The sequence below is a fragment of the Bifidobacterium sp. LH_389 genome (genome assembly GCF_056357235.1).
This window is the reverse complement of the sequence record NZ_JBKEVR010000011.1, coordinates 1-57,671: the sequence shown is the minus strand read 5'-3', so window position 1 is coordinate 57,671 and position 57,671 is coordinate 1. Positions and strand designations below refer to the sequence as shown.

At 66.7% G+C, this 57,671-nt stretch carries 38 protein-coding genes and 1 tRNA gene (1 of these 39 running past the window's edge); 30 read left to right on the top strand and 9 right to left on the bottom strand.

Annotation, left to right across the window (positions count from 1 at the left end; translation table 11 throughout):
• The 7 genes from AC1AZA_RS09400 to AC1AZA_RS09370 all read left to right on the top strand — a co-directional run.
• Positions 1-781: the final stretch of a hypothetical protein gene (locus AC1AZA_RS09400; protein ID WP_476514401.1), read on the top strand. 1,994 nt of this gene lie to the left of the window's left edge; the window shows 781 of its 2,775 coding nt (coding positions 1,995-2,775); its start codon lies beyond the left edge, outside the window; the stop codon is at positions 779-781.
• A gap of 369 nt (positions 782-1,150) precedes the next feature.
• Entirely contained in the window at positions 1,151-1,672 is a 522-nt protein-coding gene (gene rplJ, locus AC1AZA_RS09395) for a 50S ribosomal protein L10 (RefSeq protein ID WP_476514400.1), read from the top strand.
• Between the two features lie 99 nt (positions 1,673-1,771).
• Positions 1,772-2,155: a 50S ribosomal protein L7/L12 gene (gene rplL, locus AC1AZA_RS09390; protein ID WP_044089143.1), complete on the top strand. Its 384-nt coding sequence runs from the start codon at positions 1,772-1,774 to the stop codon at positions 2,153-2,155.
• Between the two features lie 307 nt (positions 2,156-2,462).
• Positions 2,463-3,845, top strand: a complete 1,383-nt coding sequence (locus AC1AZA_RS09385) for an MATE family efflux transporter (RefSeq protein WP_476514399.1) — start codon at positions 2,463-2,465, stop codon at positions 3,843-3,845.
• A gap of 109 nt (positions 3,846-3,954) precedes the next feature.
• Entirely contained in the window at positions 3,955-5,235 is a 1,281-nt protein-coding gene (locus AC1AZA_RS09380) for a variant leucine-rich repeat-containing protein (RefSeq protein WP_476514398.1), read from the top strand.
• A 21-nt stretch (positions 5,236-5,256) separates the two neighbouring features.
• Positions 5,257-8,868 carry a helicase gene (locus AC1AZA_RS09375; RefSeq protein WP_476514397.1) on the top strand — a complete coding sequence of 1,204 codons (3,612 nt, stop codon included), beginning with the start codon at positions 5,257-5,259 and terminating at the stop codon, positions 8,866-8,868.
• Positions 8,865-9,113, top strand: coding sequence for a hypothetical protein (locus AC1AZA_RS09370; RefSeq protein ID WP_476514396.1), 249 nt, complete (start codon positions 8,865-8,867; stop codon positions 9,111-9,113). Before AC1AZA_RS09375 ends, AC1AZA_RS09370 begins: the two co-directional genes overlap by 4 nt.
• 221 nt (positions 9,114-9,334) lie before the next feature.
• Here the strand turns inward: AC1AZA_RS09370 and dapB are convergent, their stop codons facing one another.
• Positions 9,335-10,087 carry a 4-hydroxy-tetrahydrodipicolinate reductase gene (dapB, locus tag AC1AZA_RS09365; protein ID WP_476514395.1) on the bottom strand — a complete coding sequence of 251 codons (753 nt, stop codon included), beginning with the start codon at positions 10,085-10,087 and terminating at the stop codon, positions 9,335-9,337.
• 144 nt (positions 10,088-10,231) lie between these two features.
• Between dapB and AC1AZA_RS09360 the strand changes: the two genes are divergently transcribed.
• From AC1AZA_RS09360 to AC1AZA_RS09320, 9 genes are all read left to right on the top strand, one after another.
• Entirely contained in the window at positions 10,232-10,900 is a 669-nt protein-coding gene (locus tag AC1AZA_RS09360; RefSeq protein WP_476514394.1) for a 5-formyltetrahydrofolate cyclo-ligase, read from the top strand.
• A gap of 56 nt (positions 10,901-10,956) precedes the next feature.
• On the top strand, positions 10,957-11,157 hold the full coding sequence (locus tag AC1AZA_RS09355; RefSeq protein WP_476514393.1) for an FmdB family zinc ribbon protein: 201 nt from the start codon (positions 10,957-10,959) through the stop codon (positions 11,155-11,157).
• Positions 11,158-11,463: 306 nt separating this feature from the next.
• Positions 11,464-12,078, top strand: a complete 615-nt coding sequence (locus AC1AZA_RS09350; RefSeq protein WP_476514392.1) for an SAF domain-containing protein — start codon at positions 11,464-11,466, stop codon at positions 12,076-12,078.
• A gap of 5 nt (positions 12,079-12,083) precedes the next feature.
• Positions 12,084-12,989, top strand: a complete 906-nt coding sequence (gene dapA, locus AC1AZA_RS09345) for a 4-hydroxy-tetrahydrodipicolinate synthase (protein ID WP_476514391.1) — start codon at positions 12,084-12,086, stop codon at positions 12,987-12,989.
• Positions 12,990-13,043: 54 nt separating this feature from the next.
• Positions 13,044-14,831: a ribonuclease J gene (locus AC1AZA_RS09340; RefSeq protein WP_476514390.1), complete on the top strand. Its 1,788-nt coding sequence runs from the start codon at positions 13,044-13,046 to the stop codon at positions 14,829-14,831.
• Between the two features lie 150 nt (positions 14,832-14,981).
• Positions 14,982-17,591, top strand: a complete 2,610-nt coding sequence (gene pepN, locus AC1AZA_RS09335) for an aminopeptidase N (protein ID WP_476514389.1) — start codon at positions 14,982-14,984, stop codon at positions 17,589-17,591.
• Positions 17,592-17,853: 262 nt separating this feature from the next.
• Positions 17,854-19,239 (top strand): phosphoglucosamine mutase, encoded by a 1,386-nt coding sequence (gene glmM / locus AC1AZA_RS09330; protein ID WP_476514388.1) that lies wholly within the window; start codon positions 17,854-17,856, stop codon positions 19,237-19,239.
• A gap of 49 nt (positions 19,240-19,288) precedes the next feature.
• A complete protein-coding gene (locus AC1AZA_RS09325; protein ID WP_476514387.1) occupies positions 19,289-19,942 on the top strand; it encodes a peptide deformylase in 654 nt (217 codons plus the stop codon).
• A 66-nt stretch (positions 19,943-20,008) separates the two neighbouring features.
• Positions 20,009-20,977: a Ppx/GppA phosphatase family protein gene (locus AC1AZA_RS09320; protein WP_476514386.1), complete on the top strand. Its 969-nt coding sequence runs from the start codon at positions 20,009-20,011 to the stop codon at positions 20,975-20,977.
• 162 nt (positions 20,978-21,139) lie between these two features.
• Here AC1AZA_RS09320 and AC1AZA_RS09315 read toward each other — a convergent pair whose 3' ends face one another.
• Together AC1AZA_RS09315 and AC1AZA_RS09310 are read right to left on the bottom strand one after the other, a co-directional pair.
• Positions 21,140-21,928, bottom strand: coding sequence for a hypothetical protein (locus AC1AZA_RS09315; RefSeq protein ID WP_476514385.1), 789 nt, complete (start codon positions 21,926-21,928; stop codon positions 21,140-21,142).
• Between the two features lie 513 nt (positions 21,929-22,441).
• A complete protein-coding gene (locus AC1AZA_RS09310; protein ID WP_476514403.1) occupies positions 22,442-23,188 on the bottom strand; it encodes a DUF4391 domain-containing protein in 747 nt (248 codons plus the stop codon).
• Positions 23,189-23,572: 384 nt separating this feature from the next.
• Here AC1AZA_RS09310 and AC1AZA_RS09305 point away from each other — a divergent pair, with 384 nt between their 5' ends.
• From AC1AZA_RS09305 to AC1AZA_RS09275, 7 genes are all read left to right on the top strand, one after another.
• Entirely contained in the window at positions 23,573-25,447 is a 1,875-nt protein-coding gene (locus AC1AZA_RS09305; RefSeq protein ID WP_476514384.1) for an oleate hydratase, read from the top strand.
• Between the two features lie 520 nt (positions 25,448-25,967).
• Positions 25,968-29,327: a fibronectin type III domain-containing protein gene (locus AC1AZA_RS09300; protein WP_476514383.1), complete on the top strand. Its 3,360-nt coding sequence runs from the start codon at positions 25,968-25,970 to the stop codon at positions 29,325-29,327.
• A 146-nt stretch (positions 29,328-29,473) separates the two neighbouring features.
• Positions 29,474-30,742, top strand: a complete 1,269-nt coding sequence (locus tag AC1AZA_RS09295) for a heme/hemin ABC transporter substrate-binding protein (protein WP_476514382.1) — start codon at positions 29,474-29,476, stop codon at positions 30,740-30,742.
• Positions 30,739-31,893, top strand: coding sequence for a FecCD family ABC transporter permease (locus tag AC1AZA_RS09290; RefSeq protein WP_476514381.1), 1,155 nt, complete (start codon positions 30,739-30,741; stop codon positions 31,891-31,893). The genes AC1AZA_RS09295 and AC1AZA_RS09290 overlap by 4 nt, the downstream gene beginning before the upstream one ends.
• Positions 31,890-32,837 (top strand): heme ABC transporter ATP-binding protein, encoded by a 948-nt coding sequence (locus tag AC1AZA_RS09285; protein WP_476514380.1) that lies wholly within the window; start codon positions 31,890-31,892, stop codon positions 32,835-32,837. The genes AC1AZA_RS09290 and AC1AZA_RS09285 overlap by 4 nt, the downstream gene beginning before the upstream one ends.
• Before the next feature lie 36 nt (positions 32,838-32,873).
• Positions 32,874-34,235 (top strand): hypothetical protein, encoded by a 1,362-nt coding sequence (locus tag AC1AZA_RS09280; RefSeq protein WP_476514379.1) that lies wholly within the window; start codon positions 32,874-32,876, stop codon positions 34,233-34,235.
• Positions 34,232-37,291, top strand: a complete 3,060-nt coding sequence (locus AC1AZA_RS09275; RefSeq protein WP_476514378.1) for a fibronectin type III domain-containing protein — start codon at positions 34,232-34,234, stop codon at positions 37,289-37,291. Before AC1AZA_RS09280 ends, AC1AZA_RS09275 begins: the two co-directional genes overlap by 4 nt.
• 151 nt (positions 37,292-37,442) lie before the next feature.
• On the opposite strand, the gene pgm is transcribed toward AC1AZA_RS09275, so the two are convergent.
• Both pgm and AC1AZA_RS09265 read right to left on the bottom strand, forming a co-directional pair.
• On the bottom strand, positions 37,443-39,116 hold the full coding sequence (gene pgm / locus AC1AZA_RS09270) for a phosphoglucomutase (alpha-D-glucose-1,6-bisphosphate-dependent) (protein WP_476514377.1): 1,674 nt from the start codon (positions 39,114-39,116) through the stop codon (positions 37,443-37,445).
• Positions 39,117-39,282: 166 nt separating this feature from the next.
• On the bottom strand, positions 39,283-40,680 hold the full coding sequence (locus AC1AZA_RS09265; protein WP_476514376.1) for a sugar porter family MFS transporter: 1,398 nt from the start codon (positions 40,678-40,680) through the stop codon (positions 39,283-39,285).
• A gap of 454 nt (positions 40,681-41,134) precedes the next feature.
• On the opposite strand from AC1AZA_RS09265, the gene AC1AZA_RS09260 reads away from it, so the two are divergent.
• Genes AC1AZA_RS09260 through ptsP form a run of 4 tightly spaced genes read left to right on the top strand, consistent with a single transcriptional unit; the run spans position 41,135 to position 46,120 of the window.
• The gene (locus tag AC1AZA_RS09260) at positions 41,135-43,225 is read left to right on the top strand and encodes a glucose PTS transporter subunit IIA (RefSeq protein ID WP_476514375.1); all 2,091 of its coding nucleotides are present in this window, start codon (positions 41,135-41,137) and stop codon (positions 43,223-43,225) included.
• A gap of 26 nt (positions 43,226-43,251) precedes the next feature.
• Entirely contained in the window at positions 43,252-44,100 is an 849-nt protein-coding gene (locus AC1AZA_RS09255; protein WP_476514374.1) for a PRD domain-containing protein, read from the top strand.
• A gap of 56 nt (positions 44,101-44,156) precedes the next feature.
• Positions 44,157-44,423: an HPr family phosphocarrier protein gene (locus AC1AZA_RS09250; RefSeq protein ID WP_476514373.1), complete on the top strand. Its 267-nt coding sequence runs from the start codon at positions 44,157-44,159 to the stop codon at positions 44,421-44,423.
• A gap of 5 nt (positions 44,424-44,428) precedes the next feature.
• Entirely contained in the window at positions 44,429-46,120 is a 1,692-nt protein-coding gene (ptsP, locus tag AC1AZA_RS09245; protein WP_476514372.1) for a phosphoenolpyruvate--protein phosphotransferase, read from the top strand.
• A 371-nt stretch (positions 46,121-46,491) separates the two neighbouring features.
• Here ptsP and AC1AZA_RS09240 read toward each other — a convergent pair whose 3' ends face one another.
• Entirely contained in the window at positions 46,492-50,979 is a 4,488-nt protein-coding gene (locus AC1AZA_RS09240; RefSeq protein WP_476514371.1) for a S8 family serine peptidase, read from the bottom strand.
• Between the two features lie 422 nt (positions 50,980-51,401).
• Positions 51,402-52,523: a diacylglycerol/lipid kinase family protein gene (locus AC1AZA_RS09235; protein ID WP_476514370.1), complete on the bottom strand. Its 1,122-nt coding sequence runs from the start codon at positions 52,521-52,523 to the stop codon at positions 51,402-51,404.
• A gap of 342 nt (positions 52,524-52,865) precedes the next feature.
• On the opposite strand from AC1AZA_RS09235, the gene serS reads away from it, so the two are divergent.
• Complete coding sequence (serS, locus tag AC1AZA_RS09230; RefSeq protein WP_476514369.1) at positions 52,866-54,152, top strand: serine--tRNA ligase; 1,287 nt, start codon at positions 52,866-52,868, stop codon at positions 54,150-54,152.
• A gap of 221 nt (positions 54,153-54,373) precedes the next feature.
• A tRNA-Ser gene (locus AC1AZA_RS09225) sits at positions 54,374-54,461 on the top strand.
• 56 nt (positions 54,462-54,517) lie between these two features.
• On the opposite strand, the gene AC1AZA_RS09220 is transcribed toward AC1AZA_RS09225, so the two are convergent.
• Positions 54,518-54,805, bottom strand: coding sequence for a ribbon-helix-helix domain-containing protein (locus AC1AZA_RS09220; RefSeq protein WP_476514368.1), 288 nt, complete (start codon positions 54,803-54,805; stop codon positions 54,518-54,520).
• Positions 54,806-54,810: 5 nt separating this feature from the next.
• Entirely contained in the window at positions 54,811-55,107 is a 297-nt protein-coding gene (locus tag AC1AZA_RS09215; RefSeq protein WP_476514367.1) for a hypothetical protein, read from the bottom strand.
• Between the two features lie 1,048 nt (positions 55,108-56,155).
• Here AC1AZA_RS09215 and AC1AZA_RS09210 point away from each other — a divergent pair.
• On the top strand, positions 56,156-57,541 hold the full coding sequence (locus AC1AZA_RS09210) for a CapA family protein (RefSeq protein WP_476514366.1): 1,386 nt from the start codon (positions 56,156-56,158) through the stop codon (positions 57,539-57,541).
• Positions 57,542-57,671 lie beyond the last annotated feature (130 nt).

Below are 57,671 nucleotides of genomic sequence, written 5' to 3'. Positions count from 1 at the left end.
CGTGCTGCTGGGCGCGCGCGAGATGGCCGGCGGCAAGTTCACCACCGACATCTGCGCCTACGACGTCAAGCTGCGCGCGGACGGCGTGTACCTGCTGCGCCGGTTCGGCGACGAGAAGCGCCGCGGTCACTTGGAGGACCTGCGCAAGCGGGCGAAGGCGGCCATATCCCGCCCGTTCGAGCCTGGCGCCGACGTGTGGAACACGGTGAGCCTCGAAGTGGCGGGGGATACTGTCACGTTTGCGGTCAACGGCGTAGACATCGCCTCCTGGCGAGACGAGCACCCTCAGTCGGCCGGGCGCGTCAATCTGGGCACGAGTTTCAACCACGTACGCTTCAGCAACCTCAGGGTGGAGCGCATCCCCGGATTCGCGCCGTACTACGCCGAGCTCATCGACGACCTGCACACCGTCTCCTGGGATGACACCGCCACGCCACGGCTCGCCTACGCGGGCCCGTGGACCCACGAGGCGGGCAAGGGCATGTACGACTACAACCGCACCACCACCACGTCCGAAGGGGCCGGGGCCTCGGTGAGCCTTGCGTTCGACGGCGTGGGGCTGGACGTGTTCGGCAGGTCGTCCGGCCGCGCCGAGCTCGCCGTGACGGTGGATGGACAGCCGTGGAACGACGGGCGCGCGCTGCCCGTGTGGCCCACCGACGGGGCGCTGCGCTGCGAGTTCCAGCTGCACGGTCTGACGCCGGGGCGCCACGAGGTAGCATTGACGACTGCGACGGACGAGCCGCTCCTCATCGACGCGATCGGTGTGCTCCACGAATGATGGAAATAGCAAATTTGCGATGATGCGCATCTGAGGGGCCTGATTCGGGCTGCAGGATGAGCATCATCGCAAATTTGTGAGGAAGGCCGGATGCGACACGCCCGGATTGCACGGCTGCGGTCCGAGCGTGTAGTATGCCATATTTGTAAACCACAGACCGTTGGTTGAAGGCCGCAAGGACTTCCGAAATTTGGTTCGCCAAAGCCATCGCAGGTTGAGAGATATAGGCCCGCAAGGGTGCGCAAGTTCGCTTGCGGTTGATATGTTGCTCTGCCTGCGTGCAGGGCTTTTTTATTGCCCTGAGGCTGCCGCCGGTTCCGGCAGGGCGATCCGGATTCCAGACCAATGGCCGATCTAGGAAGGAACGCCATGAAGAGGCCCGAAAAGGAAGCGGTGGTCGCGCAGCTTACGGAACAGTTCCGTAACGCTGACGCCGTCTACCTGACCGAGTACCGCGGGCTTACCGTTCCGCAGGTTTCCGAACTGCGCGAAAAGCTAGGCCGCGATACTTCCTACACTGTGGCTAAGAACACGCTGGCGCGCATCGCCGCCAAGGAAGCGGGCATTGAGGGTCTTGACGACCTGCTCAAGGGCCCGACCGCCATCACCTTCGTGAAGGGCGACTTCATCGAGGCTGCGAAGACGCTGCGTGACTTTGCCAAGACCAACAAGGCTCTCGTGATCTCGGGCGGTTATGCCGATGGCACCGTCTACGACGCCGAGGGTGCCCAGAAGCTGGCGGATCTCATGTCCCGCCCGCAGCTGCTGTCCAAGTTCGCCGGCGACCTCAAGGCCACCACGGCGAAGGCCGCGTACCTGTTCGTCGCCCTGCCCACCAAGGCTGTGCGTACGATCGACGCCCTGCGCGAGAAGCAGGAAAAGGCAGCTTGATCCCCATGCGGCTCGCCGCATGACATTCGGAAAACAACAGAACAACATTAGGCGGCCGGACCGCACGTCACACGGCCGTCAGCATGAAAGGAAGCCATCATGGCTAAGTACACCAACGAAGAGCTGCTGGAAGCTTTCGGTGAAATGACCCTCGTCGAGCTCTCCGAGTTCGTCAAGGCCTTCGAGGAGAAGTTCGACGTCGAGGCCGCCGCTCCGGTCGCCGCTGTCGCCGCCGCTCCGGCTGCCGGTGCCGCTGCCGAAGAGGAAGAGAAGACCGAGTTCGATGTCGTCCTGACCGCCGTCGGCGACAAGAAGATCCAGGTCATCAAGGCCGTCAAGGCCATCACCAACGCTGGCCTGGCCGACGCCAAGGCCATGGTTGACGGCGCTCCGAAGGCCATCCTCGAGAAGGCCAAGAAGGAAGACGCCGAGAAGGCCAAGGCTCAGCTGGAAGAGGCTGGCGCCACCGTCGAGCTCAAGTAATGCACGCGGGAGGGAATCCCGCTCATTGCCAGTGCTTTTCGGGAAGGCCCCGCACGGATTCGTTCCGCGCGGGGCCTTCCTGCATATGGGCGTGCGGTGGCTGTTTCGGTCGCGGGAAGCCCGGTTTGCGTCCGGACTAGCCGCCGGTTTTCGGGAATGGTAGCTGGCTCGGACACAGGAGAGCCGGTTTGGGTCCCGAATCGCAGCCAATTCTGATTGTGGCGGCACGTACAACGTATGACACGGCATACGGTCCCTGAGTCCAGCCCGGTGGTAGGGTATGCGCGTGAAGTTGATGATGAAGCCCATGACCGCAGACGAAAAGTACCGGCAGATGACCGGCAGCCCGGTCCGCCCGCTCATCCTGCGGCTGTGCCTGCCGGCGGTGATCTCCAATCTGGTCACCATGGCCTACAACCTCACCGACACGTACTTCATCGGTCGCCTCGGCACCGCGCAGTCCGGGGCCATCGGCATCGCCTTCTCCGTCATGACCGTCTTTCAGGCCATCGGTTTCTTCTTCGGCAACGGCTCGGGCAATTCCATGAGCCGCGAGCTCGGCAAGCGGAACAACGACCGCACGGCACGCCTGCTGGCGGTGGGATTCACGGGCGCGGTGCTCATCGGCGCGGCGGTGGGACTGTGCTTCCTGGCGGTGCTGCACCCGCTCGTCTACATGCTCGGCTCCACGGACACCATCGCGCCGTTTGCCGTGCAGTACCTGACGCCCATCCTGCTGGCCGCGCCCTGCGTGTGCGGCTCGTTCGCGCTCAACGGTCTGCTGCGCTATCAGGGGCAGTCGGCGTTCGGCATGCTGGGGCTCGTGTCCGGCGCGCTGCTCAACTTCATGCTGGCACCGCTGTTCATCTTCGTGCTCGATCTGGGCATCTTCGGGGCGGGACTGGCCACGGCCATCTGCCAGACGCTGAGCTTCTCCATCCTCACGCTCATGAGCGCGAAGTTCGGGGTGATCGGGCTGGATCTGCGCCGCTGCCGTCCGGACGTGCTGCTGGTGCGCGAGATCTTCGGCGGCGGTCTGCCCTCGCTCATCCGTCAGAGCGCGAACTCCATCTCGGTCACCTGCGTGAACCTTGCGGCCAATCCGTTCGGCGACGCGGCCATCGCGGCCATGGCCATCGTGATGCGCATCACCATGTTCGCCAATTCCGTGATCATCGGCCTCGGGCAGGGGATGCAGCCCGTGTGCGGCTACAACTACGGGGCCGGCAAGTACGATCGCGTCAAGGAGGGCTACTGGTTCGTGGTGTGGCTGTCCACCACGGTGCTGGCCGTGCTGGCGGTGGGCATGGCCACGTTCGCCCCGCAGCTCATCGAGCTGTTCCGCTCCGACCCGGCGGTGATCGCGGTGGGCGTGGTGGCGCTGCGCATTCAATGCATGACCGTGGCGTGCAACGGATTCAACATGGCGTCCAACATGATGCAGCAGACCATGGGCAAGACGTTCATCGCCTCGGTTCTGGCGCTGTGCCGGCAGGGCCTGTTCTTGGCGCCCACGGTGGTGATCCTCTCGCACACGGTGGGCCTGTTCGGTCTGCAGATGGCCCAGTCGGTGTGCGACGTGCTCTCGCTGCTCGTCACCATCCCGTTCCAGATCGTCGTGCTGCGCGGGCTGAGCGTGAACCGGGAGGGAAAGAGAGCGGAGAGGCGGGCCGCTGCCGGCCGCGGGTGACGATTGTGGGTCAATACCTGCCGACATGCACCACAAATTCAGGCTTTCATGACACAATGGCTCATAGTGCGTGTTTCGCTATACCCGATTTCAAGGAGGTTGACCGGAAGTGAACGAACAGCGACCGGCCCAACAGTGGATCGTGAAGGTCAATGGCGTAGAGGAAGTGCGGCTGAACCCGGGGGAGAGTCTGGAGATCGGGCGCAAGCCCCTGCGTCCGCTGGCCGATGACGGCATGCGACGGCTGGACGTGCCCGATCAGACGAAATCGATGTCCAAGCGGCATGCGGCGTTCAGTGTTTCCGATCAGGGCGCGGGCTCGCTGCGCGATCTCAACAGCACCAACGGCACCTACGTAGTGCGCGACGACGGCGAACTCATGCGCGTGCCGGCCCAGACCGATTTCCTGCTGCCCCGCGCCACGATGCGCTTCCAGTTCGGTGACGTGCCGGTCGATTTCATTCGCATGGAGGTGCCCGTCGAGACCCCGTCCGCGGGCGGTGACGTGCCGAACCTGTTCTCCTATGCGGCGGCCGGTGCGCAGGATCAGGAGCCGGATGCGGCGGACATGTCCGTGGACGATATTCTCGACCTGCGTGCGGGCGAGCCCACCGGTGCATTCGACGCGAGCAGCGTGCGCAGCCGCATCGGCGCGTTGCATGACCGTGCAGTGGCCAGCGGCACCGGGGCGATCATCGCCTCCGATGTTCCTCAGGCGAACGTTTCTCAGGCGAGTGAAGGGCGTGATCTGTTCGCCGACGCGATCGACGAGGTGAAGGCGGACGCGCAGCAGGCGGCGGACGCGGAGCCTTTGCCATTCGGACAGGGTATTGCAGCGCAGTCCGGTATTGCTGCGCAGACTGGAGTCGCCGCGCAGTATGGCGATGCCGCCCGGCAGACCGTGCAGGCCGCCACGCCGGTGATCCGGACCGCCGCGACCGCGCAATCCGTGCAGCAGGCCTCGCAGCCGGCGGCGACCGCTCAGCCGCAGGTGACCGTGGCACAGCCTGTTTCGGCACAGCCCGTGCAGTCCATGCCGACCGTCCAGCCGACCGCCGTCCAGCCGATCGCGTCCCAGACCGCAGCCTTCGAGCCGGGTTCCGTGTTCGAACTCGTCTCCCGGCATGCCGCGCAGGCCGCGACGGCACCGGTCATTGAGGCCGGCGGTCACACGTCCGAGCAAGCGAAGGTCACCCGCGACCTCGCCGCCCAGTACGACATGGCCCGCTACCCGCAGCTGCTGCCCTTTCTGGCCATGAACCCCGCGCTCTACGACGATCTGTACGCCTGGCTGGCCGCGCTGGGAGACAAGGACGTGGACGCCGCGCTTGAGCACAACGAAGGCTATCTGGACTACCTCAAGGCCACCGGCCGGTATACGGGCAAGTGACGGAAGGGAGGAAGCCGATCAATGAGTGAGCGCAACACATCCGCGCTGGACCGCATCCGCGCCTGGCGTCAGGCGTACCAGACCGCGTCCGGCACCACGCCTCTGGAAGACATCTCCCAGCTGGCCGCACAGCTCGACCTGACCCACGCGCATCCGTCGGGCATCGCCCAGCTGTTCGCGTCCGGGCAGGCCCATCTCGACTCGCTGTTCCGGGACAACGGCATGCTGCGCGCCGCCAACCGCCGGTTGGAACGCGTGTTGGACGACCGTGCCGTCAAGGAGCGGGTGAGCGGCTGCTCGGAACTCTCGCTCGTGGTGGGCGTGGCCACGTGGAAGGGCGCCGCCATGCCGGTGCTGCTCTACCCGGTGGAAGTGGTCCCCTCGGCCACGTCGCCGTCCAAGACCGCCATCCGGTTCACCGGCAAGGTGGAACTGAACTCGGTGTTCGTCTCCGCCATGCGCTCCCACGGCATCACGCTCAATGCGGCGGAACTCTTCGACGTCTCCCACTATGAGGGCGGCACGCCGGAAACCTCTGCGCTGTTCAACGCGATCACCGCCAAGACGTTCCAGGTCATCGACGACTTCGCCATCGAACGGACCATCGTGCTCGGCTGCTTCGTCGAACCGTCGGCGCTGCTCATCGGCGAAAGCCTGACCATCATCGACCAGCTGGCCGAAGGGCCTACCGGCAACACACTGCTCGACGCGATCGCCGGCAACGAGGAAGCGCAGCAGACGCTCAGGGCCACCATCCCCGAATACAGTCCGTTCGACGGCGATCCGCACAACGAGTACGAGATCGGAGACGTGGACAACACCGTCCGTTACGCCGCCCAGCAGGCCGCCTCCGGCCACTCGCTGTTCCTCGACGAACCCGCCAACCGGGACACGGCCGTGCAGTCCGCCGCGATCGCCTCGCGCTGCATCATGGAAGGCCGCAACGTGCTGTATGTGCCGTGCGTGATGGAATCGAAGCGCCGGTTCATGCAGGAGATCCGCACCAACGAAATGAACCCGCTGGTGCTCGACGTGACCGACGCGGCCTCCAACAAGGCCATTGACCGCCAGCTCATCGGCGCTGTGGGGTTCCAGCCCGGCACCGCCACCAGCCACTTCGAGCAGCTCGCCGACGAACTCGTGGGCGTGCGCTCCCGCCTGACCCGCTACCTCGGAGACCTGCATGGGGCCAACGAAAGCTGGGGCTTCTCCGCCTACGAGACCATCCAGAATCTGGCGCGCATTGCCACGCTGTCCACGCACCCCGCCACGCGCGTGCGTCTGACATCCACCACCGCCCACGCCATCAAGGATTCGATCGACGAGTGGGGCGGCAAGCTGGAACGCGCCGCACAGCTTGGCGAGTTCACCATCACCCCGTCGGACACCGCATGGTTCGGCGCTTCCCTGTTCAGTGAGGACGAGGCCGTGGACGCCTACCAGCGTGTGGTGCGCTTGCTGGAGAAGATCCTGCCCGCCACCCGCGAGCACGTGGCAGCCACCGCGCAGACCTGCGGATTCCCCGTGCCCACGACCGCGCAGGAATGGGGTCGGCAGGTGATGGTGCTCAAGAACCTGCGCCGCGTGCTGGACGTGTTCCAGCCCGCCATCTTCGAGCGGGACATTCCCGCCATGATTGAAGCCACCAAGTCCAAGGAGGACCGCAAGTCCTCCGGCACGTCCATGGGCTTCTGGGAGCGGCGCCGGCACATCAAGGAGGCCCGGAGCCTGCTGCGCGTGGGGGCGCAGATCGAGGACCTGCACGAGGCGCTCATCGTGGTGCTCAAGCAGGCCCAGCAGTGGCGCACCTTCGTGCCGGCCGGCGGATGGCCCGTGCTGCCGCCCAAGCTCGACCGGATCATCGAATCGCAGGACGCCCTCAACCGCGACCTGACCGCGCTGGACACCGTGCTCGCCACCACCCCGGCCGGCGGCAACCTGAGCATCACGCCGCTCAACGAGGTGGAGGCCCGGCTCAAGACCCTGTTCGACGACCACACCGCGCTCGACACGCTGCCCGAACGCGCCTGCCTGGAACGCGACTTCAACGCCGCGGGCCTGCAGGACCTCGTCACGGACCTCAAGAACCGTCAGGTGGGTGAGGCGGCCGTGGCCAACGAGCTGCGCCTGTCGTGGTGGACCACCGTGTTCGACGACATCGTCCACTCCTCGGCCATCATCTCCAACCAGGACGGTTCGGCGCTGTCCAACGCGGCCGACCGGTTCAGTCAGGTGGACACCGAACACGTGCGCTCGATCGGCGCGATGGTGGGGCAGGAGTCCATCCGTCGTCTCTCCGAGATGCTGTTCGCCCACACGCAGGAAGCCAACCAGCTGCACACCATGCTGGCATCCTCCGCGCGCGTGCCGCTCGGACGGCTCATGCACACGTATCCGACGATCATGAAGCTCGCCAAGCCCATCCTCGTGGCCACGCCGGCCACGCTGGCCGCCATGACCGAACCGGAGGAGCTGGCGGACGTGGCGATCATCGATGCGGCCGCGCACATTGCGCCCATCGAACTGCTGTCCGTGCTTCGGCGCGCACGGCACGTGGTGGTGCTGGCGCACGGGGCCACCGTGACCAGCGACGGCGTGAAGCTGCTCGCATCCCTGCTGCCGCACGTCGAGATCTCCGGTCGCCCCGGCCGCCGTGCCCCGCGCGTATCCGCGTTCCTCGAGGCCCATGGCTACGGGGACGTGAACTACGACATTGCCACCGAATCCGCGCGCGGTAGCGTGGCGTACACCGGCGTGGACGGTGTGGGCGTGCCCGTGCTCACCTCCGGGCTCGTGGAATCCAACCAGCAGGAGATCGACGCCGTGGTGGACATGCTCCACCGCCGTGCGGACGGCTTCACCATCGTGCCCGCCTCCTACACGCTGACCGTCGTGACCCTGTCCAGCACCCACCGCACACGTCTCGGCGCGGAACTGAAGAACCGGGCCGCCAAGGACGCCGCGTTCGGCAAGTTCCTGCGCCACGTTCGCATCATCGGGCTGGACGAGGTGGCCGGCGCACAGTCCACGGATGTGATCCTCTCGCTCGGCTTCGCCAAGACCTCGCACGGCCGGCTGCTCCAGCAGTTCGGCGACCTCGAGGGCGAAGGCGGTGCCGGCATGCTGCTCGACGCGATGGCGCTCGCCAACCGCAATCTGGACATCGTTTCCGCGTTCACCTCCGCGGATTTGGAAGAGGATCGGCTCCACCAGCCCGGTCCGAAGCTGCTGCGCGACATGCTCATCTGGGCCGAGCAGCTGGCCCCCGAGCCGGTGCGCCCGGTCGCGCACGAGCCGGTCGAGGGTAACGTGCTGCTCGCCGATCTGGCCGACCGCATCCGCGCTCGCGGTCTCAACGTGGCCGTGGACTACGGCTTCGACGACGCCTCCGGCCGCATTCCGCTCGTCGTGGGCGTGAACGGCAAGCCGTTCGCTCTGGCCGTGCTCACCGATGACGTGAACTTCATGGGCGTGCAGTCCACGCGCAAGCGCCATCGCCTGCGCATGGAGGACCTGCAGATGCTCGGGTGGTCCGTGATGACCGTGTGGTCCGTGGGGGCGTTCGTGAACCCGGACAAGGAGGTCGACCGGGTGGTTGCCCACTTGGCCAGCGTGTACGGGGACCTGCGATGAGCGGCGATCCTGACGATCGCGAGAATGCGGAAGGCTCGCACGTCAACCGCGAGCCGGCGCCTCTGCCGTGCACTAAGAGGCAGCACCGGCGCGTGGTGCGCAAGGGCACGGAACGGTTCGACGCCGACGGCGTGAAACTCGACCCGTCCGACGAGCGCACTGCGGCCCAACGCGACGCCGACGACGATGCGCGCATTCTCGGTGAGCTGCCGCCTCATTGGGCGGTGTTCAACGACAAGCGTTGAGCACCGCCCAATGAGGCGGCCTTCGCGGCCGTGGTGGCCGCTCACTTCGCCTACGGGAAGTCCACTGGACTTCCCGCTTCACGGCTCAGCTCATTGGGCGGTGTTCAACGAGCGCTAACCGGCCGCTGATACACCGCAAACTGGAAAGATTGACCGCAAAATGGCCGGTTTGGAGGGCTGTTTTACGGTCAATCTTTCCAGTTTGCGTGGGCGTGGGCGGTTTAGAGGTCGAGGAAATGATCGAGGCCGACGGTCAGGCCCGCGTGACCGCCCTCGGCCAGCTTGCGGACGGCCAGCAGCACGCCCGGCATGAAGCTCGTGCGGTCGAAGCTGTCCGCGCGGATGGTCAGCTGCTCGCCCGCGTTGCCGAAGAGGATCTCCTCGTGCGCGTTGAGGCCGCGCAGCCGCACCGCGTGCACGTGGATGCCGTCGACCACCTGACCGCGGGAGCCGCCATCGGTCTGCGTGGCGTCCGGCACCGGTCCGAGCCCGGCGGCCCGGCGTGCGGCGGCGATGCCCTGCGCGGTATGGAACGCAGTGCCCGAGGGGGCGTCCACCTTGGTGGGATGGTGCAGTTCGATCACCTCCGCGGATTCGAAATACCGGGCGGCCACCGTGGCGAAATGGTCCGCCAGCACCGCGCTGATCGCGAAGTTCGGGGCGATGAACACGGCCTGATCCCTGCGCGGTGCGGTGGCAAGGGCCTCGCGCACCCGAGCGAGCTTCTCCTCGGTCCATCCTGTGGTGCCCACCACCACGTTCACGCCCTGACCGATGAGCATGAGCACGTTGTTCAGCGCGACGGACGGCACGGTGAATTCGACCGCCACATCCGTGTTATCCGGCGTGATCGCCGTCAGATCGTCACCGGCATCCAGCGCTAGCGCCAGCGTCGTATCCTGCGCGTGGCCGACCGCGTCCACCACGTGACTGCCCATGCGCCCCTTGGCGCCCACCACGGAAACCCGAACCATTGCTCGCTCCTTCATCTGTGTCTTCAATCGCGTTGCTGAAGTCCTGTTGTGCGTTGCCGTCTCCCCATTATGCGTGACGATCCGCCCATCCGCCCGGCAACCGTCCACGGGAACCTCGCCGCATGCCGTCGTATGGTGGAAGGCGTGAACGATGCCATGGAAGATGCGGATGCGATCGCCGCCCGGAAGCGGGCGTTGCGCGCCGAAGCGCTCAGGCGCAGGCGTGGTACGGACGCCGCGGAGCGATCGGCCGCGGGGGAGCGGCTGGCGGGCGCGCTGCGCGGCAGCGGATTGCTGGACGGCGTTGGCGCGCGACGGACTTCCGAGAGGCCCACGGTTGCCGCGTACGTGTCCATGGGCACGGAGATCGAGACGCGGCCGTTGCTGGCCCTGCTGCTGGAGCATGGGGTGCGTGTGCTGGTGCCGCGGCTGGGGCGTGGGCTGGATGTGGGCTGGAGCGAACTCGCCGCGCTGGACGGCCTGCGCGATCCCGACCGGTGTGGGGGCGGTTCGCGCCGGCCTGCGGAGCCCGTGGGCGCTCCGGTGCTGGATTCTGCGGAGGCGTTGCGGGATGCGAATCTGGTGCTGCTGCCGGCGCTTGCGGTGAGCACGGCGAACGGGGTGAGGTTGGGGCGCGGCGGCGGATGGTATGACCGTGCATTGGCGGCCATGGCGCGGAACTGCGGCATCGTGGCGGTCTGCTGGCCGTGGGAGGTGACGGACCGTGCGCTGCCGAGCGAGCCTCACGACGTGCCGGTGGACGCCGTGCTTACGCCCGATGGCATAACGATGATCGGCGTGTCGCCGGCATGACTAGGATATGAACGGTTGACAGCCGAAGCGGATGTTACCGACATTGGGAGGGAACGTTGCCTACGTATCATTACCGTTGCAAGAGTTGCGGCTACGACTTCACCAAGGTGCAGTCGTTCACCGACGATCCGGTCACCGTATGCCCCAAGTGCGCCCAGCCGCAGGTGCGCAAGGTGTACTCCGCCGTGCCCATCGAGTTCAAGGGGCACGGCTTCTACCGTACGGACGGCGGCTCGCACGCGTCGTCCTCCAAGTGAGCCGGCGGTGAGCCGGCGGTGAGCCGGCGGCAGGGCATGTGAACGGCCGCCTTTCATGCGACACGCCCGGAATGGTTTCCGGACAGTCGAAATCGGCGGAATGATGCCGTTCCCGCACGTTCGTCCACAGGCGTGCGCTGAATTGACCCGCACGTGGCGGTCGACCATGATGCGGGTATGACGATATTTCGAACATCCTTTCGATTGCCGTTCCGGTCGCCCGATGGCCCTCCCGGAAGCGGAACGTTGGCTCGCCGCCGGATCGGTGCGGTCGCACGCCGGTGGGCTGCCGCCTGCTGTGCCGCGATGGCGGTGTTCTTCGCCCTGCAGTGCGTGGCGTCTCTGGTGCGCACCGAAACGGTCGTCGTGGCCGCGCAGAACATCGCACAGGGGCAGCGGATCACCGCGGCTGCGATCACCGTAAAGCAAGTGCCCGCCGCATCGACGAACGAACGGGCCTACCGGCGCGTTGAGGATGCGGGGGATGGCGTGGCCCGGGTGGCCATCGCTCGAGGCCAGCCGGTGTTCCCCGGCATGGTGTCGCGCATGCCCGTGCCGCCCGAAGGCAGCACCACCGTGGAAGTGCGGCTGGCGAGCATGCCGGAGCGCCTCACGCCCGGGGACGTGGTGGATCTGGTCTCCTCCGGCGGATGCGGGAGCGCTGCGGCCGGAAAGCCATGCACGCTGGCCAAACGGGCGCTCACGCTGAGCGTTCCCGTGGCGGCGGGCGGTGCGGCACCGGACGGCACCGAGGCGACCGGTGGAACGGGAGGTGCCTCCGGACTGTTCGGCGGCGGTGACGACGGGGTTTCGCGTACGGTGGCATTCGCACTCACCCCGCAGGAGGCGCTGGCGGTGCTGTCCCAGCAGGAGGCCGGTCCGCTGCTGGCGATCGTGCGTCCCGCCCGCGAAGTACGGTGAACACTATGAGTGACGGTGAAATGCATCTTCTTGACCCTGCCCCGTTCGGCCGTGTCCTGCCCGCCATGGTGACCCCGATGAAGGCCGACGGCACCGTGGACTACGACGCAGCCCAGAAGCTTGCCAAGTCCTTGGTGGAGGACGGCGCTGACGGTCTCGTGGTCAATGGCACCACCGGGGAATCGCCCACCACCCACATGGACGAGAAGGTGGAGCTGGTGCGCGCCGTCAAGGAGGCCGTGGACGTGCCGGTCATTTCCGGCGCCGGGTCCAACGACACCGCTCATACCGTGCGTATGGTTGAGCAGACGCAGGAGGCGGGCGCGGATGCCGTGCTCGTCGTCATGCCGTACTACTCCCGTCCGAGTCAGGACGGCGTGGTCGGGCACTACCGGGCCGTGGACGAGGTGGCCGAAAAGCCGATCATCGTCTACGACGTCCCCGGTCGCACCGGCCTCAAGGTGAGCGTGGAAACCTACGATCGCCTCGCCGAGCTCGAACATGTCAAGGCCGTCAAGGACGCCACCGGCGATCTGGCCGCAGCCGTGGAGAAGCAGCAGCGCACCGGTCTCGCTTGGTACTCCGGCGACGACGGTCTGTACCTGCCGTTCCTGTCCATCGGCGCGGTAGGCATCATCTCCGTGATCGCCCACGTGGCGGCCCACCCGATGCGCCAGCTGGCCGAAGCGTTCGACCGCGGCGACATCGCCACCGCTCGCAGACTCGCCAACCAGCTCGCCCCGCTGGTGCACGCGCTCAACGGCGACGGCTATCAGGCCGTCATGGCCAAGGCCGCATGCAAGATCAAGGGCACCATTCCGAGCACCGCAATGCGTCTGCCGAACGTCGGTCCGAACGCCACGCAGCTCGACAAGGCCGAGGAGGGCATGCGCGCCGCCGGCCTGCTGTAACCGTCGCCCCCGCGACAGGCGGAGGCAAAGACAAGGAAAACCCAGAACACAAGAATGGCTAGAAACAACACCAGAAGAAACAATTCGCGGTCCCGCAAGCCCGCGAAGTCCACAGCCTCACCCCAGCAGCAGGGCACTGCGCTCATCGCGCCGCCCAAGTACCGCAAGGGTTCGATGCGCATCGTGCCGCTCGGCGGCCTCGGTGAGATCGGGCGCAACATGAACGTGATCGAATACAACGGTCACCTGCTGCTCATCGACTGCGGCGTGCTCTTCCCGGAGGAGGAGCAGCCCGGCGTCGATCTCATTCTGCCCGACTTCGGCTACATCCGCGACCGTCTTGACAAGGTCGAAGCGCTGGTGCTCACGCACGGCCACGAGGACCACATCGGCGGCGTGCCCTACCTGCTCAAGCTGCGCGAGGACATTCCGCTCATCGGCTCCAAGCTCACGCTCGGATTCGTGGATGCCAAGTGCAAGGAGCACCGTCAGAACCCCACCAAGGTGGAGGTGCAGGGCCGCGACCGTCTCAAGGTCGGTCCCTTCGAACTCGAGTTCGTCACCGTCACCCACTCCATTCCGGACGCCCTCGCCGTGCGCGTGAAGACGCCGGCCGGCTCGATCATCGACACCGGCGACATCAAGCTCGACCAGCTGCCGCTGGACCACAAGATCACCGACCTCGTGGAGTTCGGCAAACTCGGCGAACAGGGCATCGACCTGCTCATGATGGATTCCACCAACGCGGAGGTTCCGGGCTTCGTCAAGCCGGAAACCACCATCGGTCCCGTGCTGGACCGCGTGTTTGCGGAAGCGACGCGCAAGATCATCGTCGCCAGCTTCTCCTCGCACGTGCACCGCGTGCAGCAGGTGGTGGACGCCGCCCACAAGTATGGGCGCAAGGTCGTGTTCGTGGGCCGTTCCATGGTGCGCAACATGGGCATCGCCGCGGACCTCGGCTACCTGCACATCCCCGAAGGCACCGTCGTGGACCTGAAGCAGGCGCGGGACGTGCAGGACGACAAGCTCGTCTACATGTGCACCGGCTCCCAGGGCGAGCCGATGGCCGCGCTCGGCCGCATCGCAGACGGCGTGCATCCGGACATCCAGGTCAACGAGTTCGACACGGTCATCCTCGCCAGCTCGCTCATTCCGGGCAACGAGCACGAGGTGTACAAGGTCATCAACAAGCTCGTGCAGCTCGGCGCGCGCGTCGTCAACCGAGACAACGCGGCCGTGCACGTGTCCGGCCACTGCAATGAGGGTGAGCTGCTGTACATGTACAACATCGTCAAGCCCAAGTGCGCCATGCCCATCCACGGCGAGAACCGCCATCTGGTGGCCAACGGCCTGATCGCCGTGAAGACCGGCGTGGACCCGCAGAACGTGGTGCTCGCCCAGGACGGCGACGTGGTGGACCTCTACCATGGCAAGGCCGCGATCGTAGGCTCCGTGCCGTGCGGCTACGTGTACGTGGACGGCGATTCGGTGGGCGAGCTCACCGAGGAGGAACTCGAAAAGCGCCGCGTGCTCGGCACCGAAGGCTTCGTATCCAGCTTCGTGGTGGTGGACACGGACAACGCCGAAGTGGTCACCGGCCCGAAGATCTTCCTCAACGCCGTGGCCGAGGACGCCAGCGAATTCGAGCAGGTGCGTGAACAGGTCGTCTCCGTGCTCGAGGACGCCATGGCCCACGGCACCAAGGACACCCATCGTCTGCAGCAGGTCATGCGCCGCACGCTCGGCAGCTGGGTGGCGCGCAAGCTGCGCCGCAAGCCGATGATCGTGCCCGTCGTGGCGGACATCGCCGACGTGGACGCCAACGGCACCGTCGAGCAGTGACCGCGGCACTGCATCACCGCAATATCTGAAATACCACCGAAGGCAGCCGGGGAGGTACGGGAACACGATTCCCGCCCCTCCCCGGCTGCATAACGGCAGACGTACGGCAACCGGCCGTCGCCGGCCGAAGCAAGCAAAGGAGAGCAACACATGCCAGGAGCAAACCTCACCCGCGTCGAAGCCGAGGAACGTCACGGCGTCGTCACCGGGCCGATCCACTACGCGGTCGACCTCGACCTGACCGTCGGTGCCAAGAACTTCGGCTCCACGGCCACCGTCACCTTCGGCGCCAAGCCGGGCTCCGCAACCTTTCTCGACCTCATCGCCGACGAGGTGAGCGAAGTCACCCTCAACGGCAAGGCCCTCGACCCGGCCGTCGTCTACAGGGACAACCGCATCGAACTCGCCGGTCTGGCCGAAACCAACGAAGTGACCGTCAAGGCGCTGTGCCGCTACTCCAACACCGGCGAGGGCCTGCACCGCAGCGTCGACCCGTCCGACGGCAACGTGTACCTGTACTCCCAGTTCGAGGTGCCGGACGCCCGCCGCGTGTACGCCGTGTTCGACCAGCCCGACCTCAAGGCCACGTTCGACTTCACGGTGACCGCCGCCAAGTCCTGGCTGGTCACCTCCAACATGCCGGTCGTCTCCACCGAGGAGCTGGACGCCGTGACCGCCGAGGGCACGCTGGGCGACCATGAGGCCGAAACCACCAAGCGCTGGGTCTTCGAGACCACGCCGAAGATGAGCTCCTACCTGACCGCCATCTGCGCCGGCCCGTACGCCGAGTGGCACACCGAATACGCCAACGAGGACGGCCGCACGGTGCCGATGGCCCAGTACTGCCGTCAGTCGCTCGCCGAGGCGTTCGCCAAGGACGTGGACTACCTGTTCGACATCACCAAGAAGGGCTTCGCGTTCTACGCCAAGACGTGGGGCGTGCCCTACCCGTACGCCAAGTTCGACCAGATCTACGTGCCCGAGTACAACGCGGGCGCCATGGAGAACATCGGCATGGTCACCATCCGCGACCAGTACGTGTTCGACTCCAAGGTGACCGACGCGCTCGCCGAGCGCCGCGTGGTGACCGTGCTGCACGAGCTGGCCCACATGTGGTTCGGTGATCTGGTGACCATGAAGTGGTGGAACGACCTGTGGCTCAACGAGTCCTTCGCCGAGTTCACCTCCACGCTCGCCACGGCCGAGGCCACCGAATGGCACGACGCCTGGGCCACGTTCTCCTCCGGCGAGAAGAGCTGGGCGCTGCGTCAGGACCAGCTGCCCACCACGCACCCGATCGTCGCGCCGATCAACGACCTGCACGACACGGAAGTGAACTTCGACGGCATCACCTACGCCAAGGGCGCCTCCGTCCTGAAGCAGCTCGTGGCCTTCGTGGGCCGCGACAAGTTCTTCGAGGGCATCAACCACTACCTCACCAAGCACGCCTACTCCAACGCCACGCTGGCCGACCTGCTGCGCGAACTGGAGCTCACCTCCGGCCGAGACCTCAAGGAGTGGAGCGCCCAGTGGCTCGAGGAGTCCGGCATCAACACCATTGCCGCGGACGTGACGACCGACGCCGACGGCGTGATTACCGAGCTCAAGCTCACTCAGACCGCGCCCGAGGAGCATCCGGTGCTGCGCGAGCACCGTCTGGCCGTCGGCTTCTACAATGAGGACCCGGCCACCGGCAAGGTGGTGCGCACCGACCGCATCGAACTCGACGTGGACGGCGAAACCACGTTGGTGAGCGAGGCCGTGGGCAAGAAGCGTCCGCAGCTCATCCTCATCAACGACGACGACCTGACCTACACCAAGATCCGTCTGGACGTGGCCTCGCTCGACTTCGCCGTGAAGAACCTGTACCGCGTGGACGACGCGCTCGCCCGCTCCGTGATCTGGCTGAGCCTGTGGGACATGACCCGCGACGGCGAATTCGAAGCCTCCCGCTTCGTGGCTCTGAGCCTCAAGGCGCTCGGCACCGAGACCGAATCCACCACGTTCCGCTACGCGCTGGCCCAGATCAGCACCACCGCGCACCACTACGTGGCCCCCGCCCGCCGCGAGGTGACCCTCTCCAGCGTGGCCGCCGGCCTGTGGACGCTCGCCGCCGAGGCCGAACCCGGCTCCGACCAGCAGTTCCAGTTGCTCACCGCCTATCTGGGCTACGGCACCGAGGACGACGAAACCTTCGCCCACCACGCCGAGGGCCTGCTCGACGACTTCGTGCGCTTCAAGGGCCTCACGATCGACAACAACCTGCGCTGGACCATCATGTCCGCGCTCGCCAACACGAACAACACCGACGTGGACGGTATCAACGAGGAACTGGCCCGCAAGGAGACCACCGAGAACCGCGAGTTCGCGTTGGGTGCGCGTGCCGCCCTTGCCACCGCCGAAGCCAAGGCGTGGGCGTGGGATCAGGCGCTGCACAACGACGAGCTGACCAACATGCAGCTCGAGGCGATCGCCCGCGGCTTCGCCGCCACCCCGCGCCCCGATCTGGCCGAGCCGTACGCGGCCAAGTACTTCGAGGCCGTCGACTGGATCTGGAAGAACAAGACCTACCACATGGCCGACGCCCTGCTCAACGGTCTGTACCCGATCTACGCCGACCCGGAGACCCTGACCCGTCTGGGCGACCAGTGGCTCGAGGACCACAAGGACGCCGACCGCGCGCTGCGCCGCATCATCATCGAGAACGTGGCCAGCTCGCACCGCACCCTCAAGGTCCGCAAGTACAACGAGAAGGCGTGAACGGCGTCGCAACCTTCATAGCTCGCAGCCTTCAAGGCTGACGCGATAACCGCCGGCAACAGTCAGGGCCCTTCCTCTCCGTGGCGAGGAAGGGCCCTGATTCGTTGATCGGTCTGCCGTCTGCGCCCGCCATATGCGACCGAATTGGGCAGGAACGCGCGTCGCGCGGGGCGGGGCGGGCGCGGTTGGGTACGATGGTGCACGGTATTTGGGAAGCCGGCGGCGGCGGGCCGCGGGCGGTTGACAAGCAAGGATGTGGAACATGCCCAAGATGTTCGGAACCGATGGCGTTCGAGGATTGGCGAACAAGGACCTGACGGCCCGGCTGGCGTTGGATTTGGGAGACGCGGCCGTGCGCGTGCTGGGAGACTCCGGCACCAAGGACGACCAGCCCGAAGGCCGCCGTCGCGCGCTCGTCGGACGTGACACGCGCGTCTCCGGAGATTTCCTGGCCGCAGCGCTGTCCGCGGGCATGGCCGCCGGCGGCTTCGACGTGATCGACGCGGGCATCATCCCCACCCCGGGCGTAGCCTATCTGACCTCCGTGCTCAACGTGGAGATGGGCGCGGTCATCTCCGCATCCCACAACCCCATGCCGGACAACGGCATCAAGTTCTTCGCGCGCGGCGGCTTCAAGCTGCCGGACAGCAAGGAGGACGACATCGAAGCGGTGCTCGGCCAGGACTGGAAGCGCCCCACCGGCGCCGGCGTGGGCCGCATCAGCCACGACACCAAGACCGCCACCGACCTGTACATCGACCATCTGGTCTCCACCATCGCCCCCATCGGCGCGGACAAGGTTCAGCCCAAGCCGCTCAAGGGCCTCAAGATCGTGGCCGACTGTGCGAACGGCGCCACTTCCGTGGTCGCCCCCACCGCGCTGCGCCGCGCCGGCGCCGAAGTGATCGTGATCAACGCCTCCCCTGACGGCTACAACATCAACCGCCACGCCGGCTCCACGCACCCCGAGCAGCTGCAGGCCATGGTCAAGGCGTCCGACGCGGTGATGGGCGTGGCGTTCGACGGCGACGCCGATCGCTGCCTCGCCGTGGACGAGGACGGCAACATGGTCAACGGCGATCAGATCATGGGCATCCTCGCCCGCGCCAAGAAGCGCCAGGGCAAGCTCAACCACAACACGCTCGTCGTCACCGTGATGAGCAACCTCGGTCTGAAGCTCGCCCTGAAGGACATGGGCATCACCACCGTGCAGACCGCCGTGGGCGACCGCTACGTGCTCGAGGAGATGCTGCGCGGCAACTACTCGCTCGGCGGCGAGCAGTCCGGGCACGTGATCAACCGCGAATTCGCCACCACCGGCGACGGCACGCTCACCGCGCTCACCCTGTGCAACGAGGTGGTGCAGTCCGGCAAGAGCCTCAAGGAACTCGCCGCCGACTTCCCGCAGCTGCCGCAGCAGCTCGTTAACGTGCCCAACGTGGACAAGATGGCCGCCACCACCAACGCCAAGGTGCAGGCCGCCGTCGAGCGCGAGTCCAAGCTGCTCGGCGACTCCGGCCGCGTGCTGCTGCGCCCGTCCGGCACGGAACCGCTGGTGCGCGTGATGGCCGAGGCCGCCACGCAGGAGCAGGCCGACGAGGTGTGCGAGCGCCTCGCCAAGGTCGTCGCCGACGAGCTGGCCCTGTAGGCCGAGACCGAGCCCGCCCCGTACGCAAGAATCAAGGAGAACCGCGTCCATGTTCGGGAAGAACACGAAAGTCAACATCGAGCTGACCAACGAGGTCGAACAGCTGCTCAAGGAAGGCGGCAAGGAGAAGATCCTGCCGATCGTGCAGGCCGGCGAGCCCGTGCTGCGCCAGCAGTGCGTGCGCTACGACGGCCAGCTGCGCAAGTCCACGCTGAACAAGCTCATCGACGTGATGCACACCACCATGCTCGAAGCCCCCGGCGTGGGACTCGCCGGCCCGCAGGTCGGGCTGAACCTCGCCATCGCCGTTGTGGAGGACCATGTGCGCGACGACGCCGACGACCCGCGCGAGATCGCCGAATTCCCGTTCCGCGCGATCATCAACCCCAAGTACGAGCCGATCGGCGAGGAGACCCGCAGCTTCTACGAGGGTTGCCTGAGCTTCGACGGCTATCAGGCCGTGCGCCGCCGCTGGCTCGACGTGACCGCCGAGTGGGACGACGAGCGCGGCCAGCACCACAAGGAGCATCTGCACGGCTGGCCGGCGCGCATCTTCCAGCACGAAACCGACCATCTGAGCGGCGAACTGTACATCGACCGCGCGGAGATCCGCTCCCTCGCCGCCACCGAGAACCTTGAGGACCTCTGGTGCGACGATCCGGTGCCCACCGAGGCCGCCAAGGAGCTCGGTTTCGAACTGTAGCGCGGCCGGGTGCGGCGGGCACAGGTGGGTGCGGGCGGCCCCCGGGCGGTGCTACCCTCGTAGATTGTGATTAATCTGCGCTCCCATACCACCCGACTCGGCGTGCTGGACATCGGCTCCAACACCGTGCACATGCTCATCGTGGACGCCGCCCCCGGCGCGCGCCCCGAGCCCGAAGCCTCCACCAAGACCACGGTACGGCTCATGAAGTACCTCAAGGAGGACGGCTCCATCAAGAAAAGCGGCATCGAGGCCATCCTTGAGGCCGTGGACCAGTGCATGAAGCTGGCCGAGGAATACGACATCACCCAGCTGCTCGCCATGGCCACCTCCGCCATCCGCGAGGCGCCCAACGGCAACAAGATCCTGCACAAGATCGAGGAGCGCATCGGCCAGGGCGTCACCGTGCTGTCCGGCACCGACGAGGCGCGACTCACGTTCCTGGCCGCCCGCCGCTGGTACGGCTGGGACGCCGGCCGACTGCTCGTGTTCGACATCGGCGGCGGCTCGCTCGAGGTGGCCATGGGCTCCGACGAGGAACCCACCGTGGCCCTGTCCGTGCCCGCCGGCGCCGGACGCATCACCACCAAGTACCTGCCGGAAGGCACCGCCACCGCGGCCGAGCTCGAAAGCGCTCGCGCCCACGTGCGCAAGATCCTCGAGCCGATGGTCAAGAGCTTCCCCAAGTCCAAGATGCCCAACCATGCGGTCGGCACCTCCAAGACGTTCCGCTCCCTGGCCCGCCTTGCCGGCGCGGTCATGCGCTCGCCCGGGCGCGAGGACTCGTGGATCATGACGCGCGAGCAGCTCGAGGACTGGATTCCGCGCCTCGCCGCCATCGAACCCGAGCAGCGCGTGGCCCTGCCCGGCATCACCCCGGAACGTACCATGCAGATCGTGGGCGGCGGCATCGTTGCCGACGAGATCATGAAGGCGCTCAACGTGCAGGAGGTCGAGATCTGCCCGTGGGCGTTGCGCGAGGGTGCGATCCTGCGGTGGCTGGATCAGTTCGGGCGCACGCGTCTGGGGTTCTGAGCGCATAGCCGCCGAGGGCGCAATTGCCGGGGGACATGCCTTCCGAGGCATATCCCCCGAAGGTATGTCTTCCAAGAAACGTTGAAGGCCGGTGCCGTTCCACAGGCACCGGCCTTCGGGCATTGCGGGCGGGAAGCGTTCCGCCCGCAATGGCGGGATCGATCAGACGGTGGGGCGGCCGTAGGCTTCGAGCTGCACCAGCGCCGCCCACGGGGACGGGTCGTCGGCCTTGACGAGGTTGCCGAGCTTCACCCACGTGACGGCCTTGGCGCTGACGGGGAAGCGGTGGGGCTGGTCGCTCTTCTCCATGTGCACGGTCTGCGTGCTGCCGTCGGAGAAGGTGAGGTCGGCCTGCGTCCACCAGTTGTCGTGCGGGAAGTCGGCGCGGGTGACGAGCACGATCTCGTCCAGATCCACGGGGCGGCCGAACTCCACGGTGATTTCGGCGTCGTCGCGGCTGTCGTTGCCCCACGTGGCGAAGGGCCACAGTCCGTGGGAGGCGTTGGCGGTGATGCCGTCGATGGCGTTGCGCGCGAAGAACACCGGCTCGTTACGAGTTTCGGCATTGGCGTGCGCGTGGGGGAAGACGCCGGGTTCGTCGTGCTGGTCGAGCGGGTTGAGGGCCAGATTGCCGTAGGCGTGGGCTTCCTCGTCGGTGGCGGCGCGCAGGGACAGCAGATGCAGGTCGCCCTGGAAGGCCTTGGGGCTGTAAGGGATGGCGGCATCCTCGAACGGGACGGCGAAGGTGAATGCGGTGCCGGTCAGGTAGACGAGCGTCTCGTCCACCGCATCGTCGGCGCGCACCTGGTAATAGCCGGGCTCGGGCACGGTGAAACGGATCATGTCTCCCGGAATGTAGGGTGCGCGGTAGACGAGTATGGCGCGGTCGGCGGCCTCGGCTGCGGCCAGCTGGGCGCCGGACTGGTTTTCGATGGCGATCTTCAACGTCATTGTCGGTCCTTTCTGTGGAACGTGGGTACGGTGTCCAGTATGCCATCTCCCCGCTAAAAGTGAAATCGGTTTCACCAAGGCGTGGGAGGATGCGGCGGCGCGGTGCCGAGGGGAATCGTGAGTGCAACGGTCCCGGCGTGCGGCATAAGGAAGGGAAGGCGGTCCGTGGATGACTCCGCCGCGTGAAAGTGCCTTCTGACATGCGCTATCTGCGTTCGTGGGGTGGAATCAGCGCTTTGCAAGAAGCTATCTGCGTTCGTGGGGTGCTGCACCGCCAGGATATGGTGGGCATGTGGGTGGAATACTGCGGATTCACCTCGCTTGGAGGTCTGTTTTCTCCTCATTGAGTGCCCCACGAATGCAGATAGCTTGCTGCAAGCGCGCTAATCTCCCCCACGAACGCAGATAGCCATAGCCTCGATATGCGCTGATGGCTGCAGCGCGGATGGCTCCGGCGTGTGGCGGCCGCTCCGGGCGGTGTGCGCCAAGACGGTGCTGGCTCAACCGGCCATGCTAGCCGCGCTCCCCGCGCAGCTGGGCCAGTTCGGCGCGTACCTTGGCGAGCTTGGCGAAGGCCTCGTTGCGCTTGACGGGATCCTTGGCACGCCTGTGGTCGCCTACCAGCCGGGCCTCGTCCGCCTCGAGCGCGGCGATGCGGTCGCGTCGGACGAGTCGCTCGTCCAGATTGGCGGGGTCCTCCGAACCGAAGATCACCTGCGAGCACAGGGAATCCCATACGTTGTCCATGCTCGCTCCGGAAACCTCCACCAGCAGATCCGCCGGATCCTCCCATTCCCCGGCGTATACGGCGAATCGCTCCACATGGCCGGCCCGCCCGGGCAGACGTCGGCGTACCGCCAGTGCGCATCGCTCGGCGGGCTTGCCTTCGGCGGTGTCGCCATCCGCCACGCAGACGAACAGGATGCCGCCACCGGAGCGCTGCGCCGCAATATGCTCAATGACCTCGACCGGTATGCGCGGTCCGGCTTCCTGTGTATTGCCGGCATTCAGCCGCAGGCCAAGCACCAGGATCTCGTGCACGCGCCGGCCGTCCGCGACTCCTGCGTTCGCCGGTCGCAATAGTCCGAGCAATGTGATCGCGGTAATGTCCGTGGTGAGGCGCGCCTTGAGCTTGGCGGAGATCGGGCCTCGCCCCACGAACGCGGCCTTGGGCAGTGCGCCCTTTTCGGCCGGAATCGCGGTGGAAACGGGAAGACCCAGCGTCAGGACGGATACGGAACCGCAGGTGGCAACGGGCATCATTGGCCTTCTTTCCTTGGGTGTTGCGCAGTTCTTTGCTCCGACTATACCCGTTGCCGCGAGCGGCTGCTGTTTCGGACGCGGAATGCCCCGATCTGGTCCGGTTCAGCCGCCGCATTCGGTTTCTGCGGCGGTTCCGGCGCGGCCTGGCCGGCGGCTGGTTTGGGGCCGGTCAGGCAGCCGAAAGCCGGAACGGTAGCGGATCCAGACGCATAGGAGAGCGATCGGTCGCAGTTGCTAATCGGACAACACGCTGTTCACTGTTCGGCCAACGTTTGGCATCCCTGAGGCACAATGGAGGCAAGGAGGCAAACGGGCGGCCCCCGCCGGAACCCCATGGCTCCGCGGCCCGCCCGGCCCGCACGAACCCCAAAGGAGGGTCACATGTATTACTCCAGCGGCAACTACGAAGCATTCGCGCGTCCACGGAAGCCCGCCGGCATCGAACGCAAGAGCGCGTACATCATCGGCACCGGGCTTGCGGCGCTGTCTGCCGCCTGCTATCTGGTGCGCGACGCGCAGATGCCCGGCGAACGCATCCACATCTACGAGAAGGACGCGGTTCCCGGCGGTGCATGCGACGGCCTCAACATCCCCGGCCTCGGCTACGTGATGCGCGGCGGGCGCGAGATGGACAACCATTTCGAGGTGATGTGGGATCTGTTCCGGTCCATCCCGTCGGTCGAGAATCCGGACGTCTCCGTGCTGGACGAGTACTACTGGCTCAACAAGGAGGATCCGAACTACTCGCTGTGCCGTGCCACCAAGGACCGCGGCAGGGACGCCGGCACCGAGGGCAAGTTCGGCCTGACGGACAAGGCGGCCATGGAGATCATGAAGCTGTTCTTCACGCCGGACGAGGAGCTGTACGACAAGCCGATCACCGACTTCTTCGACGACGAGGTGCTGAACTCCAACTTCTGGATGTACTGGCGCACCATGTTCGCGTTCGAGAACTGGCATTCCGCTCTGGAGATGAAGCTGTACATCAAGCGCTACATCCACCACATCGGCGGTCTGCCGGATTTCTCCGCGCTGCGGTTCACCCGCTACAACCAGTACGAGTCGATGATCCTGCCCATGATCGAATACCTGAAGCAGGCCGGCGTGCAGTTTCACTTCAACACGAAGGTGGAGAACGTGGAGTTCGAGATCGGCGGGGGAGTAGGGCCCAAGCGCGCGGTGACCGGCACCGGGCAGGACACGATCCAGAAGATCCAGCAGGCGCAGTTCGCGCGCAACCCGTATTCGAGCCCGGAGCGCAAGCTGGCCAAGCGGATCGTGCTCACGGACGGCGACGGGACCATGCAGGCGGTGGACCTGACCGAGGACGATTTCGTGTTCATCACCAACGGCGGCTGCGTTGAGAACTCCACCATGGGTTCGCAGAACGAGCCGGCCGGTTGGAATCCGGACATCAAGCCCGGCGGCGGCTGGGACATGTGGCGCAGGATCGCCAGGCAGGACCCGAGCTTCGGCCATCCGGACAAGTTCTGCTCCGACCCGCAGGCCACCAAGTGGATGAGTGCCACGGTGACCACGCTCGACGGCGAGATTCCGCCCTACATCCAGAAGATCTGCAAGCGCGACCCGTTCTCCGGGCATGTGGTGACCGGCGGGATCGTGACCTGCACGGATTCCAACTGGCTCATGAGCTGGACGCTGAACCGCCAGCAGCAGTTCCGCGACCAGCCGAAGGACCAGCTGTGCGTGTGGGTGTACGGCCTGTTCCCGGACAAGCCCGGCAACTACGTGAAGAAGCCGATGACCGAATGCACCGGCGAGGAGATCTGCGAGGAGTGGCTGTGGCAGATGGGCGTGCCGGAGGATCGCATCCATGCGCTCGCGCACGACCATGCGAACACCGTGCCGGTCATGATGCCGTACATCACCGCATTCTTCATGCCACGTGCTGCCGGCGACCGTCCGGACGTGGTGCCCGACGGCGCGGTGAACTTCGCCTTCCTGGGCCAGTTCGCGGAGACCCCGCGCGGCACGATCTTCACCACCGAGTATTCCATGCGCACCGGCATGGAGGCCGTGTACACGCTGGCCGGCGTGGATCGCGGCGTGCCGGAGGTGTGGGGCAGCGTGTACGACGTGCGCAATCTGCTCAACGCCACGGTGAAGCTGCGCGACGGCGCGCCCGTGACCGCGATGAAGCTCAACTTCGTGGAGAAGGCCATGCTCGGCAAGGTGCTCAGGAAGCTCGACGGCACGGACATCGGCAAGCTGCTGCGCGAGTACGGTGCGATCTGAGTGGTAGCCCGGGCGGCGGGCAGCGCGGGTGTGCGCTGACGGGCTGCGGTTGCGCGGGCCTGCGCTGAACGGGCCGTGCGGACTGGTCGGGATCGCATGATCGGTCCAACGTGTGCGCCCTGAATCACAGATTGGACCGATTGCGCGAAAAAGTGGCCCTCGAACGGGTGATTTTTCGCATGATCGGTCCAATCTGCGTTTTGGTATGCGTAGGTTGGACCGATCGAGCGATTTGCGGACGGCATCGGCATCGCATAAGGCCGTGCAAGAGCTCACAGCGGTGTGGGCGATTGCATGAATACCGGTATTGCGTTGCGGCGGCCGGCATGGTATCACGCACGCGCGATTAGTCGGGCGCGGTGAGAAAAACAAGTCTTTTTCTTTGGAAATTTCCTTGGTACGTTGAGCGCGGATTTCCGCAGTGCGCGAGCCCGTCAGCAATGCATGGGTCAACAGGGGCCGGGCATGCGGGCCATTCATGGTTGTGAAGTTCCGTACGACTTCGTGAAAGGAAGAAGAAGTGTACTCATCAACGCGCAAGCGCAGTAATCGTTTGACTGCGCTGATCGCCTCCGTGGCGTCCGTGGCGACGCTCGGCGTGGGGCTCGTGGTGCCGTCCGCATCCGCGGCGAATGCCGGCGATCTCAATGCCTCCAACGTCACCTTCCAGTGGGCCGTCAACAACGAGTCCGGCGGCGGCGCCTACTTCGGCGGCTGCAACTTCCTGTCCGCCGGCGTGGCCGGGGACAACGGCGGCTCCGGCATCTGGACCGAGTCCAAGGGCCTGTACAAGACCTCGGACGGCAACGTGGAGATCCTCAAGCCCACGGCGGACGGCAACTGGGTGGCTCCGACGTGGAAGACCAAGTGCACCAACGAGTACGGCACGAACATCAACGGCATCACCGCCGGCCTCACGTTCAAGCCCACCGACAGCCGCAAGGATCCGAACGCCCCCGCGACCGCTCCCTCCGAGCAGCCGACCTACTCCGGCAACGTGGTGCGCATCTCCGAGGGCACCGGCACTGTGAACCCGGAGACGGACAGCGCGCACATCGAATGGAAGGGATCTTTCACGGTCGTCTACTACGGCGGCATGACGTACTGGTCGCTCACGGACCCGGTGCTGGACGTGAAGGACGGCAAAGGCGTCATCACCGCCACGGCCTCCGGCTACGGCGCGGACATGGACGACCCCACGAAGTGGAACAAGCTCGAAGCCGAGCAGGTTCACCTCGCGGACCTTGAGAACACCAAGGTTGACGTGACCGCGCAGGGCATCACCGTCACCCCGGACTATCTGGGCGTCACCGTGCCGGACGACGTGGCCGGCCGCAATGCGCAGGCCGAGAAGACCGCCGAGAACGCCGCCTGGTGGGGCGCCTTCCCCGCCTCCTGGCTGCGTTACTCGGTGAAGACCGGCCAGACCTCATACTGGTGGACCTCCTACGGCGGCGAAAAGACCATCCAGCCGCGCAAGCCCACCGAGCCGATCACCATCACCTACACCACCGTGAAGCCGGACACCGTCAAGCCCACGTTCTCCGGCGTGAACGACGTGACCGTTCCGTTCGGCTCCGCGTTCGACCCGAAGGCCGGCGTGACCGCCACCGACGACGTGGACGGCAAGGTCGACTTCACCGTGGACGGCACGGTCGACACCTCCAAGGCCGGCACGTACACGCTGACCTACACCGCCAAGGACAAGGCCGGCAACGTCGCCACCGCCAAGCGCGTGGTGACCGTGTCCGCACCGCTGCTCGCCCCCGATGCGCCGGCCCAGCCGACCGTCTCCACCCCGTCCTCCATGGCCGATCCGTACCAAGTGAAGGTTGACTGGACCGCTCCGGCGGACAACGGCGGGTCTGCCATCACCGGCTACACCGTCACTCTCACCCCGTCCCAGGGCGATGCGGTGACCAAGACCGTGGGTGCGGACGAGACCACCGCCACCTTCGGCAGGCTCACCGCTCCGGCCGTGTCCTACACCGCGACCGTGGTCGCAACCAACGCGATCGGTTCCTCCGCGCCGTCCGCGGCCTCCGAGGCCGTGACGCCGAACCCGGATCCGACTGCACAGCCGACCGTCACCGTGACCCCGACCGCGAACCTTGACCCGGACGTGGACAACACGTTCACCGTGACGGGCACCGGATTCACCGGCGGTGCGGCCTTCTACGGCGCCTACGCCGTGGTGGCGGACGCCGACGTGTGGAACGTGGGCGTGAACCCGACCGGCGCCAAGGACTTCATCGGCTCCGCGTGGGTGAAGCCCGCGAACATCAAGAACGGCGAGTTCACCACCACCGTGACCGTCAAGGCCGGCACCTTCCAGTACGGCAAGACCTACGTGGTCGGCACCACCGCCGCGCACGGACTGTCCCTGACCGACCGTCGTCTCGATACTGCCGTCGCCATCACGCTCAAGGCCCAGCCGCAGGCTCCCGAGGCCCCGGCCCAGCCGACCGTCTCCGTGCCGGCCGAAGGCCAGGTGAAGGTTGACTGGACCGCTCCGGCCGATGGCGGCTCGCCCATCACCGCCTACACCGTTACTCTCAGCCCGGTGAACGGCAGCGGCAAGACCGTGTCCCAGACCGTGGACCCGAAGACGACCAGCGTCACCATCGGCGGCCTGAACGATCGCGGCGTTGCCTACGCGGCCACCGTGACGGCCAGGAACGCCATCGGATCCTCCGCCGCATCCGCCAAGTCCGAGGCCGTGATCCCGAGCCCGGTCGTGGCCCCGAGCGCCCCGGAGAACGTGAAGCTCACTGCCGGCGTGCACGAGATCACCGTGGGCTGGCAGGCCCCGGCGGACAACGGCGGCTCTCCCGTGACCGAATACGCGGTGACGCTGGCCTCCGAGGACGGCACGGTGTCTCAGACCCGCGTGGTGAAGGCGCCGACCACGTCCGTCACGTTCAAGGATCTCGATCCGACGCTCTCCTACACCGCTACGGTGACGGCGAGGAACGCCGCCGGTTCGTCCGCTCAGGGCGATTCCGCCGCTCCTGCGCAGCCCGCGCCGATCGTGCCGAAGCTGAGCTTCACCGACGCCGACGGCAAGACGCTCACCGAGCTCAAGCTCAACGAGGGCGACGAGCAGACCCTCCGCGTGCTGGGTGAAGGCGAACAGGCTGCCGGTGCGACGGTGGAGTGGACGTCCTCCGATCCGCAGGTGGTGAGCTTCCGCGAGAAGACGGCCGACGCCCCGAAGGCCGCCGCCGGATATGACGAGCAGACCGTGGTGGCCGGCAAGGCCGGTTCCGCCACCATCACCGCCAAGGCCGCCATTGACGGCAAGGACGTCTCCGCCACGCTGGCCGTGACCGTGGCTGTCAAGCCGGACGCCGGCAAGCCGGATAACGGCGGCGATCAGCAGCCCGGTGGCGATCAGGACAACGGTGGCCAGCAGCCCGGCGGCGACCAGAACGGCGATAACGGTGGTCAGCAGCCCGGCGGCGACCAGGACAACGGTGGACAGCAGCCCGGCGGCGACGACCAGAACAACGGTACGCCGGATAACGGCGGCCAGAACACCGATCAGGGCGGCGACGGCAACCAGTCCGGTAATGACCAGAACGCCGGCAACGCCGGCACCGATCAGAACGCCGGCACCGATCAGTCCGGCACCACCACCGACACCGCGACCGGTACCACCACCACGACCGGCACCACGACCGGCCAGATCAGCGACGGCAAGGATGCGGCCAACGCGGCCAACGGCCAGACCGGCACCACGGTCAACGCCGCAGCCAAGCAGCCGGCCGCGCTGGGCCAGACCGGCGCCACCGTCACGGGCATTGCGCTCGCGGCGCTCGTGCTGCTGGCAATCGGTGCGGCTGCTACGGCGATTCGTCGCCGCGGCCTCGGTCGTTGACCGGCTGACGGTCCAACCGCCGGCCGGAACAGCCGAGTAGGTGAGGGGATGTTCCCGCTCGGGGCATCCTCTCACCGTTTGCGCGGGGCCAGACCCGTGCTCCTCCAACCCCTTCAATCTTCAATCGTTGCGGCAAGGAGTTCCGTGTGATCGCAGGACGTGCAAACCTCGGCCCGAGGCCGACGCGCAGTGCCATGATGATGCACAGAGCCAAGACGCTCGCGGCGGCCGCCACGGCAGCGCTCACGCTGCTGGCCGGCGGATGCGCCAACATCGGCACGATTACCGAAGCCGATCTGGCCAGCTGTCAGGCGCCCGCGGCCTCCACCGAACCGAACCCGCCGCAGCTGCCCGACGTGACGCCCGCCCAGCTCAAGGACCCGCGCACCATCGAGGGGCCGACCACGGCCTACACCCGGTCGGACCAGATCATCCCGATCAGCGACGCGGCCATCGAACACCAGAAGCTGCCGGTCACGGTCAAGAGCTCCGACGGGCCCGAGCAGACCGTCACCGATACGTCCCGCATTCTGGCGCTCAACCAGAACGGCGGGCTCGCAGCGGCGGTCTACGCGCTCGGCTTCGGCTGCAATCTGGTGGGCAGGGACACCGCCACCGGCTCCTCCGGCATGGACCGGCTGCCCAAGGTGACCGTCAACGGCATGGATCTCAACGCCGAAGCCATTCTGGCGCTCTCACCGACGGTGGTGATCACGGACACCACCATCGGCCCGTACGACGTGCAGCTGCAGCTGCGGCAGTCCGGCATTCCCGTGGTGTTCGTGGCCGTGGGCAGCGATGCGGGCATCAGCGGCGTGGCCGCGCAGATTCAGGCCGTGGCCGATGCGCTCGGCGTGCCCGATCTGGGCCGGCAGCTCGCGCAGCGCACCAACAAGGAGATTGCGCAGACCATCCAGACCATCCAGACCAATCTGGCCCCGGCGGACGTGAACCGCAAACCGCGCATCGTCTTCCTTTACGTACGCGGCAAGTCCATCTACTACTGGTTCGGCGAAGGCTCCGGCGCCGACTCGCTCATCCAGTCGATCGGCGCGAACGACGTGGCCAAGGAGGTCGGCTTCAGCGGCATGGCCCCCACCAATGCCGAGGCGCTCATCAAGGCCGCGCCGGACGTGATCCTCGCGATGACGCTGGGCGTGCAATCCGCCGGCGGGCTCGACGGCATGCTCGAGATGCCCGGCATCAAGGAAACGCCGGCCGGCCAGCACCGCCGGGTGGTGGACATGAGCGACTACGAGGTGATGAGCTTCGGCCCGCAGACCGCGCAGGTACTGGCGGCGCTCGCCACCGCGGTGTACGCGCCGGAACAGTCATACCAGCCCGATCAGCCGCCGGAAGTGATTGCCAAGCGCATGAACGAACTCAAGCAGGAACAGCAGGGAAGCACATCATGAACGATCACATCGCATCCGGCGCCGCGTCGGCATCCCGGGCCGTGACTGACGCCGAGCGGGAACGTGCCGTGCGCATCGCCGGCAACGCCACGGATCTGGGGCTGGCGGGCAAGCCGCACATGACTGCAACCGCCGTGGTTTTTACCGTGCTCGTTGCGGGCCTGATGGCAATGCTCGTGGTCTCCGCCTCGCTCGGCCAGCTCATCATCCCGTTCGATCAGGTGGTCGGCTCGGTGCTGGGCAAGGTCGGCATCCATTGGCTGGACGGTCCGAGCCGTGCGTTCGGCAACGAGGCGCTGTGGAACGTGCGGTTCCCCCGCATCGCCATGGCCATGGTGACGGGCGCGGCGCTGGGCGTGGCCGGCGCGGTGATGCAGGGCGTCTTCGGCAACCCGCTGGCGGAACCCGGTACCGTGGGCGTCTCCTCCGGCGCGGCCGTGGGCGCCAGCTGTTCGATCATCATGGGATGGTCGTTCCTGGGATCGTTCACCACGCCGTTCATGGCCTTCACGTGCGGTCTGGCCACCACCATGCTGGTGTACGTGCTCGCCCGCCGCGGCGGGCGCACCGAAGTGGTGACGCTGATTCTCACCGGCGTGGCCGTGAACGCCATCGCGGGCGCGCTCATCTCGTTCTTCACCTTCGCCGCCCCCACCAACGCGCGCGATCAGATCGTGTTCTGGCAGATGGGCTCCTTCAACGGCAGCCGCTGGCAGCAGGTGGCGCTGGTGGCCCCGATGTGCCTGATCGGCGTGATCGCCGTGCAGTTCATGGCCCGTCGGCTCGACCTGCTCTCGCTCGGTGAGAAGTCCGCACGCCACCTCGGCGTGAACGTGGAGAGGCTGCTGTTCCTGGCCATGCTCGCCGTGGCGTTGCTCGTGTCCTCGGCGGTGGCGTTCGCCGGCATCATCTCCTTCGTGGGACTGGTGGTCCCGCATCTGCTGCGCATGATCCTCGGCCCCGGCCACCGGGTATTGCTGCCCGCTTCGGCACTGGGCGGCGCGCTGCTGCTCACCATCGCGGACTTCGCCGCACGCACGCTGATCCAGTTCGCGGATCTGCCGATCGGCATGCTCACCTCGCTCGTGGGCGGCCCTTTCTTCTTCTGGTTGCTTCGCCGCAGCCGTTCCAAGTCCGGAGGTTGGGCATGAACGTTCACATTCATCTGCCGTGGCGCGCCGACCATCGCATCCCCGCCATGCCCAAGGGCGGCCAGACCGTGCTGCGGCTGGACGGCGTGGGCGTGACGATCGACAACCGCCGCATTCTGGATTCCGTCAGCCTGGACGTGCATGCCGGCGAGGTGCTGGCGTTGGTCGGTCCCAACGGCGCCGGCAAATCGACCCTGCTCAACGCCGTCACCGGCGACGTGCCGCTCACCGAGGGAACGATCACGCTGTTCGGTCTGCCGATCGGGGCTTGGGACGCCACCGAACTGGCCATGCGGCGTTCGGTGCTGCTGCAGTCGGTGGACGTGACGTTCCCGTTCCGCGTGCGTGAGATCGTGCACATGGGCCGTTCCCCATGGGAGGGCACGGCTCAGGAGATGGATGACGACATGATCGTGGACAGCGCCATGGCCATGACCGAGGTGGAGCCCCTGGCCGACCGGATCTACACGTCGCTGTCCGGCGGGGAGCGCGGGCGTGCGGCCTTCGCGCGCGTGCTGTCCCAGGCGGCTCCCGTGCTGCTGCTGGACGAGCCGACCGCCGCGATGGACATCAAGCATCAGGAAATGCTCATGCGCACGGCCCGCGACTATGCGGCTGCCGGATGCGCGGTGGTGGTGATCGTTCACGCGCTGGATGCCGCCGCCGCGTGGGCGGATCGCGTGGCGCTGCTCGAACACGGTCGCCTCAGGGCCGTGGGTACGCCGGAACGGGTACTCAACGCTCAGCTGCTCACGGAGGTCTACCAGTGCCCGATCGAAGTGCTGCCGCATCCGGGCGGTGGGCTGATCATACTGCCCGAACGCCCGAACGCCGCGCGGCGCTGGACGGCCGCTGCGGTGAACGATCACACGCACGCCGGTGCACACGCCGGTAGTGGCGCGCATGCCGAGCCATTGAACGCGGACGCGCGCATGGCGTCCTGAACAACGAACGAGTACGGGGAACGGAAGGGAACGATCATGAAGGCAACAAGCAAGGGACTGCGCTCGCTGGCGGCTGGTGTGGCGGCATTACTGGCCGCACTGGCATTGTGCGCGGCCGCGGCGGTGAACGGTCCGCTGCGCAGTGCATCCGCAGCCGGCGCGCAGGTGCAGGTGACCGTTGACGGCGGCGGCACGCTCAATCCGGACGGTCCGACCACGCTGGACCTCACGGGCAGCGGATTCCAGTCCGTTCAGGGCGGATTCGGCGGCATCTACGTGCTGTTCGGCTGGGTGAGCGATCCGAACGGCGGCTCGTGGAAGCCGTCGCAGGGCGGCAAGACGGGCGAAAACTACAAGTACGTGCCCGACGACGAAAGCAACCCCACCGGCTACGACGTTTTCGTAGCGTTCCCCGGCAGCTCCACCGAGGCGGCGGCCAACGGCGGCACCATTGCGGCGGACGGCACCTGGCATGCGAAGATGACGGTTCCGGGAGCCTCGTTCACCAGCATGGACCGCGCCGGCAACCCGTCCCCGGTGGATTGCCTGAGCGTGCAGTGCGGCGTCATCACCATCGGTGCGCATGGCGTGACCAACACCAGCAACGAGACCTTTACGCCGGTGGCGTTCGCGGCAGCTGCGAGCGAGGCTCCGGTCGCCGCTCCCGCAGCCGATGCCGGCGACGGCGATGCGACCGCGGGAACCGGCGCCGATCAGGCGGCCGCGTCGGTACAGTCCGGTCAGCAGTCCGGTCAGCAGTCCGACCAGCAGGGCGACCAGCAGGGCGCGACCGACGCCGGCACCGCACCGGACGCCGCCGCAACGGATACGACTGCAACGAATGCCACTGCACCGAACACGGTCTCCCGGACCGCGTCCCAAGGCGCGACGGGTGCCGTGACGACCGTGGCCGCCGTCCCCGCGCTCGGCATTACCGGGTGGCTCATTGTGGCGGCTGCGGTCATTCTCGGCCTCACCCTCGTGGTGCTGGCCGCGGGAGCCGGCGGCTATCTGGCCGCCAAGGCGTTGCTGCTGGGCGTCTCGCCGGTTGCTTTGGAGAAGGAGATGGCGCGGCGCGAACGCAAGGCCGAACATGCGCGGCACAAGGAACGGCTCAGAGGCGAGAAGCGCAGGCGCCGGCAGTACCGGCAGCTCGCCCGTGCACAGGCCGAGGCGGAGGAAGCGCGGTCTCGAGCCGAGGTGCCGGTCGTGGCGCAATCGGCTGGGCAGGCCGCAACGCAGTCCGCCGATCCGGAACAGACGCAGGTTCTGCGCCCGCAGCCTTCCGCCGCGGAGTCTACCGCGTCCCTGCAGGGATTCTTCCTCAGGCACGGTTCGACGGGCACGGCGGCTCCGGCGGTTCCGGTGGCTTCGGCGGTTCAGGGAGGTGCGCAATGAGCATGGTCCGTACGGCATTGAAGTCCGTCTGCGCCCTGTCCGCAATCGCCACCGTGGTGGCCGGATCGGTGTCGCTCATCGCATCCGCAGTCGCCGCCGAACCCCTCGCCGCGGATGCCAACGCCGGATCCGAGACGATCACGGTGAACAACGCCACGTTCACGTGGGGCGTGAACGCGGAATCCGGCGGCGGCTCGTACTTCGGCGGTTGCAACTTCCTGTCCGCCGGCGTGGCAGGGGACAACGGCCAGTCCGGCGTCTGGCTGCAGGACTCCGGACTGTACCAGACGTCCGACGGCAACGTGGAAATCCTCAAGCCCGCGGCGGACGGCACCCTGACCGCCGCGTTGTGGGATGCGAAATGCACCAACCAGTACGGCACGAACATCAACGGTCGCACCGCAGGCATGACCATGGATGTGGCCGACCCGTCCGCCGGCGCCCCCGCCGAGCAGCCTACGTACTCCGGCAACGTGGTACGCATCTCCGAGGGCACCGGCACTGTGGATCCGGTCACGGACAGCGCGCATCTGACGTGGAAGGGATCGTTCACCATCGTCTACTACGGCGGCATGACGTACTGGTCGCTCACGGATCCGGTGCTGGACGTGAAGGACGGCAAGGGAACGATCACCGCCACGGCCTCCGGCTACGGCGCGGACATGGACGATCCCTCGGTGTGGAAGAAGCTCGAAGCCGAGCAGATTCACCTTGCGGACCTGACGAACGTCAAGGTGGATCTTGGCGCTCAGGGAGCGACCGTCACCCCGGACTATCTGGGCGTCGCCGTGCCGGACACCATTGCCGGTCGCAACCCGCAGGCGGAACGGACCGCGGAGAACGCCTCCTGGTGGGGAGCCATGCCGCAATCGTGGCTGGAGTACGCCGAGCTGACCGGTCAGACCTCCTACTGGTACACGTCCGACGGCGGCAAGGCCACCATTCAGCCGCGCAAGCCCGCGTCCCCCATCGTGATGGAATGGGGTGCGGCCATTCAACCGAGTGTTGCTGCCGACGCCGCCGCCCTCAGACGCGGGGAGCGCATGACGTTCACCGTGAAGAACCCGACCGCTGGCGTGACGTACCGCGGTGTGGTGCGTCTGCCGGACGGCACCGAGGTGGGCGCCACGCCGGTGGCCGGAACCGCATCGCAATGGACGTACGACGCGTCCGAGGATGCGCCGATCGGCACCTACGTCTTCACGCTGGTCGATGAGGCCGCCGAGGAAGGCGCGCAGCCTGTGGCGACGCTGGAATTCGCGGTGGGAGACGTGCCCGCGGCCCCCGCGATCACCTCGGTGGGCACTCCCGGATCCGACCGCGTCACCGTGCAGTGGAAGGCCGCTGCCGCTGCCAAGGGCGCCCTGCCGTCCACCGGATTCACGGTTCTGGCCACGCCGACCGCCGGGGGAGATGCGGTGACCGCCGTCTTCGCCGCGGGCGCCAAGGAAGGCACGATCACTGGACTGCGCAGCGGCACTGCGTACGCCATCACCGTGGCGGAAACCAATGCGGTCGGCACGGGCGCCGCCTCCAAGGCCGTCACCGTCACCACCGCAGCCGCGAAGCCGGTCACGCCGGGCGGCGGCGGGAACGGCAGCGGCAACGGAGATTCGGGCAGCGGTTCCGGTGCTGGCTCGGGCGATGCCGGCACGGGCAGCGGTTCCGGCTCCGGCTCGGGGACCGGCGGCACGAATCAGGGCAATGGCGGTTCCGGCAGCACAGGCGGTACGACGAACGGTTCCGGCGGCGGCTCGGGCAGCGATCAGACGTCCGGCAACGCCGCCGCCACGCTGAGCAACGTGGTGTTCCGCTGGGGCATGAACGAGGAAGCCAACTCCAAGTCGTTCTTCGGCGCGTGCAACTACCTGTCCGCGGGAGTCGCGGGGGACAACGGTCATTCCGGCGTGTGGAACGGCGATCTGTACCGCGCCTCGGACGGCAACGTGACCATCGAGAAGCCGGACTCCTCGGGGCAGTGGGTGCAGGCGTCCTGGCAGACCAGGTGCCAGACGCCGGACGGCAGCGCGGTGACGATGGGCAAACGGCAGGACGGTCACGCCATCAACACCGAGTCGCAGGTGGTCATTCGCGGCGGCACCGGCGTGCAGCAGCAGGACGGGTCGATCAGCGTGCAGTGGAGCGGATCGTGGACCGTGGTGTTCTACGACGGCATGACCTACTGGAGCGTGAGTGACCCCACGCTGACGCTGGACGCGAACGGCAACGGCAGTGTGACCGCCATGGCCTCCGGCTACGGCGCGGACATGGACAATTCGTCCGTCTGGAAGAAGCTCGACACCCGTACCATCACCCTTGCTGATCTCAAGGGCGTGGACGTGAAGCAGGCCGTGGCCGACGGCGGATTCTCGAAAATCCCGGAGTATCTGGGCGTCAAGGTCAACTCCGACGGCGGGCGCAATCCCCAGGCCGCGCTGGATGACACGAACCGGGAGTACTGGGGTTCCTTCCCTCAGTCGTTCGTGGACTACATGGTGGAGACCGGGCAGTCGTCCTACTGGTACACGTCGGACGGCCAGCGCGATTTCGCCAAGCCGGCCACGGCGCTGACCGTGCAGTACGACGTCACGCGCTTTCAGGCCGAGGTTCCGGTGACGAGCCCGGCCGCCACGACCCCGACGGTGCCGTCCGCCGGCAATGCGAACGCGAACGGTTCCGGCACCGGCACGGTGTCAGCGCCGAATGCGGCTTCCGGCACACCGACCGGCACGTCCACGCGGTCCAGAGCCACGGCCGGCACCGCGACCGCGCAAAGCTCTGCGGCCGGTGCCAACGCTGCCACGGCAAACAGCGCAGACGCGGCGACCGGCGGCGAGCAGGCCGGTCGGACGGTTCAGCCCAGCCAGACCGGCCAGACGGCTCTGGCGGCGGACGGTGCCGTGCCGCTGATCGCAGACACTGCCGGCAACATTGCGCTGGGCTCCGGTGGCGTGGCACTGGCGACCGCACTGCCCTTGGCGATCGGTTGGGCAATCCGCCGCCGCCTCGGTCTCGATGCCAGCGCGGAGCTCGACTGCCGTCTCGGTCTGCGCTGACCGTTGCGAAAAATGCAATTCTAAGCGCCAATCTATCGCTCCAGCGATAGATTCAGCCCGTATTCCCTGCGCCGAATACAGCGAACCGCGCCGCAAGCAAAGCACTCACGGCGCGGTCCGGGGGAATGGGGAATTCCGGGAATGTGGCGTGTCAGGCGAGCGCCTTGTCCACCACCTGCTCGGCCTCGGCGAGCACCTTGTCCAGAGCCTCGGGGGACTCGAAGGACTCGGCGTACACCTTGTAGATGTTCTCGGTGCCGGAGGGGCGGGCCGCGAACCAGTTGTCCTTGGTGGTGACCTTCAGGCCGCCGATCTTGGCGTGGTTGCCCGGCGCCTCGGTGAGCTTGGCGGTGATGTCCTCGCCCGCAAGGGTGGTGGCGGTCACGTCGTCGCCGGTGAGCTTGGCGAACTTCTGCTTCTGCTCGAGGGTGGTGGGGGTGTCCACGCGCTTGTACCAAGACTCGCCGAAGCGGGCCACCTGGTCCTTGTGGAGCTCGGCCGGGTTCTTGCCGGTCTTGGCGGTGATCTCCGCGGCCAGCAGGTCGGGGATCAGACCGTCCTTGTCGGTGGTCCACACGCGGCCGTCCTTGCGCAGGAAGCTCATGCCGGAGCTCTCCTCGCCGCCGAACGCCACCTCGCCCTTGAACAGCGGGTCGACGAACCACTTGAAGCCCACCGGCACCTCGATCACCTTGGCGTTGATGGACGCGGCCACGCGGTCGATCAGCGAGGAGGAGACGAGCGTCTTGCCGACGGCGGCACCCTTCGGCCAGCCCGGGCGGTTGCCGCCGAACAGGTACTCCACGCACACGGCGATGTAGTGGTTCGGGTTCATCACGCCCCAGTTCGGGCAGACGATGCCGTGGCGGTCGGCGTCCGGGTCGGTGCCGCCCACCAGATCGTACTTGTCCCATGCGCCGGCGTTGAGCTCGTCCACGAGGCCCTTCATGGCGTACGGGGAGCTCGGATCCATGCGGATCTTGCCGTCGTGGTCGATGGTCATGAAGCGCCAGGTCGGGTCGACCTCGGGGCGCACCACGCCGATGTTCAGGCCGTACTTCTCGTTGATGAGCGGCCAGTAGTTCACGGACGCGCCGCCGAGCGGGTCGATGCCCAGACGCACGCCGGAGTTGCGGATCGCGTCGAAGTCGATCACGTTGCCCAGATCGTCCACGTAGTGCTCGCGGAAGTCGAAGCCCTCAACGAACTCGGTCTTGACGGCCTCCTCGTAGGGCACGCGCTTGACGGACTTGTAGTCGCCGAGCAGCTCGTTGGCGCGGGCGGCGATCGCGTTGGTCACGTCCGCCGGGGCCGGGCCGCCGGTGACCGGATCGTACTTGAAGCCGCCGTCGGTGGGCGGGTTGTGGGACGGGGTGACCACGATGCCGTCGGCCAGGCCGTCGCCGGTGAAGCGCTGGGTGCCGTCGGCCGCGCGGTTGTGGGTCAGGATGGCCTGGGAGACCACGGGTGTGGGCACGAAGTCGTTGCGGGAGTCGATGCGCACGTGCACGCCGTTGGCGACGAGCACCTCGATGGCGGTCTTCTTGGCCGGGGCGGACAGGGCGTGGGTGTCGGCGCCGAGGTACAGCGGGCCGGTCACGCCGGCCTTCTTGCGGTATTCGGCGATGGCCTGGGAGATGGCCACGATGTGCGCCTCGTTGAACGAGGTCTTCAGGGACGATCCGCGGTGGCCGGAGGTGCCGAAGATGACGCGCTGTTCGGGCACGGACGGATCGGGAACGAGGTCATAGTACTTGCCGATGACTTCGTCGACGTTGATCAGATCAGCTGGGGTGGCGGGCAGACCCGCATTTTTTGCAACCATAGCCTCATTTTGCCACTGCAAAACGACAGTCAGGCGACCGCAAAGCGGACAGGGGGTGAACATCCGGGTCCGGTTCGATTGATTTTCCGGATGTTCAGCCTCCGCCCACCTTGCAGTCGCCTGACTGTCCTGACCGTCCCGATCGTCGATCGGCGTGCGGGCCGGCTCAGCGGCGGGTGAGCTCCTCCTCGATCTGCTCGAGCGACTTGCCCTTGGTCTCCGGCACGAAGCGCATGACGAACGGGATGGACAGCAGCGCGAACACGCCGAAGATGGCGAACGGGCCGCCCACGTTGTTGCCGAACGCGTCGAGCAGCACGAGGAAGAACTGGGAGACGATGAAGTTGCCCAGCCAGTTGGCCGCCGAACCGAACGAGGAGCCGATGCCGCGCACGGACAGCGGGAAGATCTCGCCGATGAGCACCCACGCGATCGGGCCCCACGAGACCGCGAAGCCGAGGATGTAGACCGCGATGAGGATCATGGTCGGCACGGCGAGCACGGCCACGTCGCCCACGAAGTTGAGCACGGAGAGGATGGCCAGCGAGACGGTCATGACGACGGAGCCGAAGATCAGCAGCCCCTTGCGTGGGAACCTGTCCATGATGAGCGTGGCGATGACGGTGGAGACGAAGTTCACCACGCCGATGCCCACGGACACCCAGATCGCGTCGCCTTCGGGGAACCCGAAGCCCTTGATGAACACCTGCGGCAGGAAGTAGATGACCGAGTTGATGCCCACGAGCTGCTGGAAGAGCATGATGCCCACGGCCGCCACGAGCGCCGGACGGGCGATGCGGAACAGTTCGCGCACGCCGCCCTTGGTGTCCTGCGCGGCCACGGCCTTGATCTCGTCGAGTTCGAGCTGGACCTGCGTCTGGTCCACGTCCTTGCGGATCAGGGTGAGCACCTTGAACGCGTTGCGCTCGTCGCCCTTGTTGACGAGGTAGCGGGGGGATTCGGGCAGCAGGATGCCGCCGATGAGCAGCAGCGCGGCCGGCACGAGCGCGGAGCCGAGCATCCATCGCCAGTCGGCGAAGCCGAGCAGGTTGTGGTGCAGAAAACCGAGGTTGGATGCGTACGCGAGCAGGATGCCGAACGTGATCATGAGCTGGAACAGCGTGGACAGGGAGCCGCGGCGCTCCTTGGGGGCCAGCTCGGCGAGGTAGGCGGGAGTGAGGGCGGAGGCGGCGCCCACCGCGAGACCCAGGATGATGCGCGCGGCGACCATCATGGGGAAGCCGGTGGCCGCGGCGCACAGGCCGGAGCCGAGCAGGAAGAGGATCGCGGAGACGATGAGCAGCTTCTTGCGCCCAAACCGGTCGGACAGCGCGCCGATCGACAGCGCGCCCACGCACGAGCCGATGAGCACCGAGGAGGTGATGAAGCCGGTCTGCGAGACCGTCAGGCCGAAGTCGGTTTCGATGAGCGGGGAGGCCCCGGAGATGATGCCGGTGTCGAAGCCGAAGAGCATGCCGCCCAGCGCGCCGAATGTGAAGATGAACGCGCTGTTGAGCGGGAATCTGGTGGATATGCCCCGGGTCTCGTGTGGGTTGCTGGTCAATGGGTCCTGCCTTTCCGTCGCCTTTGAACGGGTGGTCGATGTGCGTGGATCGGCCCTGAAAACGAAAAGACCTGAGGCCTTGCGGAACGCTGTTCCACGGGCCTCAGGTCTTGCCTCGAATCGAGTCACAATCCTTTGTGCTTCGTATGTGCCGATCAGTATAGGTTCATTGCGGGGTGCTCGCATCCGGCGTGTCGCGCATCGAGGGAGACACGCCGGCGTGACGCTGTCCGGCGAGGGGTCGTATACTGCCAACCAACTTCACCTTTGCAGGGTTGCAAGTCGCACGGATCGTCGGCGCATGGAAGCGCGGGCGCCAACAGCAGACGCAAGACCTGAGGCATCGCCATGCCTCGGGTCTTTTTTGTTGTCCGGACGTTTGTCCGTGGTTCGTGCGGTGGCGGGGCCGGTCAAAGGGGAACGACAGGGAATCCAGTAGGGAAAGGAACCAGCGATGGCTTCATCAACGGCATCGCAGATCATCGCCGCAGTGGGCGGGGCGGGCAATGTCACCAGCCTGACCCATTGCGCGACGCGACTGCGCTTTGAACTCGTCGACGCCGGCAAGGTTGACCAGAACGCGCTCGACCACATGGACGGCGTGCTCGGCGCGGTGTCCCAGACGGGCAACCGCTATCAGGTCGTCATCGGCGGCGCGGTCGCCACCATGTACGAGGAAATCATGCACCTGCCCGAAATGGCGAACGTGGGTACCGCCAAGCAGATGTCCAATGCGGACGTCAAGGCCGCCGCCCGCGCCAAGGGCCGCGGCAAGGTCGCCTGGCTCGACTCGTTCTTCGAGTATCTGGCCGACTCGTTCCGTCCGATTCTGGGCGTGCTGCTCGGCGCGTCCATCATCATCGCGCTCGTCAACCTGTGCATTTCGCTCGGCTGGATCGCGAACGACGAGGCGGACGCCTCCCTCATGTTCATCAAGGCCATCTGGAAGGGCGTGTTCTACTTCCTGCCCATCATGGTCGCCTACAACGGCGCCAAGAAGCTCAAGGTGGACCCGTGGCTGGGCGGCGCGATCATGGCCATGCTCATGACCCCGCAGTTCACCGCGCTCGCCGACGCCTCCAAGTGGGGCGACGCCGTGCGCTGCGTGGAGAACGCGACCCTCGGCACCACTGACTGCACCGTCACCGTGTTCGGCCTGCCGATGCAGCTGTCCGATTACTCCGGCAACGTGTTCGTGCCGCTCATGATGGCCGCCGTGCTCGCGCTCGTCTACCACGGCCTGAAGAGGATCATCCCCGACAGCGTACAGCTCGTGTTCGTGCCGTTCTTCTCCATGATCGTCGTGGGCGCGCTCACCGCCTTCGTCATCGGCCCTCTGGGCGTGTGGGTCGGCAACGGCCTCGGCGTGGTGCTCGCGTGGATGAACATGCACGCGCCGTTCATCTTCGCCATCGCCATCCCGATGCTCTACCCGTTCCTCGTGCCGCTCGGTCTGCACTGGCCGCTCAACGCCCTCATGCTCATGAACATCCAGTCGATGGGCTACGACTTCATCCAGGGTCCGATGGGCGTGTGGAACTTCGCCTGCTTCGGCGCCACCGCCGGCGTGCTATTCCTCTCCGTGCGTGACCATGACAAGGAGATGCGCCAGACCGCCATCGGCGCGCTCGCGGCCGGTCTGCTGGGCGGCGTGTCCGAGCCGAGCCTCTACGGCATCCACCTGCGCTACAAGCTTGTCTACAAGCGCATGCTCATCGGCTGTGGCGTCGGCGGCGTCGTGATCGCCGTGCTTGGCTGGCTGTTCCCGTCCGTCGTCGCCTCCGGTCAGGCCGTCAAGGGCGTGACCACCACCGCGTTCGCGTTCACCTCCCTGCTCACCATCCCGGTGTTCGACCAGATGTGGGTGTACGGCGTGTCCATCGCCGCCGCGTTCGCCGTGTCCATGGCGCTGATCGTCATGCTTGACTACCGCACCCCGGAGCAGAAGGCCGAGGTGCTCGCAAAGGTGGCTCAGGCCGAGGAAGACATGCGGCTCGAACGCGAGGCGAAGGCCGCTCCGGCCGCCGCTTCCTCCGCTCCGGCCGTCCCCGAGCCCGCCGCTCCGGCCGAGCCCGCCGAGCCCGCCGAACCGGCCAGCGAGATTGTCGCCCCTGTGGCCGGCAAGGTGATCGACCTGTCCGAGACGGGCGACGCCGTGTTCGCGTCCCGCGCTCTCGGCGAGGGCGTCGCGGTCGTGCCCGGCGAATCCGTCGTCCGGGCGCCCGTGTCGGGTACACTGAAGACGGTCGCCAAGACGGGCCACGCATTCGGCATCAAGACCGACGACGGTGTTGAGGTCCTGGTCCACATTGGCATCGACACGGTGAAGATGGAAGGCGATGGCTTCACCGTGGCCGTCGCCAAGGGCCAGCGCGTGCAGGCCGGCGACGAGCTCGCCACCGTCGACTTCGACAAGGTGACCGCCGCAGGCTACAGCACCGCCACCATCATCGCCGTGACCAACACCAAGAAGCTCACCAAAGTGACGCCGCTGACGGGCAAGGACGTCGTGGCCGGCGACGCGATCATCGAGGTCGAGCGCTGACGACGGACGCAAGGAAGCGGGATGCCATGGAAATACTTCGTGTGTTCAACAACAACGTCGTGCTGGCCAAGGACGACGATGGCGGGCAGGTGATCCTCACTGGCCGAGGTCTGGGATTCCAGGCCAAGCCGGGGCATCCCGTGGACCGGTCCAAGGTGGTTCGGAAGTTCGTACCCTCGGACGGGCGCGACCCCGACCATCTGGCCGAGATGCTGGCCGATGTGCCGCCGGAGATGATCCGCGCGGTCGTGGACGCCATGAAGGAAAGCGGACTGGGGGAGAAGGAGCTCGGCAGCGCCACGCTCGTGCTCGCCCTCGCCGACCACGTGGAAGGTGCCGTTCAGCGGCTTGCCAAGGGCATCGAGGTCACGTACCCGCTCTTGGGCGAGGTGCGCAACCTCTACCCGCGCGAATACGAGCGCGGCCGGGCACTGCTTGCCGCGCTCAACAGGCGGCTCGGCGGGGTCATTCTGCCGCCGGGCGAGGAGATTGCGCTTGCGATGCACCTCGTCAACGCCGGCTTCTCCACGGGCGACCTCAGCTATACGTACACCATGACCGGCGTGATCCAGCAGATGCTCGACATCATCGAGAGTAGCTACGGCATCACGCTCGACCAGGGATCGGTGAACGTGGGCCGCTTCATCACCCACCTGCGCTACCTGTTCGTCCGCATCCACCAGCACCGCCAGCTCGACGACGAGCCCGAGCCCGTCGTCGCCGCGATTCGCGAGTCCTATCCGGATGCGCTCAAATGCGCGCGGACCATCGCCGCCGTGCTGGAGCTGCGCCTCGGCAGCGACATCACCGACGACGAGATCGCGTATCTGGCGCTCCACGTGGCACGCGTCACCAAGGGCGCCGACCGCCGCTAGGCGTTTCATCGCAGACAACTTCACCCCAATACCCACATATACAGAAAGGAACCATCATGATCACCCGTACCGCAGTCATCGGAGCCTCCGTCGGCCTCCACGCCCGTCCCGCCGCCCTGTTCGCGCAGGCCGTGGACGACAAGGGCCTTGACGTCACCATGACCTTCAATGGCGAGGAGGCGGACGCCGCCAGCGCCCTCGAGATCATGACCCTCGGCGTCAAGGGCGGCGACACCGTCACCATCTCCTGCGACGACGACTCCGCCGGCGCCGCCATGGACGAACTGGCCGCCATGCTGGCCAGCAATCTGGACGCGGAGTGAGCGGCATGACGAGCGAACATCGCATTCTTCACGGCATCGGCGTGTGCGCCGGCACCGCCAGCGGCAAGCTCGCCCTGGTGCGCCAGGCGCCCGGCGTGGACGAGCACGAGCCCGCCTGCACCGACCCGGCCGCCGACACCGAACGCGTCAAGGCCGCCATGGCCGCCGTGGTGGAGGGCCTCAAGGCCCGTGCCGCGAAGGCCACCTCCGACAAGTCCCGCGCCGTGCTCGAGGCCACCGCCCAGCTCGCGGGCGACCGCGGCCTCGTCAAGGCCGTCACCAAGCGACTCAAGGCCGGCGACGGCGTCACCCACGCCGTGCACAACGCGGTGGAGGGCTACGCCGAACTGCTCAAGAAGCTCGGCGGCTACATGGCCGAGCGCGTCACCGACCTCAACGACGTGCGCGACCGCACGATCTGCGAGTTGCGCGGACTGCCCGCTCCCGGCGTGCCGGACCTGAGCGAGCCCGTGGTGCTCGTGGCCCGCGACCTCGCGCCCGCCGAAACCGCCACGCTGAGCCCCGAGACCGTGCTCGGCGTAATCACCGAGGAAGGCGGCCCCACCAGCCATACGGCCATCCTCGCCGCGCAGCTCGGCATTCCCGCCGTGGTGCGCGCCGAGGGCGTGCTCGAAGCCGTGACCGAAGGCGACACCGTTGCGCTCGACGGCGGCGTGGGTGAGATCATCGTCTCGCCGACCGACGAGGAGGCCGCCCAGCTGGCCGACCGCTCCCGTCGTCGCGCCGCCGCGCTCGCCGGCTCCAGCGGCGAAGGCAGCACGCGCGACGGGCACAAGGTCAAGCTGCTCGCCAACATCGGCACCGTCGCGGACGCCGAGAAGGCCGCCAAGTTCGACCTTGAGGGCTCCGGCCTGTTCCGCACGGAGTTCCTGTTCCTCGGCCGCGAATCCGCCCCCACGCTCGAGGAGCAGACCGAGACGTACACTAGGGTGCTGCAGGAGTTCGGCGACCGCCGCGTGGTGGTGCGCACCCTCGACGCCGGCGCGGACAAACCGCTCGCCTTCGCCGACCTCGGACCGGAGGAGAACCCGGCCCTGGGCGTGCGCGGCCTGCGCCTGAGCCAGCGCCGCGAGGACCTGCTCGACACGCAGCTGCAGGCGCTCGCCAACGCGTACGAGGCCACGCACGGCGACCTGTGGGTCATGGCCCCGATGGTCGCCACCGTGGACGAGGCCGAATGGTTCGCCAACAAGGTGCGCGCGCTCGGGCTGCCCAAGGTGGGCGTCATGATCGAGGTGCCCGCCGCGGCCATCCGCTCCGCGCAGGTGCTCTCCGTGGTGGACTTCGCCTCGCTCGGCACCAACGACCTCGCGCAGTACACCATGGCCGCCGACCGCCTCAAGGGCGATCTGGCGAACCTGCTCACCCCGTGGCAGCCCGCCGTGCTCAACATGATCAAGATGGCCTGCGACGGCGGCCGTGCCACCGGCAAGTACGTCGGCGTGTGCGGCGAGGCCGGCGGCGATCCGCTCCTCGCGCTCGTGCTGACGGGCCTCGGCGTGGGATCGCTCTCCATGGCGCCCAAGAAGGTCAACGCCGTGCGCGCGGCCCTGCGCATGCACGACATGTCCACCTGCCAGCAGATGGCCGCCTACGCGGTCGACGCGCGCACCGCCGAGGATGCCCGCGCCGCCGTGATCGCACTCGCCGATCCGATGCTGCTCGACCTGCTCTGATCGGTCACGCAACGTAACGTTGCCTCAATTGCCCAACGAATCGGGGCCCTTCCGCCGGTTGCCTTTTTCAGGCTGACCGGAGGGAAGGCCCCGATTCGTTTGCGCGCCACACGGATGTCTGTGGATGCGCCTGCGGATGCCTGCGGTGGAGACGGGTAAGCGATTCGGCAAACGCCTGCAAAGCCCGGTGATCCGGAGCAAAGGCTTCGGCAAGCAAGCGGACAAGGAGACTCGGCACAGAAGCCGTAGAGATCTCCGCAAAAGGGGAGGTCCCTCGCATCGCGGTTCACATGACTGCGATGCGAGGGACCTCCCCTTTTCAGAGCCTAGGCTCGGACCGGCTGGCTTGCCGGCTCGGACCTGCGTACCTGTTACCTGTTGGCGTTGCGGCGACGGACGATCACCGCGCCTGCGCCGACCGCGGCGGCGACCACGGCGAGGACCGCGATCGTGCCGACGGCGGCACCGGTGGCGGACAGCTTGTTCGCGTCCTTGCCGTTCGTCTTGCCGGTGTTCTTGTTGCCGTTCACCACCACGGTGCCGGACGGCTGGTTGTTGTCGGTCTGGTTGTTGTCGGTCGTACCGTTGTTGTCGGTGGTGCCGTTGTTGTCGTCAGCCGGCTTGGTCAGACCGTCGTACGCGGCCTTGAGGGCGGTGTACGCGTCGTTGACCTGCTGCTGCGAGGCGTCCTTGTTGGCGAGCACGTCCTGGGCGGACTTGAGGGCGGACTGGAACGCGGTCCAGGTCTCGTCGGTGTAGTCACCCTGCTCGAGGCCCTTGACGGCGTCCGCCAGACCCTGCAGCTTGGTCTTGTCGACCTGCGGGACCGTCTTCTTCAGGCCGTTGATGGCGGTCTGCAGGGCGGTGGTCGCGTTGTCGACCTGCTGCTGGGTGGCGTCCTTGCTGGCGAGCACGTCCTTGGCGGACTTGAGCGCGTCGGCGAAGGTCTTCCAGCTGTCGGCGGTGTAGTCGGCCTGCTTGAGGCCGGCGGCGGAGTCGACGAGCGTCTGCAGCTTGGTCTTGTCCACGGTGGGCTGCGGGGCGTTCTTCTTCAGGCCGTTGATGGCGGTCTGGAGGGCGGCGTATGCGCTGTCGACCTGCTGCTGGGTGGCGTCCTTGCTGGCGAGCACGTCCTTGGCGGACTTGAGCGCGTCGGCGAAGGTCTTCCAGCTGTCGGCGGTGTAGTCGGCCTGCTTGAGGCCGGCGGCGGAGTCGACGAGCGTCTGCAGCTTGGTCTTGTCCACGGTGGGCTGCGGGGCGTTCTTCTTCAGGCCGTTGATGGCGGTCTGGAGGGCGGCGTATGCGCTGTCGACCTGCTGCTGGGTGGCGTCCTTGCTGGCGAGCACGTCCTTGGCGGACTTGAGTGCGTCGGCGAAGGTCTTCCAGCTGTCGGCGGTGTAGTCGGCCTGCTTGAGGCCGGCGGCGGAGTCGACGAGCGTCTGCAGCTTGGTCTTGTCCGTGGGCACCACGGTCTGCGGCGTCTGGATGTCGATGTTCGTCGTCTGATCGTCGGAGCGCACCGGTGCCTTGGCGTTGAGGTGCAGCACCAGCGCCTTGGCCTTGGAAGCCTTGGCGTCCGCAGCCTGATGGGCAGCGATGGACGTGCCGTCGGCGTCGGCGTACAGGTAGGTGCCGGAGCCCTTCTGGCCCTTCTCGCCGAACCACAGGCTCGGGTTGAGAGCGTCGAACGCCACGACGTCGGTCGTGTCGGCCACGTCGGAACCGTCGGTGGACACGTTGGCGGCGGTCATGGATTCGATCTGCGCGGAGGCCCTCATCGGGGCGCTCTTGGCGTTCTTGTCGATGCCGAGGGCGGAGAGTTTGACCGGCAGCACGATCACGTTGGAGTCGGCGACCGTGGCGGTGGCCAGCGGCTGGGAATCGATGACCTCGCCGATGGCGCAGCCCTCGGCCGTGCAGTTGATCTTGGAGGTCTCCACCCACGTGGCGTCCACCGGGGTGGGCTTCGGGGTGCCGGGCTCGGCGGAGTTCACGGAAACGAAGGCGTCGGGCAGTCCATCGGCGTTGGTGTCGAGCGTGATCTCCGGCATGAAGACGTTGCTGTTCACCAGCGACCAGGTCTTGTCGGTCTGCAGACCGAAGGCCAGGTAGCCCTGCGACGGGTCAGCCAGCTGCGGGGCAGTGGAGGTGAACGCGAAGGCGCGGATGTCGCCGGCGGAGGCGGAGCGGGCGCTGTCGACGCTGGTCGCCTCGTCGCCCGCCGGATCCTCGGTGAGCAGCTGCATCGGAGCCACCTGCGAGGCGTAGGCTTCGGCTCCGTCGCCCTGCTGGAAGCCGTGGCCGCTGAGGGTCAGCGTGCCATCCTTGGAGCCCTTGGTGAACGTGAGGCTGGACGTGGTCTCGGAGATCGGCTTCGGAGCGGAGGAGACGGCCACGCGCAGCGCGGAGAACGCGGCGTCGGAGCCCTTGACGGGCGCCAGACGCACGATGCCGCTCGCGTCGGTCACGTAGTTGGTGGCGTGCTCGGCGGTGGCGGGGTTGCGCTCGGGCTGGGTGGTGTCGCGGGTGTGGCGCAGCGCGGACTGGTCCGGGATGTTCAGCGTCACGTCGAACGTGGCGGTGCCCTTGGCGGGAACGGTCAGCGTCTTGGTGCTCACGGTGTAGGTGACGCCCGGGGTTTCGGTGCGCGGCACGTAGGCCACGTCGTAGGTGACGGGCTTGTCGGAGGTGTTCTTCACCGTGAAGGACTTGGTGGCGGCGTAGCCCTTGACAGGCACCTGCACGATGCCGAACTGGCCGGTCACGGCGGTCGGATCGTCGGTGGCGGCCACGGTCACGGGGTTGTTCACCACGTTGAGGGCGTCGATGCGGCCGGTGCCGACGCGCAGCGGGCTCAGGGCCTTGCCGTCCTTGGTGATGGTCACGTCATGGTCGGCGGTGTTCATCACCAGGGCCTTGATCTGCTCCGGGGTCCAGTCCGGGTGCGCCTGGAAGGCGAGGGCGGCCACGCCGGAGGTCAGCGGGGTGGCCATGGAGGTGCCGTCCATCACTTCGGGCCTGGTGCCGGTGCCGGCGGACGCGGAGATGATGCCCACGCCGGGGGCGGAGACGTCGGGCTTGACGGTGCCGTCGGCGGAGCCGTGGATGCCGCGGGAGGTGAAGTCGGCCACCACGTCCTGGTAGTCGGCCGCGTAGTTGACCTTGAGGGCCATGCGCTGGTCGGAGGACAGGGTCACGTTGAGCGTGCCGGCGTCAAGCGCGGGCTTGAGTGCGGCGACGGAGTCCTTGACCACCTGGAAGCCGGGCAGCGTGGTGTTGCCGCCGATGCCGGCGGACGGCAGGTTGGACTGCGAGGCGAACAGGATGCCGGTGGCGCCGGCGTCCTGGGCGTTGTTGAAGCGCACGCCGGAGCCGCAGACCACGTTGGCGTCGTCCCAGTCGACCCACACGATGTTGCCCTTGACGGCGCTCTTGGCGGCGTCGGTGTACGGGGTGCAGCCGGTGGCGTCGGTGTCGGTGAGCTTGACGACCTTGCCGGTCACGGCGTAGGCGCCCTGAATGTTCATCGAGTACTGGCCGGCGAGCTGCTTGTGCGCGGCGGCCAGATCGGCCGGGGCGTTGACGGTGATGCCATCCTGCAGCGTGCCGCCGGACTGGCTGGCGGCCACGGCGAGGGAGCTGGCCGCGGTGGCCGGGCTGCCCATGATGTCGGTGAAGTCGCCGTCGTTGCCGGCAGCGACCACGGAGAGCACGCCCTGCTTGGTCAGTTCGTTGACCTTGGCGGTGTCCGGATCGTCGGCGGAGCCGTAGGCGCCGCCGAGGGACATGGACAGGATGTCGATCTGCTTGCCTTCGGCGATGTACTTGGCCACCACGTCAAGGCCGGCGCCCACCAGACCGGTGGAGCCGCCGTTGTCTCCGAACACCTTGATGGAGTAGATGCCGGCCTCGGGGGCGGAGCCGGGGGCGATCTCCATGGAGCGCACGTCCGCCTCGGAAGTCTTGGCATAGTCGTTGCCCTTGGCGCTGGTGCCGTCGGCCTTCACGCCGTAGCCCGCGGCGGTGCCGGCGACGTGGGTGCCGTGGTGGCCGCCCTCGCCGTCGATCGGGTTGCTGTCCGGGCTCGGGGTGATGTGCTTGCCGTCGTTCGGATAGTAGTCGGAGCCGGCCAGATCGGTGCCGCCCAGGAACTTGGCGGCATCGTAGAGGCCCGCCGGAACGGTATTGGAGGAGAGGGCCTGCTGGTAGGCCTCGGTGGTGCCGGGGCCGCCGAAGTCGGCGTGGGTGTAATCGAGGCCGGTGTCCATGATGGCGATGTTGACGCCCTTGCCGGTCTTGCCGGTCTGCGTCCACGTGCTGATCGCGCGGACCAGCGCGTCGTTGTTCGCGTTGGCCGGCTTGGCGTCGCTGCCGGTCACGGCCGCGGTGCTGGTGTCGGTGGCGGTCTTGAGCGTGATGGGGCTCACCTTGACCACGTCGGCGTTGCGCTCGGCCAGGGTGCGCACGGCGTTCGCGTCGGCGTAGACGGCCACGCCGGGGATGGTGTACGAGGTGGTGTACACGCGCTTGGCGTTGGCGTCGAGCTTCTTGAGCTGGTCGAACACGCCGTTGGCGGTGGCAGCCGACTGGTTGGCGGCGGCGTCGGCCGCGCCGCGGTTAGCCTCGCGGGCCTGCGGGGACGTGCCGTTCTTGGCGCTGACCGCCAAGCCGCTTTCGCCCTTGGTCTGGATGAACACCAGGGTGTTGCCGGTGGCGTTGGCGAGACGGGACGAGACCACGCCCTGCTGCAGCGTCGGGGTCTGGCCTGCGTCGGCGGCGTTGGCCGTTGCCGCGAACGGGACGGCCATGGCCGCGCATGCGGCGAGGGCCACCCAGCGAATCCATGATTTCTGCTTCATGCTTCTCCTTGATTGTTGCGCGCCGATGGTCGCGTCGATGCGAATCAAGGTATGGATACGGTCGCCTTCGCGCCGTCCCCAACGTCCCCCAAACTGCAGCGGCGTTTGCATCAGTGTTTGCATTGTAAAACCTGTATGTTGCCTGCGTACAGCCTGTGCCCATATTATTTTCCCCGGCGCTTTCCCTTTTTGTGAGGTTCGGGTGGGCGGTGCGATGCCGGGAATAACGGGGATGGCGGGGGAATCGGGGAGCGTTTTGGGACTGAGCGGCGGTAGTAGGCGTTTCGGCGGTGCGCTGTGAATTCCCGGACTTTTCTTCCGTGATTCACCTCCCGTTTACCCAACGTTTTCCGATCGTTGGATGAACGGCTTCCGCGTGTCGTCCGTTTCCTGCCGGCGCTACGGTTCCGCGGTTTGAGCCTCTACAGCGCCATGATGCCGGTCGGCTCGGCGGGCACCTCCGGCACGCGCACGCACAGCGCCTGCTTTTCGATGGAGAACGCCACGTGCCGGGTCTTGCCGAGCACGTCTCCGTCCACCTGGGCGAGGATGGGTCTGGCGAGGCGGATCTCCGCGCGGCTGCCCTTGATCTGGTCGATGCGCGAGTTGGTGGACAGCGGGCTCTGCTTGGCCCGCCCGGTGATGGTCTGGTGCACCACGTCGCCGAACAGGTTCGCCCAGCCGAGGATGCCACCCGTGGTGTCGATGAGCTCGAAGTCGAGGTAGCCGTCGTCGCTCACGGCTTCGGGCATGAGACTCAGCGCCGGCAGCTGGCCGCAGTTGCCGGCCATGAACGTGCGGAACGCGAGTCCGGTGTAGGTCTGCGTGTTGCCGCGCTGGTCGGTGATGGTCACGTCGCCGTGGTTTCTGGGGGAGAACAGGTGCTTGGTGGCGGAGGCGAAGTAGGCGAGCCAGCTGATGTTCTTCTTGAGGTTCGGGTTCGTGTCGTCGATCATGAGCGCGTCGAACCCCACCCCGGCCACGATCAGGAAGCCGTGGTCGTGCTCGGGCTCGTCGGAGTCGAGCACGCACAGGCGGCCCATGTCCACGTGGCGGCTGCCGTGCGAGGTGGCGACGGCGAGGGCGGCGTCCACGTCGTCGATCGGAATGCCCATGTTGCGGGCGAACAGGTTGGCGGTGCCGATGGGGATGATGCCCATCGGAATGCCGTCGAACTTGGCCATGGCGGAGGCGACCGTGCGCACGGTGCCGTCGCCGCCCACCGCCACCACGCCGGTGGCCCCGCGCGCCACGGCTTCGCGGGCGCACGCGTTGCCGTCCTTGTCCAGCTGCGTGTCGATGAAGAAATGGTCGATGTCCCGCTCGCGGCAGAACGCCGTGATGCGGGCGCGCAGCTCCTCGGCATGCGGCTTGGAGGGGTTGATCACGAACGCGTAGCTGCTCCTGTGCGTATCGTCGTCGCGCTGTTCCACCGCCTGATTGAGTTTGCGCCGTTTGTTGAGCCTCCAGACCAGAAAGGCGGCGGCCGCGAGGGCCAGGACGGCGGCGATGACGCAGAGCGTGACGATCAGCGGTGTGGGCATGCCTCCCATTGTGCGCACGGCCGGCCGGCCCATTGCGGCGGCTTACCCATTTGTGAACGATTCCTGCACGTGCGGCGGGAACACGCGGATGCGTCTCAGTCGCAACTCACTTGGTACGCGTGGTCATGCCACGGATGCGATGCCACTGTGCGTTTGTGCCGAGTGGGGACGCTGTGCCCACTGTGTGCCCACGCTGTCACCATATGCATATATAAGGATGCCTTCCTCTGGTTGCTCCAGCCGTTTGCTCGGATGAGGCGGCTTGGGCGGCGTGGATGGCGTGTGGGGCGGGCGGTCCGCGGGGGCTGGCCTGTGTCGGCTCGCGGCATTAGGCTAGGGCACATGCTTGATATTCAATTCATTCGCGAACATGCCGACGTGGTGAAGGAGTCGCAGCGCAAGCGCGGCGAATCCGTGGAGCTCGTCGACGAGGTGCTGCGCTCTGACGAGGCCCGTCGCACCGCCCTCAAGGAATTCGAAGCCGCCCGCGCCCAGCAGAAGGAGATCGGCAAGAAGGTCGCCGCCGCCCCCGCGGACGAGAAGGCCGCACTGATCGCGCAGACCAAGGAACTCGCCGCCAAGGTGGGCGAGTACAAGGCCGCCGCGGACGCCGCGTCCGAGGAATACACCACCGCCATGTGGAAGCTGTCCAACGTGGTTGAGCCCGAGGCCCCCGAAGGCGGCGAGGACGATTACGTGGTCGTCAAGAAGGTCGGCCAGCCCCGCGACTTCGAGGCCGAGGGCTTCGAGCCGAAGGACCACCTCACGCTCGGCGTGGGCGTGGCCGGCATCGACATGCGCCGCGGCGTGAAGGTGGGCGGCTCCCGCTTCTACTTCCTGCGCGGTCAGGTGGCCCGCATGCAGATCGCCATGCTCACCATGGCCGTCGACCAAGCCGAACAGCACGGCTTCACGCTCGCCATCACCCCCACGCTGGTGCGCCCCGAGGTCATGGCCGGCACGGGCTTCCTCAACTCCCACGCGGACGAGATCTACCGCCTGCGCGAGCCCGACGACCAGTATCTGGTCGGCACCTCCGAAGTGGCGCTCGCCGGCATGCACGAGAACGAGATCCTCGACCTGTCCAACGGCCCGCTGCGCTACTGCGGCTGGAGCTCCTGCTACCGTCGCGAGGCCGGCGCCGCCGGCAAGGACACCTCCGGCATCATCCGCGTCCACCAGTTCGACAAGGTGGAGATGTTCGTCTACACCAAGCAGGAGGACTCCTACGCCGAGCACAAGCACCTGCTCGCCATGGAGGAGGAGATGCTCGCCAAGGTAGAGGTCCCGTACCGCGTGATCGACACCGCCGCCGGAGACCTCGGCTCCTCCGCTGCCCGCAAGTTCGACACCGAGGCATGGATCCCCACCCAGGGCCGCTACCGCGAGCTCACCTCCACCTCGAACTGCACCGAGTACCAGGCTCGTCGCCTCAACATTCGCGAGCGCACCGAAGACGGTTCCACCCGCGCGGTCGCCACGCTCAACGGCACGCTGGCTACCACCCGCTGGCTCGTGGCCATCCTCGAGAACCACCAGCAGAAGGACGGCTCCATCGAAATCCCGAAGGCCATGCGTCCCTACATGGGCGGTCGCGAGGTGATCGAGCCGCAGAAGTGGGAGGCCTGATCTTCAATCAGGCCTGCTGAGTCCTGCGCGGCGCTCCGTGGTGTCGCGTCGGCTACGGACAGTCCACTGGACTGTCCGTCACATGGGAGGCCTGATCTTCGGTCGCAGGTCTGACCGGGCTTTGGCCGATTTCGGCTGGGTTCGACCGGGGGAGAGGCGGAACTGCGTCTGTCCCCCGGTCTTTGCATAATGACATGCCATGCGCTTTTGCGCATGACGATGGACAGATGTCTGAGCGGTCTAAAGAGACGGTCTTGAAAACCGTTGGGGCGCAAGCCCCCGCGAGTTCGAATCTCGCTCTGTCCGCCACCAAGGGTTTTAGGCAATTGCCTAAAACCCTTTTTCATGCCGAAATGCGGGCTTTTTCAGGCGTGCTGCCGTTCCAATTCCCGGTGACATGCTTCGCGCATGATATCCGCGAAAGAGATGCCGCGGCGTTCGGCGGCTTCACGCAGGGCATTCGCGTCGTTCTCTGGCATACGGAATGTGATTGGAACCATCGGCTCCTCGTACAGCGGCGGACGCCCCAGCGGTTTATTGATGACGAGCTTGCCGGGCTTGCCATGGAAGATGCCGTTGTCGGCGTCCTCATCCCACTGATCAATCATATCGTCGGTGATTTCGATGCCGCCTTTTGCCTTGTAATCTGCCATCTTGGTCATCTCCTTCCGATGAGCTGTCGTATTTCTGTGTCCGAGAACCCCATCTCGGTCAGAAACTTCTTTCGTGCTGGCGCGACGTGGAAGATAATCCACTCGTTGTTCTCTTCTCCTTCGTAAGCGATGAGTTCGGTGAGTTGTCCGTGCCAATCCCATCCGACGGCCATCTTTTGGTTGGGCTCGTATCCTCCCTGACGGGGTAGCGTTCGTGCGGCGTCCATCCAAGTGGAGAGTATCTCCCTCTCGTCCAGCCAAGGGCGTTTCTGCAACACTCTTGGATGTACGAGTATTGTCATCGCGCCTCCCCTCCGAAGTTTCGTACACGAAAAGCATACCATTATGTATACGAAAAGGCAAAGGGTAATTGGAGGAGCATGAGGGCGAGGAGCCAAGGACTACGGGGATCATCGGGTCTTTTCTCAGAAATGTTCTGCGGTGATTTGGCTGTCCCCGTGCCAATGGAATCGCTCGTGGCGGTTGAGGTCATTATTCGATTCCTGTCTGCTCGATGCCTCGGTCGATGCGGTTGCACGGCCGGGGCAATTGCGTGATCGGTCCAACCTGTGCGCCCAAATTCGTAGGTTGGACCGATCATGCGATTTTTAGCCCTGAAAGCGGCCGTTTTTTCGCGCGATCGGTCCAACCTGCACTAGAGGCGGCACAGGTTGGACCGATCGTGCGAATGTTGCGAAAACTACGCCTTCGGGGCCGACGGCACAGAATTTTGCGATTGAGGCGGATTGCATTTCCGATTTGTGCGGTGGAAATCAGCTGTTTGCCAAGTAGGACCCCCGTGAAATGGCCGAAATGACGCTGCGGATACTCGGCCATACGCGGAAAAGCACCGCACAAATCGGAAGTACGTGTTTTGGGGCCGCTACGTAGTCGATTGCGGTTGGTGAAGGAGGGAACGGCGTACGGGTCAAGGGGGACAGAAGGTACGCCGTTGTCCGCCTGTCTCCAAGGGTCAATTGTATGGGACGGGGGTAGGGGCCGCAAAGGGAGCGCTCACAGTCAAGCAAATCCGCCGAACTGACGTGTGTCGCAGGCAGCGGTGTGCGGCGGCATGATGCGGCCGGAACAGTGTTTTGCACGATGGCGGTCGAGCGGTGGGCCGGGGTAATGCGCGGTATGGCGGGAACAGCCTGTTCCTACCGTGGTTGCAGTTTCCGCGAGCTTCGTGCATGAGTGGATGCGTTCACGGGAGTAGAGTGCATCACAGAGAGCAACGTGAGGGGCAGTATGAAGAACGATGGGCATAGGACGGACGGGCGTCGCGTGGTTTCCGGGTCGGCGGGCGGCAATGCACCCCATCGGCATGCGGGGTACATGCATGCGGGTCGCATGGCTGATCGGGCGGGCAGCACCGCGCGCAAGGCCCGTGCGCGCATCACCGCTGCCCTCGCCGCACTGCTGGCAGTGCTGCTCGTGACCTGCGCCGGCGTGGTCTGGCACCGCATGAACGCCGGCGGGCAGGACGGCACCACAGGCGGCACGGGCTCCGGCGGCAGCGGGATGCTTGCCGCCCTCTCCGGGCGTGAACTCACGCGCGCCAACGCGGTCCCCGCCCCGCCCGAGACCCACCCCGGCAACGGGCCGGACTGCCCGGACCGTGACTGCATCTCGCTGCTCGTCAACGGCGACATGCTGTTCCACGCCCGACTGTGGAACAATTTCGCCGGCGCGAACACCGCGGCCACGGACGGCACGGCGTACGACTTCACCGAACTGTTCGCCCCCATGGCCCGCTACCTCAAGGCATCCGACATCTCGGTGTGCAACTTCGAAACCCCCGTCTCCAAGCCGGGCGGCCCCTACGCCGATTACCCGTCGTTCAACATCCCGCCGGAAACCGCCGCAGCGGTGGCCAAGGTGGGCTACACCGCGTGCACGCACGCCACCAACCACTCCTGGGATCAGGGGCTTGCCGGCATCCAGCGCCTGATCGATACGCTGGACCGGGCCGGACTCAAGCAGACCGGCTCCTATGCCAACGAGGCCGACTCCATGAAGCCCCTCGTGCTCGATTCGCCCACCGGCGGCGGCAAGCTCGCCGTGATCGCCGGAACCGTCTCGCTCAACGGCAACAAGCCGAGCGAGGACTGGATGGTGGACCGTCTGCGCGGCAAGGAGGATGCGCACCATCAGTCGGACATCGACCGTGCCGTTGCCAAGGCCAAGGCCGCCCGCGAGCAGGGGGCGGATCTGGTGACCGTCGCCATGCACTCGGTCGTCGAATACATCGACAAGGCGGATTCCTGGCAGGTGGCGGAGGCGCACGAACTGGCTGACACCGGCGCGTTCGACCTCATCTTCGGCACCGGCAGCCATTCCGCCCAGCCGATCGAGAACTACCACGGCACGTGGATCATCTACGGGCTCGGCAATGCGGTCACCGTCACAGCATCCTCCCCGAGCCGCGTGGTGAACAACCAGGGGCTCACGGCGCGCATCCAGTTCGCCGGGCGCAAGGGACAGGCGGGAACGTGGCGCGTGAACCGCATCGACTGGCTGCCCACCGCCAACATGCGGCAGGGCCAGTACCGCTGGTGCCCCATCGCATCCGACCATCCGGACGGCACCTGCTGGAGCGATGACGAGGACGCGCAGGTGCGCGAACGCATCAAGGGCGTGCTCTACTCGATGGGGGCGGATCCGAACGTGGTGCGCGAATGGACCATCACGAATGAGACCCCGGGGGATGGCAGCGCGAGTAGTGGCCGGCAGTAGCGCTCGGCCGCGTGGGCGAGGTGCCTCATTTGAAAGTGAGCGCGTAATCCGGAGTGGTGCCTCACTTGGGGTGAGCGCGAAATCCTAGTCCCTGTCGGCTTGCGGGGTTTCGTCGTCTTCCGGTTCGACG

What these genes read in the sequence shown, in the direction of transcription:
- dapB (WP_476514395.1), bottom strand. Translation starts at nt 10,087, where the DNA reads ATGGTTCGGGTTTCCGTGGTGGGCGCCAAGGGGCGCATGGGCAGTCAC.
- AC1AZA_RS09340 (WP_476514390.1), top strand. Translation starts at nt 13,044, where the DNA reads ATGGCTAGAAACAACACCAGAAGAAACAATTCGCGGTCCCGCAAGCCC.
- AC1AZA_RS09285 (WP_476514380.1), top strand. Translation starts at nt 31,890, where the DNA reads ATGAACGTTCACATTCATCTGCCGTGGCGCGCCGACCATCGCATCCCC.
- rplL (WP_044089143.1), top strand. Translation starts at nt 1,772, where the DNA reads ATGGCTAAGTACACCAACGAAGAGCTGCTGGAAGCTTTCGGTGAAATG.
- serS (WP_476514369.1), top strand. Translation starts at nt 52,866, where the DNA reads ATGCTTGATATTCAATTCATTCGCGAACATGCCGACGTGGTGAAGGAG.
- AC1AZA_RS09255 (WP_476514374.1), top strand. Translation starts at nt 43,252, where the DNA reads ATGGAAATACTTCGTGTGTTCAACAACAACGTCGTGCTGGCCAAGGAC.
- AC1AZA_RS09310 (WP_476514403.1), bottom strand. Translation starts at nt 23,188, where the DNA reads ATGCCCGTTGCCACCTGCGGTTCCGTATCCGTCCTGACGCTGGGTCTT.
- AC1AZA_RS09235 (WP_476514370.1), bottom strand. Translation starts at nt 52,523, where the DNA reads ATGCCCACACCGCTGATCGTCACGCTCTGCGTCATCGCCGCCGTCCTG.
- pepN (WP_476514389.1), top strand. Translation starts at nt 14,982, where the DNA reads ATGCCAGGAGCAAACCTCACCCGCGTCGAAGCCGAGGAACGTCACGGC.
- AC1AZA_RS09220 (WP_476514368.1), bottom strand. Translation starts at nt 54,805, where the DNA reads ATGGCAGATTACAAGGCAAAAGGCGGCATCGAAATCACCGACGATATG.
- AC1AZA_RS09375 (WP_476514397.1), top strand. Translation starts at nt 5,257, where the DNA reads ATGAGTGAGCGCAACACATCCGCGCTGGACCGCATCCGCGCCTGGCGT.
- AC1AZA_RS09305 (WP_476514384.1), top strand. Translation starts at nt 23,573, where the DNA reads ATGTATTACTCCAGCGGCAACTACGAAGCATTCGCGCGTCCACGGAAG.
- AC1AZA_RS09210 (WP_476514366.1), top strand. Translation starts at nt 56,156, where the DNA reads ATGGCTGATCGGGCGGGCAGCACCGCGCGCAAGGCCCGTGCGCGCATC.
- AC1AZA_RS09260 (WP_476514375.1), top strand. Translation starts at nt 41,135, where the DNA reads ATGGCTTCATCAACGGCATCGCAGATCATCGCCGCAGTGGGCGGGGCG.
- pgm (WP_476514377.1), bottom strand. Translation starts at nt 39,116, where the DNA reads ATGGTTGCAAAAAATGCGGGTCTGCCCGCCACCCCAGCTGATCTGATC.
- AC1AZA_RS09325 (WP_476514387.1), top strand. Translation starts at nt 19,289, where the DNA reads ATGTTCGGGAAGAACACGAAAGTCAACATCGAGCTGACCAACGAGGTC.
- AC1AZA_RS09350 (WP_476514392.1), top strand. Translation starts at nt 11,464, where the DNA reads ATGGCGGTGTTCTTCGCCCTGCAGTGCGTGGCGTCTCTGGTGCGCACC.
- AC1AZA_RS09370 (WP_476514396.1), top strand. Translation starts at nt 8,865, where the DNA reads ATGAGCGGCGATCCTGACGATCGCGAGAATGCGGAAGGCTCGCACGTC.
- AC1AZA_RS09280 (WP_476514379.1), top strand. Translation starts at nt 32,874, where the DNA reads ATGAAGGCAACAAGCAAGGGACTGCGCTCGCTGGCGGCTGGTGTGGCG.
- AC1AZA_RS09290 (WP_476514381.1), top strand. Translation starts at nt 30,739, where the DNA reads ATGAACGATCACATCGCATCCGGCGCCGCGTCGGCATCCCGGGCCGTG.
- AC1AZA_RS09240 (WP_476514371.1), bottom strand. Translation starts at nt 50,979, where the DNA reads ATGAAGCAGAAATCATGGATTCGCTGGGTGGCCCTCGCCGCATGCGCG.
- rplJ (WP_476514400.1), top strand. Translation starts at nt 1,151, where the DNA reads ATGAAGAGGCCCGAAAAGGAAGCGGTGGTCGCGCAGCTTACGGAACAG.
- AC1AZA_RS09250 (WP_476514373.1), top strand. Translation starts at nt 44,157, where the DNA reads ATGATCACCCGTACCGCAGTCATCGGAGCCTCCGTCGGCCTCCACGCC.
- dapA (WP_476514391.1), top strand. Translation starts at nt 12,084, where the DNA reads ATGAGTGACGGTGAAATGCATCTTCTTGACCCTGCCCCGTTCGGCCGT.
- ptsP (WP_476514372.1), top strand. Translation starts at nt 44,429, where the DNA reads ATGACGAGCGAACATCGCATTCTTCACGGCATCGGCGTGTGCGCCGGC.
- AC1AZA_RS09215 (WP_476514367.1), bottom strand. Translation starts at nt 55,107, where the DNA reads ATGACAATACTCGTACATCCAAGAGTGTTGCAGAAACGCCCTTGGCTG.
- AC1AZA_RS09385 (WP_476514399.1), top strand. Translation starts at nt 2,463, where the DNA reads ATGACCGCAGACGAAAAGTACCGGCAGATGACCGGCAGCCCGGTCCGC.
- glmM (WP_476514388.1), top strand. Translation starts at nt 17,854, where the DNA reads ATGCCCAAGATGTTCGGAACCGATGGCGTTCGAGGATTGGCGAACAAG.
- AC1AZA_RS09275 (WP_476514378.1), top strand. Translation starts at nt 34,232, where the DNA reads ATGAGCATGGTCCGTACGGCATTGAAGTCCGTCTGCGCCCTGTCCGCA.
- AC1AZA_RS09315 (WP_476514385.1), bottom strand. Translation starts at nt 21,928, where the DNA reads ATGACGTTGAAGATCGCCATCGAAAACCAGTCCGGCGCCCAGCTGGCC.